Below are 55,300 nucleotides of genomic sequence, written 5' to 3'. Positions count from 1 at the left end.
CCACTTCGACATCCCCGAGCCGCTGCGGCGGATCGTGGCCGAGGTCGACGTGAGCTCCACCTCCGGCGCGGCCTCCTACAACTCGCCCAGCGAGGACCTGTCGCGGCCCGGCCGCACGCTGTGGCCGGTCGGCGGGCGGACGCGCTTCGCCACCTGGAGCGAGCTGACCACGATCTTCCACGAGGGCGTTCCCGGCCATCACCTGCAGTTCGGCGCGATGCGGATGGCCGAGGACCGCCTGTCCAGGTTCGCCAAGGTCTCCTGGGTGGACGGCCACGGTGAGGGCTGGGGCCTGTACGCCGAGCGGCTGGCCGACGAACTGGGCTGGTTCACCGACCCCGGTACCCGGCTGGGCATGCTCAACTGGTCGGCTCTGCGTGCCGCCCGGGTGGTCATCGACCTGGGCGTCCACCTGGACCTGCCGCTCCCCGACGGCTCGAAGTGGACCTTCGAGAAGGCCTGCGAGGTGCTGCGCGACCGGGGCCGTTGCGAGCCGCACCGGGTCGAGGCCGAGGTGGTGCGCTACTTCGGCTGGCCCGCCCAGGCCATCGCCTACAAGCTGGGCGAGCGGGCCTGGGTACAGGCCCGCGAGGAGGCCAGACTGCGCCAGGGCGACGCCTTCGACCTGCGTGCCTGGCACACCGCCGCGCTGGAGCTCGGACCGGTCGGCCTGTCCAGCCTGGCCGACGCCCTGCGCCGGATCGGCTGATCCTCGGCCCCGCACCTCGTGTGATGTCGCCGGCGGCGGCCGTGGCGGACGACCGGCCGCCGGGCGACATCACACGAGGCGACCCGGCGATCCCGGAGGCGGCCTGCAGCCTGACCACCGACCGCCACAGCGGATGCCTCGATGCCGAGCGGGCCGTACCCGTCGACCAGGCCGACCCGGCATCGCCGAGCCCGGTCGGCGGCTGCCGGATGCGAGCCTGGCCCCTGCGGACCGGTACTGAGAACTGACCTGATGGCTTGTGCCCCCGGGTCGCCGTACGGTGATCTACTGGCAGCACACTCCAGGAAAGGGGACACCGTGAATCGTGGTGTCGACGTCGATGTGACCGTTGATGTCGGAGTCATCGTCCGGGGGTAAGGCGACCGGTCGAGACCCCGCCACCGGCCGGGCCCACCACGACGCCGCCGGGACGCACCTCGGCCAGGACGTCATCACCGCCCTGGAGAAGGCTGCCGGGGAGGAGAAGGCCCGGCGAAGGCGGCCGGCCCGTATACACGTCCTAGATCCCGTCATCAACGGCCGGTGATCCGGATCGAACCGCCGAAAGACTCTGGCTGCGCCGGCCGGTCAGGTCTTCAGGATGGCCGACTCGATGCGCTCGGTGATCCATTGGACGGTCCGGTCCACGCCCCAGCCGAATGTGTCGACGGCGAGGACGAACTGGTCGTGCCTGAAGTGAAAAAAAATGATTTTCGCTGCGTCGTCGAGGGACAACCCCTCGTCGAGGTCGCCTACATCCTGAATCTGCTTAACGATCTGGCGCAGAGCGTCCTGATGCCGTTGGTCGGCCGTCCTGAGAAAGTTTTCGGCCACCGGCGTGCTTGCAGCCGCCCTCGTCACGATGCGGATGATGTCGCCGGACTGCTCGTAGATGGCTACGTACCCCTCGGCCAGCACTTCCATCTTCGCTCGCCCCGAACCGGCGGCCTGGCACGCGGTGATGATGTCCGGCACCAGTTGCCCGGCGGTCCACATGTCCATGAGCGTGCCGAGCAGCCCCTCCTTGCCGCCGCACTGCGCGTACACGGTGGCGGGCGAGACACGAGCCGCCTTGGCGATCTTGCCGACGGTCGTGCCGGCGTAACCGTGCTCCGCGAACAGCCGCCGTGCCGCCTTGACGACGTCCTGCCGGGTCATCTCGGCGTACTGGTCGCGTCGGGTCGGAGGTTGTGCATGGTCTGCCACTGACGCGTTCACTTTTCGATAGGGGTTTCCTGGGTCTCGCTGGAGTCACACTCCAGGGTTTATACTATGGCTATAGGTAGTTGGTTGCGGCTAAACGGCGCAACGCTGGTCGCGCAGGAAACATCTGTCAGCTCGATTGAGGGTGTTGATGGAAGTGGCCGTTTCCACACTGCCCATCACCGCGGACGCGAGGGCTTGCCCGGTACCTGGCACCGCGTTGCGCATGCAGATCCTCGGTCCGTTGCGGCTGTGGCGCGGCGACGTCGAGCTGGACGCCGGACCTCGTCAGCAGGCACACCTGCTCGCCCTGCTCCTGGCCCACGAGGGCCTGCCGATCAGCAAGGTCGAGCTGATCGACTTGATCTGGGGAAAGCAGGCCCCGGGCAGCGCGGTCAACGCCATCCACAAGTACATCGGCGCACTCCGCCGTCTGCTGGAGCCCGATCTGCCCGCCCGGGGAAGCAGCTCGTATCTGCTGAGCCGGGGCAGCGGCTATCTGTGCACGGCCGGTGCCGGAACGCTGGACCTGGCGACCTTCAGGGAGCTGGTGAGGATCGCGAGAAGCGCTCTTGAGCAGGATCGGCGCGAGCGGGCGCTCGACTGCTACGAGCGGGCGCTTCGGCTCTGGCGCGGCCCTGCGGGCGACGGGCTGGCCCTTGAGCCCGAGGCCCTGCCCGTCTTCGCCGGCCTGAACGGTGAATTCTTCAACGCGTGCTCGGCCGCCGCCGGACTCGCCGTGTCGCTGGGCCGGCCCGAGCGTGTGCTCGTGCCATTACAGCTGGCCGCCTCGATGGAGCCGTTGCACGAGCCTGTGCAGGCCGGTCTCATCTCCGTCCTGGGAGCCGCCGGTCGGCAGGCCGAGGCGCTGTCGGCGTTCCGCGCCGTCCGCTCGCGGCTCGCGGAGGACCTGGGCATCGATCCGGGTCCCGTGCTGGAGCAGGCTTATCAGAGGGTGTTGCGACAGGACCTCACGTCCATGAGCACGGTCGTGACGAGCCGCGACGAAAATCTCCGGTCGTCCGCCGCGAGCGCGCCGAGTGCCACCGGCGACGGCCTGGTGGGGCGATCCGAGGAGCTCGCGGTGCTGCGGGAGGCGACGCGGCGCGCCGTGGACGGCAGGGCCGGGCTCGTGCTCATCGAGGGTGAGCCCGGGGTGGGCAAGACCCGCCTGATGGAGGAGGCAGCCCGCGAGGCCGGTGACCGGGACGGTCTCGTCGTCTGGGGCCGCTGCCTCGAAGACGGGGGAGCGCCGTCGATGTGGCCGTGGGTGCACGTGGTCCGTGCCGTCCTGGACGGTGTGGCCGCTCCGGAACGGGAGAGATGGCTGAAGGGCGCGCTCGGCCGCTTTCTGGAACCGCACGACGACGCCCTCACCGGACAGGTGCTGCCGGGCGGCAGCGGCCGCTTCCACCTGTTCGAGAAGGTCATCGCGCTGATCGCCCACGTCTCGGCACGACGGCCGGTCATGGTCGTGGTCGACGACCTGCAGTGGGCGGACGTCGCCTCGCTGCACCTATTCGGTCATCTGGCTTCCCGGTTGCCGACCGGCACCGTGCTGCTCGGGGCACTGCGTGACCGAGCGCCCGTTCCTGGATCAGAGCTGGCGCGGATGCTCGCGGAGGCAAGCCGGTCATCGGGTCACCACCGCCTCGTGCTTGGCCCGCTCGGCTCGCTGGAGGTGGCGGAGCTTGTCCGCCGTGAGATCGGGCGGGCCCCCGGCCTGGACGCCGCCCGGGCGATCCACTCCCGGACCGCGGGCAACCCGTTCTTCGTCCGTGAGCTGGCCCGGCTACTCGCCGGTGGCAGCCCGCTCGCCGAGGACGCCGCGGCGCGCGCCGGCGTTCCCTCGACCGTGCGTGGCGTCGTGCGCGACCGGATGACCGGTCTGGACGACGACGCCAAGGACCTGCTCGAGATCGCCGCGCTGGTCGGCAGGGACGTGGATCTGAGCCTGCTCGCCCGGGTCGCCGATCTCGACATCGCCACCTGCCTCGTCCGCCTGGAATCCGTCGAAGCCCTCGGGCTGCTCGCACCCACGCCGGGGGACCCGTACTCGTTCCGCTTCGTGCACGACCTGGTGCGGGAGTCGATCTCGGAGACGACATCACCTCGGCGCGCGACTCGCCTGCACCTGCGGGTCGCGAACGCGTTGGAGCAGAGCCTCCCCGACGGCGAGTCCGTGCCTGAGCAGGTCGCTCACCATCTGTGGGCGGCCGGACCGCTGGCCGCGCCGGCCCGCACCGCGGCGGCCCTGGCGCGCTCAGGCCGCCGGGCCGCGGCCAGGTCCGCTCTGGAGGCGGCCGAGCAGCAGCTGCGGCTGTCCGCACAGGTGGCACGGAGCGCGGGTCTCGTGGAACCTGAGCTCGCGGCCCTGTCCCAGCTCACCGCGGTCATCGGTATGCGTTCGATGTACGCGGGCGCGGAGCTGAACCTGCTGGAGCGCGCGGAGCACCTGGCCCGGGTCCTGGGCCGGGAGGTGGAGGCCGCCGGGATCCTCTACTCCCGCTGGGCGGCTCTTGCCCAGGGCATCGAACTCGACCGCAGCGGCCCGCTGGCGCGGCAGTTGCTCCAGCAGGGCGAGTCGTCCCCGCACCCGATCGTGCGTACGTACGGACTGCAGGCATGGGGCATCCACCAGTGGGACATCGGCAACATCGGAGAGGCCTACCGCCACCTCAGCCGCTCGGGACAGACCCTCCTGGCCGGCTCCGCGGATCGTGAAGACGCCCCCGTCCAGCACGACCTTCAGCTGCTCATGACCGGGATGCTGGCCGAGGCCACGGCACTGTACGGCGACGTGGCCGGGGCACACACCCTTCTCGACAGGCTGGAGGCCGCCGGCGATGACCGCTACACCGTCACGGTCTGGGCCACCATGAGCGCGAGAACCGCGGCCATCGTCGGCGACCCGGCCGCGGCGCTACGCTCGGCGGAGCGAGGCATCGCCGTAGACCCCGACTTCTCCTACGTCTTCCTCGGCACCTACCAGCGGCTCGCGCGGTGCTGGGCACGGGCGGTCACCGGCGACGACCCGACCGGCGCCGCCACGCAGGCCGAACGCATCATCGAGACGAACCTCCTCAACCCCGTCCGTTCCTGCGTCTCCACCTGGTACGCGCTTCTCGGCGAGATGCGGCTGGCGGCCGGAGAGCCCCAGAAGGCAGCGGCGGCCCTGGACCGAGCCGATCACTACCTGCGCGCCTACGGCCAGCGCTACCAGGAAGGCCTGTTGCTTCTCCTGCACGCCCGGCTGCTGCGAGCGCAGGGAAAACCGAGAGTCATGGTGCGAGCCGCAGCGGAGCAGGCGCGAAGACTGTCGGCCGAGCGCGAGGCGCATCTGTTCGTCCAACGCGCCGACACGTTCCTGGCGCGGCTGGACGGGACGCCGTCCGGCCGCTGACCTTGCGAATCCACAAGGCCGCCCACAAGCTCTACGCCGCTTCCAGTGCGGACACCGAGCTCGTCGAAGTACCCGGAACGCGGCCACAGCGCGCCGTTCGACCGAGGCTGGCGCACTCTCGCCGATGCCGCCCTCGACTGGCTCGCCCGCCGAGGACTTTAGGTTCGGCGCGGTCCCCCGGCCGCACCTTGACCCCGGGCCGAATCAACTGGAAATCCACTGCCTCCTGACAGCATTCGTTGAGCAGGGGGCGACGGGTCCCAAATAAGAATGTGGCCGCGAGCCCTGCTGAAACGAACTTCAACCGAAAGGCCCCCCGTGCAACCACGCGTGTCCGCCGTTGTTTCGGCCGCGGCTCTGGCCGTCATCGGCGCACTCTTCCCCACGACCCCGGCGAACGCAGCGCCTTCCGACTGCGCCGCCGGCACCGCCTGCCTCTTCAAGGATTACGAATTCCAAGGTGAGGTGCTGCGGCTCAGACCGGGCTGCTACAACTTACCGTCACAGTACAACGACACTGCATCGTCGGTTGTCAACAACACGGGGGAGATGCTCACTCTGTATCAGAACTACAACGGGCGCGGTAAATACGTCAACATATGGCCGAATACGTCGGACAATCGACTCGATTATGAGATCATCTACAACGAGGACAACACCTTCTTCGGCTGGAACACCTTCAACGACCGCGCATCCTCCTACTGCCTCCGCTGACAGGTGGAACGGCTCGACAGGAAGGGACCTCATGCGGTCATGTAAATTTTCGATCATCGCGGCCACGGCTCTGGCCGTCGGCGGCACACTTCTCCCGGCGGTCCCGGCGAACGCGGCGCCCTCCGACTGTAACGCAGGCAGGATCTGCCTGTTCACGGACTACAATTTCACCGGCGCCGTATATGAATACATGTATCTGACTCCCCTGCCCGACTGCTTCAACGTGCCGCCGACGCACAACGACAGAGCATCGTCGGTTATCAACAACACGGGTCAGCCGGTCACCCTGCATCAGGACTACCACCAAAACGGAAAATTCATTTTCGTGACACGGGGTGAATCAATAGCCAGGCTGGACGGCGTGCCCATTTACAACCAGAACGCCACCTACTTCGGCTGGAACACTTTCAACGACCGAACGTCCTCCATCTGCGTGGGCTGACAACGAGGCTGTCGGACAGAGGCGTGGCCAAGCGCCTCTGTCCGTCCGTCGCACCAGTGGACCTGAGGAGCCCGGCGTTTTCCGGACACCGCGTCCGTGGACGTCCCCCGTTCAAGGGCATGGCCGCGCCGTCTCCGCCGCCTCCCACCGGGCACGGCCGGGGTCAGCCGGCGGGAGGATCCGCCAGCTGGGTGCGGATCTGGGCGGCGATCGCGGGGGGCATCGTGTCGGCCAGTTCGAGTGCCTCCTCCGAGACGCTCAGCGCCGCCTCGGTCTCGCCGACGGCCGAGTACGCCTCGCTGAGCATGACCAGGACGCGGACCACGTGGAACGGCGCGTCGATCTTGTGGAACAGGCCGAGGGCCTGGTGGAAGCGGCCGATGGCCTGTTCGGTCTGGTCGGTGGCCAGCGCCAGCTCACCGAGGCCGAGCACGACCCGCGCCTCGGCCAGTTTCTCTCCCATGGTGCTCGCCAGTTCCAGGGCGCGCTGGAGCGTGAGGTCGGCCTCGGTGAAGTCGCCCTGGCGCAGCCGCGCGATGCCCAGGCCGTGCAGGGCGTACGCCTCTCCGGTCGGATCCCCGATGTTGCGTACCGTGGTGAGCGTCTGTTCGAAGACCTCGGCCGCCGACGGCAGCTCTCCCGAGCGGAGGTAGGTCTCGCCCAGCCGGTGCAGGACCTGTGCCTCCACGCGGCGGCTGCCGCCGACCCTGCTGAGTTCCAGCGCCTCGCTCAGCAGTAGCTTGGCCGCTTCGAGGTCCTCGCAGTCCAGCCTGATCTGGGCCACACTGTGCAGCACGTAGGCGGAGGCGACCTGGTCATCGGTCCTACGGAAGATCGCCAGTGCGCGTTCGTAGCGTTCCACGGCGTCGTCGAGCCGGCCGCTGATCCGGTCCAGGAAGGCGATGTTGCGGATGACGAGGGCCACGCCGAGGTCGTCGCCCGCCTCCTCGAACAGTTCCGCGGCCGCCTCGAAGTCGCGGCGCGCGTCTCCGAACCGCTGCTCGGCGATGTAGAGCGAGCCGATCGAGTAGAGCATCGCCGCCTGCCCCCTGCGGTCCCCGGCCCGCCGGGCGGCGGCCAGCGCGACCTCGTGGGTCTCCCGCCAGTCGTCGAAGTAGATCCTCGACTCGAACAGGGTCACGGCGCTGATCGCGAGATCCCAGCAGAGCTCGACGAACCCGGCCTGCGCCGCCTGGCGGATCCCCGCGACCAGTGTCAGCCGCTCGCGCTCGTACCAGGGCAGGGGGGCCATGACCAGCTTCTCGACCAGCCGGTCGGGCAGCGACCAGCGCGGGGCTTCGCTGTGCACCTGTACGTAGTCGCCGCCGTACTCGCGGCGGTGCGCCTCCCCGGTCAGGAAGAGCAGCCCGCCGAGCACCCTCTCCAGCGCGGCCTTGCGGTCGGCGACCGCCTCCTCGGTGGCGAGGCGCTCGCGGGCGAAGACGCGGATCAGGTCGTGGAAGCGGTACTGGCCGTGCACGCCGTATCCGGTGTCCGTCGCCTCGATCAGCTGGGTGTCGGCCAGGTCGTCGAGCAGGTCCTGGGCGTCGGAGGGGTTGCTGTCGAGCAGCGCGGCGGCGACCCAGCCGGAGAAGTGCCGGAACTCCAGGATGGCCAGGCGCCTGAACAGCCTCCGCGCGTCCTCGCTGACGCTTTCGTAGGTCAGGGAGATGCTCGCCCTGATGCCCAGGTCCCCGTGTTTGAGCTCGTCGAGCCTGCGGGTCTCGTCTTCGAGCCGGCCCACCAGCTGGTCGATCGTCCAGTGCGGCCGGGCCGCGAGCCTGGCGCCCGCGATGCGCAGCGCCAGCGGGAGGTGGCCGCAGAGGTCCGCCAGCCGGGCCGCCGCCTCGTGCTCGGCCTGCACCCGTTCGATACCCGCGATGCGGGAGAGCAGGTCGACCGACTGCCGCGAGTCGAAGAGGTCCACGTCGAGGTGGGCGGCACCGGGCAGGCCGGCCAGCCGGGTCCTGCTGGTGATTATCACCGCGGCCTCGGGATTGCCGGGAAGCAGGGGCAGCACCTGGCTCTCGCTCCTGGCGTCGTCCAGGACGATCAGCATCCTGCGTCCGGCGAGCAGCGCGCGGTACATCTCCGCCCGCTCGTCCACCCCGTCGGGGATGGCGGCGCCCGGCACGCCCAGCGCCCGCAGGAAGCGTTCGAGCACCTGCCCGGAACCGAGCGGGCGCGACTCCCCTCCGTGCAGGTCGGCGAAGAGCTGACCGTCCTCGTAGCGGCCGGCGACGCTGTGCGAGACGTGCACCGCGATCGTGGACTTGCCGATCCCCGGCTTGCCGACCACGGCGATGATGGGCACGGCGAGTCGCTGCCGGTCCTCCGCGGCGAAGGTGAGCTGGCTGCGGATGGCCTCGACCAGTTTGATCCGGCCGGTGAAGTCCGCGATGTCGGTGGGAAGCAGCCGGGGTACGGCCCGGTGGGCGACCGGCACCTCGTTCGCCTCGCCGTGGCGCTGGAGCTGCTGCGGCTGTTGCTGCTGCCGCTCCGGCGGGTCAAGGCTCTCGTCGGAGGTGAGGATCGCGTACTCGAGTTGCTGCAGGCTCTCGTTGGGCTCGATGCCCAACTCGTCGATCATCGTCTGGCGGGCGCGGCGGTAGACCGTCAGCGCCTCCGCCTGGCGTCCGGAGCGGTAGAGAGCGAGCATCAACTGGCCGCGTAGCCGCTCCCTGAGCGGGTGTTCCTCGACGAGCTCACTGAGTTCGCCGACCAGCTCGTGGTGCCTGCCGAGTTCCAGTTCCAGATCGACGCAGTCCTCGTTGGCGTTGATCCGGCGCTCGGTCAGCCTGCTGACCGCCGCCTGCACGAGCCGGCTCTCCTGGCCGTCGAGGGCGGGGCCCCGCCAGAGGGCGAGCGCGTCCCGGTAGTGTCTGACCGCCTCCTCCGGGTTGCGGTTCTCACGGGCCTGGCGGGCCTGGCTCAGCAGGTTCTCGAAGTTCTGGGAGTCGAGCTGCCCCTCGGTGACCCGCAGGGTGTATCCCTGGGAATGGGTCGCGATGACGTCGAGGTTGCCGTGGGCGGCGAACAGTCGCCGGAGTGAGGAGATACAGATCTGCACCTGCGCGCGCGACGTGCTGGGAAGGTCGTCACCGTAGATCGCGTCGGTCAGTCGCCCGATGGTGACCATGCGATTGGCCTCCAGCAGAAGGCAACCGAGAACCACCTGTTGCCGGGGTGCTCCCAGATCCAGGCGCTGGGAACCGGCCACGACTTCCAGAGGACCGAGGATCCGATACTCCACCCGAATCTCCTTACAGAGTCGCGGCCTGTCCAGGAAATCACCGCATGGTGTTGCGTAAGAGAGACGTCAGGCACCTGACCATTAACTTAAACTCAGGAAAATATATCGAATTTCGGCCGACCGTAACCCCAGACATATAACTCAGTGATCACGACGGGTGATTTTATGTGCATGAACCGCTGTCTGCCCGGGATCATACAACGTCGCTGAGTGGAGAACCAGGGGGTTTTGTTAAGGTCTGGCCTGACTTGCGACTAACGGGTGGGTTTGAGACGCGAAGAAGCGGCCGGGCCTTGGACGGCTCCGACCGCTCCGGCGAATCCCGCCGCCGGCGACCACCGGGCGGGGGTGCGGTTCAGCCCCAGGGAGTGTTGCTGGCGAGCACCACGGTCTCCGGGGATCCGCCGGCGGCGACTGCGGGGAGGACGGCGGTGAGGCCGAGGCATCCCAGGATGGCGGTGGCGGCGATGATGGACCGGAGAGCGTTGGAGCTAGCGAATTTCCGCATTTTCTGCACCTCTTGTCGTGTCTTCCTGGCTGCTGTTCGCCTGTCTGCTTCAAAACGTAGGCAGCCCCCCTATCCAGCCTTTATCCGATCTCTTCTGATCCGACATCCGCCCCATTCGCCGGGAAAAGATAGGGGGCGGTAGCCGATGGATAGCGGGCCGAAAGCGGACGGATAACGCTCCGGTGGAACCTGATGGGACCGAGGTCGCGTGATACAGGTCAAGCGGCCCCGACCAGAAGATGGGTATCCTCACCATGAGCATCGCCACGCAGGCACTTGACGGCGTCTACGGCCGATCCGCGGCCGGTGTCCGAGCTCGCCTGGAGCGAGCCGTGGGCGCGGACTGGCAACAGGTCTCCGAGGGAGAGACCGACATCGAGGGAAACGTAAAAGAATGGATGGACGAGTTCATGGAGCGCGGGCTCTATCGTCTCGTCCTCGCCACCGACCACTATTTCGCCGGGCTTGGCATGACCACCTCCTACCCGGAGGTCACGGTGATGTTCAGAATGCACGACGAGTGCATGCCCTATCACATCCAGGTCGTGCTGGCACCGCACTCGTACACGACGTATTTCGGCGTCCGCGGTTGACTCCGCGAGCGGCGGAGTCCGTTCTCCTGAGGGAAGCGAACATGCCTGTTCAACAATTGGCGGTACCTGGCCCCCACAACTCCGGAGCCGACGAGGGCACGCCCTCGGTCGTCGCCCGCTGCCTGAGCAACTTCCGTCTGGAGGTCGACGGGCAGGCCGTGTCGCACTGGCGCGCCGGCAAGGCCCGGGCCCTGTTCCAGTACCTGCTGGTCAACCGTGACCGGTTCGTCCACCGGGACCGGCTGCACGAGGTGCTGTGGCCGGAGAGAGCGGACCACCACTCCAGCTCGCTCAAGGTGGCCGTGCACGGCGTACGCCGGGTGCTCAACGAGTTCGAGGACCGGGACGGCTTCACCCTGCTCCACCAGAACCACGGCTACCTGCTGCGGACGAACAGCGCGTGGGTGGACATCGAGGAGTTCCAGCGCGCCTTCGACCGGGGCCGGGACGCCTGGGTCGCCAAGGACCACGACACCGCGATCGCCTGGTTCCAGCGCACCGCCGACCTCTACATCGGTGACTTCCTCACCGGCGAGACCGGCGGCTGGATCAACGAGCAGCGGCAGTGGATGCGCGGGACCGCCCTGCGCGCGCTGTCCGCGCTGCGCAGCGAGTCGCTGGAGCGAGAGGACTGGCCGGCCGCGATGCACTGGTGCCGCCGGACCCTCGACGTCGACCCCCACCACGAGGCCACCTACCAGACCCTGATGATGATGCACGGCGAGCTCGACGAGCTCGGCCGCGTCCTGAGCTGGTACGAGGTGTGCCGTCACCGGCTCCGCACCGACCTCGGGGTGGAGCCGAACGAGCGCACCGAACGGCTGCTGGCCGCGCTGATGCGGGGCCGGAGCCGGCCGCCGTTGACCGGCCGGTGACCATGACGACTCCGTCGTGGGAGATGGGATCGCGTTCCGCCGCCTCCGGCCCGGGAGGCTCCGGCACGGACGGGGGGCCTGACCTGGAGCGCCTGCGCGCGGCGGTCGGCGAGTTCGCCGGCTACACCGCGGCCGAGCGGTCCTGGGAACGGCTGCTGCTGGCGACCGGGCCGTGGGTCGACCCGGCGCTCGCGGCCCATCGCCGGGCACTGCTGACCTGGTTGAACGCCTGGGGGTGCCGGCTGCGCTACCCGCGCGAGGGCGAGCCGGACGTCTTCTGCGCGGAGACCGGCGCCTGGTGGGAGCGCTGGCGGGATCGCCTTCCCGGCCGGGACGTCGCACTCGCCCAGCTGGGCGACGTCGAGATCGACGCGGTGGGCGAGTGCTACGCGGACCTCGCGGCGATGCGGGCGGCCCCCGGATCCAGACCCCGCTCGCTGGGGCCGACCGCGGCGACCAAGATGCTGCACGCCCTGCGCCCGCGAGCGCTGATGCCCTGGGACGCCGCCATCGCCGACGCCCTGCACGGTGCCCGCGGCGCCGACGCCTACCGCGCGCACCTGCGGCTGGGCCGCCGGTGGGCGCGGCGCCTCCTCGCGGAGGCCGGTCTCGACGAGGAGGCGCTGGCGGTGCGGCTGGGTCGGCCGGGTCGGCCGCTGGCGAAGATGCTGGACGACTACTGCTATCTGGTGTTCACCGCGACGACCTGACCGGGTGCCGCGGTGACGTTCACCGCGCCCCGGCCAGGCCCTCCTCTCGCCGGTCAGCGCAATGACCTGACCAGGCTTCGCGCGGCCGTGCGGCTCGCGGCGAGCACCGTCTTGCCCGCGCCGCCGCTGCCCCCGGTGAAGGTGTAGACGCCCTTCGCCAGGGGGCGCAGCGACAGCCCGCCCGTGGGGTGGTAGCACTCGACCGCGGTGACGGCCCTGACCTCACCGCCTGGCGGGCGGTACCCGATCCTGGACTCGGCGACATCCAGGATCCTGCTGGTGAGGGCGGGGTCGATCGGCACGGTTCCAGGGGTGATGTCCCATCTGTCGGTGGGCAGCCCGAGCAGGATCCTTCCCTCCGCGTACGTCCTGCCGTACAGGCCGGACGTGTCGTCGACGAACGCGCCGGGATTCCTCCCGGCCGCGGGCCCGAGCACGTACTGGATCACCTTGGTGCGCAGTCCCGCGTCCGACAGGCCGGTGCGGGCGAGCAGGTCCTGGGTCCAGGCCCCCGCCGCCACCACGACGGCGTCGAACCTGGCCGGGCTGCCCTCGGCGGGGCGGACCTCGGCCTCCGCGGTGATCCCGTCGACCTGCCCGTCGGTGACGAACGCGCCCGACCGGGCGAGCTCGACCAGGAGCCGGTCGCGGAAGGCGTTCGGGGAGAGGTAACCCGCGCGTTTCTCGACGACGGCCACGCTTCCCTCGGGCAGCTCGCGGAACGTGCCGCGGCTGCTGAGCTCCTCGCCGCCGATCAGGGAGATCGAGCCGGGCAGCCGGCTGCGCACCAGTTCCACCAGGCCTTCGGTGCCCGGCCCCAGGCCGGGGAGCAGGTACACCGAGCCGGTCTCCCGGTAGGAGGCCCACTGGCGCAGCTCCGGACTCGACTGGAGCTCGGCCAGGCTGTCGGCGGCCTCCAGGCAGAGCGCGGCGTCCGGTTCGAACGCCCTGGTCAGGCCGCCCGAGGCGGAGCTGGCGTCGGCCCGCCTGTGCGGCTCTCCGGTGTACAGGTGGACGGCGCTGCCCCTGATGACCTCGCACAGCCGCCAGGCCAGCATGGCCCCCGCGATCCCACCGCCCACAACAGCGATTCTGAGCATCTCACTCCTCCGTTCATGTCGCCGAGGCGGTCGCAGGCCGCGACTCTTCGGCCTTGTGCGGGTCACGCATGCCGATCAGGCCCGCCACGGTCGCGATCGCGGATACCAGGGCCGCCCACAGCCACACCGAGCGTCCGACCTGGAACCACACCAGGGTTCCGATCACCGGCCCGATCGCGGTGCCGAGCCCGAAGACGCTCTGCATGGCGCCGATGTAGCGGCCGCGGAGCCGCTCGGGGCCGGCCAGCGCGGGGTAGGCGAACGTGGTGGGCCCACCGATGATCTCCGAGAGCGTCCAGACCAGGGTGCCGATCATGAACCAGATCGGCAGCGGGGATATCGCGTAGATCGCGTAACCGACCGAGACCAGGCCGAGGCCGAGCAGCGCGGTCAGCCGGATCGGCCACTTCTGCACGACCTTCGTCATCGCCAGCTCGCAGGTGATGACGATGAAGCCGTTCAGCGAGACGGCCGCGCCGTACCACCACAGGCTGATCCCGGCGGCGGAGATGTCCAGCGGAAGGGTGGCCGTGTACTGGCAGTAGACGATGGAGGTGAGCAGCATCGCGAGCAGGTAGACGCTGTAGCGCCAGTCGGCGAACACCGCGAGGTAGCCGGAGCGGCCCTGCGTCGCCTCCTCCGCCTTCTCCGCCACCGCCTCCTGCTGCTTCGCGACGTACGCGGCGTGTGCCCCGCGCCTGGGCAGCGCGAACATCACGGTGACACCGAAGATCAGTGCCGCGGCGGCCTCTCCCCAGAAGAGCGCGTTGTAGGAGACGGAGAGCAGCGCGGCGCCGATCAGCGGGGCGGCGGTCATGCCGAGGTTCAGGCCGAGCCGGTACATCGCCGTGATCATCACGACCCGGTGCCTCGGCGTCAGCTCGGTCAGCATGGTCTGGGCCGCCGGCCGGTAGAACTGGCCGACCGTGCTGACCATGAAGACCGCGGCGAGCAGCAGCGTGTAGGTCGGGGCGTAGAGGATGGACACGATCAGGGCCGCTGAGCCGCCCATGCTGATCAGCGTGACCGTCCGGGCGCCGAGACGGTCGGAGAGCGATCCGCCGACGAACGAGCCCACCACCGCGCCGGCTCCGTACACGCCCAGCGCGAGCCCCGCCTGGGTGGCGGAGAAGCCCCGGTCGGTCAGGAAGAGCACCAGATAGATCTGGATGAACGCGGCGAGCCTGCTGATGAAGCCGCCGAAGAGCAGCGCCTTGACGGCGCGCGGGGTCTCCCGCAGGGTGACGAACACCCCGTCGTCCGGCTTGTCCGGAGGGCCTGGAGGCATGTTCTTCTCGTTCTCGACAACGGCGGTCACGTGGTTGACCTCACCTTCAGGACGGCCTCGGCGGCGTCCAACGCCGCCCGGCACTCGTCGACGGTCTCTGACAGCGCGGTGGCGTAGGCGATACGCCCCCACAGGGTGCCCTTGGGCGGTGGCGAGACGGTCGCCCCGGGGGCGACCACCACAACCGCCCTGTCGATCTCCGGGGGCAGGCCGGCCTCGTCGAACTCGATCGACTCGATCGTGGTGTCGTCCTCGGCGACGTAGAAGAAACGCACCCCGCCCACGAGCTTGCGCTCGGGGGCGAGCGCGGGGGTACGGCCGCAGGCCACCGCGGCGGCGGCCAGGCCGGGGTTGATCCCGGTGGTGAGCAGCCCGAGGTAGGGGATCATGTCCCCGCCCAGGCGGGCGTTCACCTCGATGACGCGCAGTCCCCTGGAGGAGAGCTTGATCTCGGTGTGGGTGAACCCGTCGGTGAACCCGAGAGCGGTGTGCGTGTCCTGCAGGACGCGGCAGAACTCCGCGTCCTGCAGGAGCGCGTCCTGGGCGTCGACGAAGTGACCCACCTCCTCGCAGTACGGCTCGTAGCCCAGGACCTTCCTGCCGAGGAAGAGCGGGGTCACCACGCCGCCCTGGACGACGGCGTCCACGCTGACCTCTGGGCCGTCGGCGAACTCCTCGACCAGGACGGGGATCTCGTACGTCGCCCCGTCGGGGACCGTCAGCTCGCTGACGAAGGCGAACCGCTCCGCCAGCTCCGCGGGATCCTCGACCCTGATGACGCCCAGGCTGCCACCGAGGCCGCGCGGCTTGAGGATGGCCGGATAGCCGACCTCCTCCGCGGCCCGCAGGGCCTCCTCCAGCGTGGCGACGGCCAGCGACCTGGGCTGCGGCACGCCGAGCGCGTCGAGCGCGACGCGGGTGCGGTGCTTGTCGCGGCAGCGGCGCACCATCTCGGGGTCGCCGCCGGGCAGGCCGAGGGCCTCGGAGACGTACGAGGCGGCCAGGATCCTGGCCTCGTCCCAGCAGAGCACCCCGTGCACGGGTTCGCGGGCGGCCAGCTCCAGTGCGACGCCCGCCATCGCGGGGCCGTCGGTGGTGTCGGCGACCACGGTCCAGCCGGTGACGTACTCCTGCTCCCAGCCGGGTTCGGCGGTCACCAGGAGGTGGATGCGGTATTCGGTGGCGATGGAGCGCAGCAGGTACTCGCGGTAGTGCCGCATTCCCGTCGCGACCACCAGGATCAGCGGCCTGGTGTCGGTGGTCATCTCACGCCTCCTTGGCGGTGGTCACGAGCTCCCGGTCGGAGCCCTGCAGGGTGTCGAAGAACTCCTCGCGGACGGACTCGTCCTCGGTGGGGGCGATCCTGGCGGCCGCGTAGCGCAGCAGCGGTGGCGCCATCATCGAGGTCACGACCGCGACCAGGACGATGACCGTGTAGGACGCGGTGGTGAGCACGCCCAGGCGGAGGCCGACCATCGCGATGATCACTTCGATCACGCCCCGGGAGTTGAGACCCGCGCCCAGGGCCAGGGCCTCCCACTTGGTACGCCTGGCGATGCGCGCCCCGAGGTAGGCGCCGGCGAACTTGGCGGCGATGGCGACGGTCAGCACCACGATCCCCGCCACCAGCACGGGCGGCTTGGCCAGCTCGGTCAGGTCCATCCGCAGGCCCGCCGTGGCGAAGAAGATCGGTGCCAGCACCGCGGCGACGAGCGTCTGCAGCGGGGCCAGCCTGGCGACCTTCAGGTCCGGTGCGGAGCCGACGAGCGCGCCGCAGACGAAGGCGCCGAGGATGGCCTCGAACCCCATCGACTGGGTGGCCGCGGCCGAGAGCAGGATCATGATCGTCACCGCGGCGATGGTGGTGGCGCTCCCGCCCCGGTCGGCGGCGCGCAGCACCCTGGCCACCACCCGGCGGCCGAGCAGGATCGCCACCAGGACGAGCGCGGCGAGCAGCGCGATCGCGGTCAGCGCGGCCTGCCCGGTGCGCGCCCCGGCGGTGGCGAGTGCGGAGACCACCGAGAGCAGCAGCCAGCCGACCACGTCGTCGACGACCGCGCTGCTCAGGATGAGCTGGCCGATGTCGCGGTGGAGCAGGCGCATCTCCATCAGCACCTTGGCGATGACGGGGATGGCGCTGACGCAGAGCGCGACGCCGAGGAAGAGCGCGAAGACCGTGTGGTCGACGCCCTCGGCGATCATCTCGACGGGGGCCAGGAAGCCGATCCCGACGCCGAGGACCAGCGGGATGATCAGTCCCATGCCGCTGATCCAGGCGGCGGTCCTGCCCTGGCGGCGGATGAAGCCGAGGTCCAGGTGCATGCCGGTCAGACCCACCAGCAGCAGGACGCCGAGCTGTCCGACTGCGTCGATCATGTGGAATCTGGCCGGGTCGGTGGGGAGCAGCCAGGCGGAGAAGTCGGGGGCGATGTTGGCGAGCAGCGAGGGGCCGATCAGGATGCCGGCGCTGAGCTCACCGAGCAGGGCGGGCAGCCCGAGCCGGACGGCCAGGCGGCCCAGGACGGTGGCCAGGCCCAGCAGCAGCCCGAGTTGCAGCAGCAGGATCATGAGGTTCTGCGCGGGGATGACGGCGACGGGCGCCACGGCGAGTGGCATTGGTCAGCTGTCCTTCTCCACGTAGTACCAGTTCTCCGGGCTGATCATCCCGAAGGGGTTGATCGGCTCGAAGCCCCGGAGGTTGTTGGCCACCTCGAACAACCGCAGCGAGAAGTTCGGGATGAAGATGACCGGGACCTGCTCGGCGATGTAGTCCTGGTACTCGTAGAGCGCGGCCGGGTCGTCGCTGGTCAGGGTGCGATCGATGAGCTCGTCGGCCTTGGGGTCGGTGTAGTGGCCGAAGTTGCCGCCGGCGTCGGTCCGGAACAGGATCTCGCCGCTCGGGTAGTGGTACACCCAGCCGCCGCCCCAGGTGCTCAGCTCCCACAGGCAGGGGCTGTCGGGCCCGGCGACGCAGGGGGCGTCCTCGGCCACCAGGACCGAGCCGTAGACCTCCTGCAGGCGCAGCTCGATGCCAGCCTTGACGGCGTCGTCGCGGAACTGCTCCATCAGCCGGGTGAGCGCGGGCCGGCCCTCGGCGTACCTGAGGGAGAAGCTGAGCTTGGTACCGCCGGGGATGCCCGCCCCGGCCTGGCCGGGCCCCTCTCCGGGGTTGACGCAGACGGCGGGCGTCACGCTGGTGTCCCAGCCGTTGGCCTCCAGCAGCTCGCGGGCCCGGTCGGGGTCGAAGGGCAGGATCGGCGCGCCCTGCAGGGTGGGCGAGACCAGGTCGCTCACCGGGTAGCGGGGCACCGGGCCGTCCTGCCGGTAGGCGTAGCCGTGGTAGATGTCGCGGGCCGCCCGGTCCTGGTCCAGGGCGTGCTGCATCGCCTGCCTGATGTAGGTCTGGGCGAGCATCTTGCCGGCGACCGTCGGGTTGTTGTAGTTGAGCGGGATGTAGCGGATGCAGAAGGCCGCCTGCGGGACCAGCGTGTAGTTGTCGCCCAGCGGGTTGGGGCCGCCCTTGGTAGGGTCGTCCGTCGGCTCGGCGCTGAAGCTCAGCGGCAGGTAACCGACCTGGATGCCGTCGGGTCCGTCCGGTCCCTCCAGCAGTTTCTGGTACTCCTCACCGTCGGACATGAAGGGGACCTGGCGGAACTCGTCCAGGTGCGCCTTGTTCGGTCCCGAGTAGTGCTCGTTGGGGACGAAGGTGACGACGCCCTCCATGGTGTAGCTCTTCAGCCGCCACGGGCCGCTGACCACGCTCCACACCGGGCTTGTCGCCCAGTGCACCCGGTCGGAGTTGTCCTCCTCGATGACGCCGCCGTTCTCCCCCATCAGGAAGTCGTAGACCGCGGCCACGTTCTCCAGGCTGTAGGAGGCGTCGGAAGGCCCTTCCGCGGTGCGGTCCCACGCCTTTGGCATCGGGGTGATGGTGCTGAGCTGGTTCATCAGCACCCAGCGCTTGGAGTAGACCTTGTCGAAGGTGAAGTAGACCTTGTCCTCGGCGAGCTTGCCGTAGGAGACCAGGTTGTCGGGGAAGCAGCCCGGGACGTACTCGCCGTAGCGCTCGCCCTTGACCGCCATCATGTTCACCCAGAACAGCACGTTGTCCGCGCAGATCGTCTCGCCGTTGGACCACTTCCAGGGCTTGACGGTGACGGTGACGGTCAGTCCGTCCTCACTCCACTGCGGCGGCTCGCCGATGCTGAGGTCGTAGTCGACCTCGGGGGTGCCGTGCGTGCCGAAGAAGTAGAGCGGCCGGTACATCAGGATCTGGAACTCGAGCAGGTTGCGGGTGCCGAAGCGCTCGGGCGGGGTGAAGGGGAAGATGATGGACGGGGGGAATCCCGGCGCGCAGGCCCAGGTCACGGTGCCGCCCTTGACGGGCTTCTCCACGTTCGGGCGGGCGATGGTGTTCAGGGTCATGTCCGGCTCTCCGTCGTCTGGTGGTTCTGGGCGAACGTCTTCGGGTCGATCTCCTCGAGCAGTGACACGCCGCTGTCCGCGTGGGCGCCGTAGCGCTCCCACGTCTCGTGGAGCAGCACGCGGCCGTCGGGGAGCAGTTCCGGGGTACTGCGGCAGTGGCCCGAAACGACGGCGCCGTTGTCGAGGACCATGGTGTAGGCGAAGTCGAGGGTGCCGTCGGGGGCGCAGAGCCCGGTGAGGGTCCCCCGGCGGGCGTGCCCGCCGGAGAACTCGCCCCACAGCAGGTCCCCGTCCTGGCGGTACAGGGCGATCGGGTGCCTCTCGGTGGGAGGGACGCCGCCGGTGGTGAAGCGGCGCCCGTCGTAGTCGATCATGATCGGCCCGCCCTGAGTTCGAGGGTGCAGCACTTGGCGCTGCCACCGGACTTCAGCAGCTCGGAGAGCTCGACGCCGATGGGCTCGTAGCCGCGCTCGCGCAGCTCGTCCATCAGGTGGGTGGCCGAGGGCGGCATCAGGACGTGGCGGCCGTCGGAGACGGCGTTCAGCCCGAACACCTCGGCGTCGGCCTCGGTGGCGATGATCGCGTCGGGGTACAGGACGCGCAGCACGCCCTGGCTCTCCTTGGAGAAGGCTCCCGGGTAGTACATGATCTGGTCGTGGTCGAGCACGGCCAGCGCGGTGTCGAGGTGGTAGAAGTGCGGGTCCACCAGGCGCAGCCCCGCCACGGGCATCCCGAAGAACCGCTCCGCCTCGCGGTGCGAACGGATGTCGGTGCGGAACCCGGTGCCGGCCAGCAGGTACCTGCCGGCGTGCAGGTAGTCGCCCTCGCCCTCGTTGACGTGGACCGCCTCGCGGGTCTCGTAGCCCCTGGCACGGAACCACTCCAGGTAGGCGGGGCCCTCCGCGGCCCGCTCCTCGTACCGGAAGCGGGCCGAGAGCACCTTCCCGTTGATGACCGTCGCGCCGTTGGCGGCGAACACCATGTCGGGGTAGCCGGGCAGCGGTTCGATGAACTCCACCTGGTGGCCCAGCGCCAGGAAGGCGCGGAGCAGACCGTCCCACTGGAGCCTGGCCAACGCGCCGTCGACCGGCTTGTCCGGGTTCATCCAGGGGTTGATGGAGTAGACGACATCGAAGTGGGTGGGCGGGCACATCAGGTAGCGGCGGGTGCGCGCCACACGCCGGGTCCGCTGCGACGCCTCTGCGGCCAACTGTGTCATGTCAGCTCTCCTTCCTGGACGAAAGTGACGTTGATCTTGGATGCGTAGTCGAGCATCGTCTCCCTCGCGTCCTCCAGGGAGGTGCCGGTGGTGCCGAGGAAACCGAGGATGCTGTTGCCCTCCGGCGGGCGCCGGATGACGTCCCCGGGCCTGGCGGTGACCTTGAGGAAGAAGACCCGGTCGGACTCGGCGACCTCGGCCGGCACCTCGATCGAGGCGATCCGGCCGGCGTCGCAGAGCAGGCACATCGCGGTGACGTGGACGCCGGTCGGCCGGTAGTGGCGCACCCTCGGCGTGGCGCCGCGCGCCACGTCCATGACCGCGCGGATCGGGTTGTGCGTGGCGGTGATCCCGGCGATGAGATCCAGCCCCCCGCCGCCGGGCCGGATCGCGATCTCCAGCAGGTACGGCTCGCCCCGGTGGAAGCGGACCTCGGCGTGCAACACGCTGCGCCGCAGCCCCTGGGCGTGCGCGCCGGCCCTGACCACCCGGTGGACCGCGGCCACCTGCTCGGTGGTGAGCGAGGTCGGCGCGTGGTGCACGTCGTCGTCGAAGGTGCCGCCCTCGACGGTGATCCGGTCCACGATGGAGCCGAGGTAGACCTCGTCGTCCCAGGCCACGGCCTCGATGAGGAACTCCTCGCCGTCCAGGAACGACTCGATCAGCAGGCCGTGCGGGCCGAGGTCGAGGCCGTGCGCCTCCATCTCGAACCACGACATCCCCTCGATGCCCTCAAGGGCCTGCGGGAACAGCTCCGCCATCTCCTCGCGGTCGTCGACCTTGAACACGAAGTTGCTCGCGGCGCCCAGCGTGGGTTTGAGGATGACCGGGTAGCCGAAGTCGTCCGCGGCCCCGAGCGCCTCCCCCAGGTCGGTGACGAAGCGGAAGTCCGGATGCGGGGCTTCGTACCTGCGGTGCGCCTCACGCATCAGCAGCTTGTTACGGCTGGTCCTGGCCGCCTCGACGCCCACGCCCGGCAGGCCGAGCGCCTCCGCGACCGCCGCGACCGTGGTCACGGCCGACTCGGAGAAGGTGATGATCCCGTCGAAGCGCTCCTGCTCGTGCCAGTTCTTGGCCTCGGTGATGAGGTCGTCGATGCGCTGGGAACCCACGACGCGGTAGCGGTCCTTCGGCCAGAAGTCCGGGGTGCCGATGCCGTTGAGCACGTAGAGCTCGGCACCGAAGTCCTGAACCTGCTGGTAGCGGGACTGGTAGTAGGTGGCGTTCTGTCTGGCTTCGATGGCGAGGAGTTTCATCGGGGACTCCCGGGCAGTCGCGGTAGTGAGAAGGCGTCGATCGTCTCGGCGGAGGTGTCGAGGGTGAGCTCGACGCCGGCCGCCTCGGCCTCGGCCGCGACGTCGATCAGGATGGGCGCGGCGCAGGCCAGGAAGGCGCGTACCTCCATCAGCAGGTCGCCGGTCTCGTCACGCTCGGCGGTCAGCAGCCTGCCGAGCTGGGTGACGATGCCGTCCGCCGCCCTGGTCAGGCTGAAGGAGGTGAGGTCGTAGCAGAGCCTGAACCTCTCGACGATCACCGCGGCCCGGCGCCGGCCGGCGGCGGTGACCTTGAACTCCTCCCCCGGGTCGGTGACGAGGGTGTCGAGGCGGTCGGCGAGCGCGTTCCACGGCTCGCGCAGCCGCCTGCCGGCGACCTTGTCGAGTCCCTCCCTGGTGAAGTTGGCCCGCTGGTCCTCGGGGCAGGTGAGCGCGAGGTAGAACCGGACGAGGTCGCGCGGCACCTCGGCGACCAGGTCGGCGCCGCGGATCAGGTGGTTACGGCTGGTGGAGAACTTCTCGTTCTCCAGCTCGTAGAACTCGTTGCAGACGTTGGCGTCCGGGGTGATGTAGCGGTCGCCGTGGGCCAGCAGCATGACCAGGTCGACCATGCCCCAGAAGTAGACGTTGTCGAAGCCGTGGAAGTAGACCAGGTGGTTGCCGCTCTCGGCACGCCAAGCGCTGTCGACGGGGCCCTCGGGCCCGCCGGCCGCCTTCCAGGTGCTGTAGATCGAGGCGGGCATCGCCTCGACCCACGGGTAGAGGATCTGCCCGGGGGTCTCGGCGAACGGGGCGTCGATGCCCCACCCCGGTGACGGCACCGTGATCGGGATCTCCGGGAGCGGCCGGGCCAGGATCTCGCGGATGAGCTGCCTGCTGTGCCCACGCCAGGTGCTGGTCCGGGCGGCGTAGTAGGCGGTGAGCTCCTCCCGGTAGTTCTCGATGGGCAGGACCAGGACGGTGACCTCGCGCGAGGTCACCGGGTCGTCGGGGTCCAGGACCGAGCGCGGGTCGCCGAGGTCGTCGAAGTGGTTGGGGTGGCCGCAGCCCTCGCACGACCCGCCGCAGCTCTCGGTCAGGCAGGCCGGGCACTCGCCCTTGACCAGCCCGTCGAACAGGTGGGTTCCGGCGTTCTCCGCGTACGGCATGCGCACGGTACGGAGTTCGAAGCGGCCCTGGCGGTGCAGGGCGGTGACGAAGTCGAGCACGGTCTGCCGGTAGGCGTCGTCGACGGGCGGCAGCGGGGCCAGCGAGATGCCCATCGCCTCGACCGACCGCTGGATGGCCGCGGTGGAGGTCGCGCACAGCTCGGCGGGCGTGGTGCCGTGCTTGCGGGCGGTCGAGATCATGTAGGACTGGCTGTCGTCGGTGCAGGTGTTGTAGTTGACGGGGCGGCCGTCGGCCCGCAGGTAGCGGGCGTAGACGTCACCGGCGATGTAGGGGCCGGCCATGTGGCCGACGTGCAGGTCGCCGTTCGGCGTCGGGGTGGCGGCGATGACGATCGTCCCCGTCATTTCTCCTCCAGGTGCCGGGTCTCGAACGTGCGGGCGAGGTCGTGGTCCCACCAGATGCCGTACATCTCGAAGTCGGCGGTGCCGTCGTTGACCACCTGGTGGTCGGTGCCGGGCGGGAAGTAGGCGACGTCCCCGGCGGCGAAGCGGGCGCGCTCGCCCTCGCTCTCCAGGACCGCCTCGCCGGAGACCGCGATGAAGATCTCGTACTCGTGGTGGGCGTGCCGGGTCGAGGCGGTGCCGGGCGCGATGACGCACCAGGCCCCCTCGAACGGGGCGTTCAGCGTCTCCCAGGGCAGCAGTCTCTTGGCGAGCAGGCCGTTGTCCGGGCGCAGGTGGGCAGGGTCATAGGAACGGAGGTCCACGGGGATTCTCCTCGGGGGGTTTCAGGGGGGCTGGGGGATCAGGAGGCGACCGGGAGGGCGAACGGGGACAGGAGCTCGGCGGTGGCCCGGCTCTCCTGGATGTCGCCGACGATCTCTTCGGCCCGGTTGGCCAGCGTGCTGAGCAGGGAGTCGGCGATGCCGTGCGTGTCCTCGTTGACGCCCTGCAGGTAACAGGCGGCGCTCGACCCGGCGGGCAGGGCCAGCTTGTAGGCACGGTCGACACCGATCTCGCCGAGGCCGGCCCTGGCGGCCAGGTCGCGGATCAGCGAGGGCATCCGGCGGTCGAAGCCGGTGCCGAGCAGCAGGACGTCGCAGGGCAGCTCGTCGTGACGGCCGCTCTTCCTGTCCTTGAGGGTGAGGACGATCTCGTCGCCGTCGATCCTGGCCTGGGAGATCTCGGCCATCGTGATTATCTGGATCCTCTCCTGCCCGGTGAGGCGCTCCAGGTAGATCTGCCGGTAGAGGTTTTCGAGCATGCCCGGGGAGAGACCCGCGTAGTTGGTCCGGTGCATCTCGTCGAGCAGCTGGCGGCGGGCCTCGGGGCGCGACTCGTAGAACTCGTCGACGAAGGAGGCGTAGAAGAGCTCGTTGGTGAACTTGCTGCTCTCGTAGCCGTTGAGGCCGATGGAGCGCATGATCATCGTGCACTCGGCGTTGGGCATGCTCTGGTGGGTGGCCCACAGCATCTCGGCCGCGCTCTGCGCGCCGCCGATGACCGCGACCCGGTGCGGGGCGGCGTGGTCGAGTCCGGCGACCTTCTGGCTGAACTCGGTGCTGTGGATGATCCGCTCGCGAGGGAGCGTCTCGAACACCTCGGGGATGTGCGCGTCGCGGCCCGCGCCGACCACCAGGGTGCGGCAGCCGATGGTCGAGCCGTCGGCGAGCCGGACGATCCAGCGCTCGACCTGGCCGTCACCGGACAGGACCGGCTCGACCGCCACGCAACGCCGGCCGTACTCGATGCGCACCTGGGCGAGCGACTCCGCGACCCAGAGCAGGTAATTCGAGATCTCCATTCTGTACGGGGTGAAACTACCCAGGTTGACGAATTCAGTGAGCCTTCCCACCGAGTGCAGGTGATTCACGAAGGAGAATCTGCTCTGCGGGTTCCTCAGGGTGACCAGGTCCTTGAGGAAGGAGACCTGACTCTGCGTCCAAGGCAGCAGCATTCCCCGATGCCAGGCCACGTTCTCGTGCTGTTCTATGATCAGCGTTCTGGTTGCCAGTTCCGGAGCGAGCTCTTCGAGAGCCACGGCGAGGGCGAGGTTGGACGGCCCTGCGCCGAGAGCGAGTAACTCGACTTCCTGGTGCTTCACGGTGGTCGCCTCCCGGACGACTTCTCGGGCATTGTGCCCGTTACGAATGGGTTTCTCCTGGTCGGCTCACTGCCAGCCGGCTCCGCCGGCCAGGATGAGGGCCGTGGTCGCCGCGGGGCCACCGGCCTTCTCCCCGGTCGCGGCCGCGGCCGCCACGGCGGTCGTGAGGATGGCGGTGAGCGAGAGGACGCCGATTACGAGGGCGGCTGGACGGATCGCGGCATTCATCGTTCTTTTTCCTTTCGGCCGGTAATCATCGGCGCCCTTTTGCTGTTTCCCGGGTGATCTTCCGGCTTACTTTCACCGGACATTTCCCGTTTTGTTCTGACACTTCGATTCTTGGTGGATATCCGGGTATTCCGGAAGGCCTCGGGGCTGTCAGCGCGCTGCAATGGCAGGACGCTGACAGACCTGGCCGCCGGAGGTCTCGAAGCGGGCGAGGGCGAGGACGAGGTCGGTGCCGCAGCCCAGCAGCGACCAGCCTGCGAGTTCGGGCACGCCGTCGAGACAGCGCCCGCAGAGCCGGGCCGCCGCGCTCTCGGCGGCGTCGAGGTTGGGTCTGCGAATGAAGAGGCCGAGGTCCACACCGCCGGCGCGTTCCTCGCCGTAGACGTGCTCAAGCCCCTCCTCGGGCTCCGCCAGCACCAGGAGCAGACGCCGGATCTCGCGCGCGGACATCCGGCCGCCGGGTGGGGCCAGGCGGCCTTCGATCTCGGGGGCGCGTAGGCGCACGTTGATGAGATACATGAATCGACAGTGGTCGGCACGCGGCGAATAGACCAGGTGTTTCCGCTGGCAGGTCCCTAACGTGGCAGGGTCATGCCAGCGTGCCGCGGACCGGCCCGGGACCGGATCTCCCACCCCCGGCGTGCCCGGAGGCGAGCGCATAACCCCGTCGTCACTGCGTCTGGCTAGTTTCAGGCTGAGACCATCGTGGGTCCTGCCCGCAGATCGGGTCTTGGTCATGCTCGAACCGTGGAGGGGTCGTGCTCATGCTGCTTGGCATCGGGTCCGCCGAGGAAACCGTCTACCGAACCATCCTGGAGAATCCCTCCTACGGCGTGGTGGAGCTGAGCCTTGAGCTGGGCTGGCCGGTCCACCAGATCCGCGACACGCTGGACGAACTGGCCAAGCTGTCGCTGCTGCGCCCCTCCTGGGAGGAGCCGGACGTGCTGCGCCTGGTCCGGCCGGAGGTGGGGCTGGCCGCGCTGCTGGCCCGCGAGGAGGCCGCGCTGCTGGCCAAGCAGCAGGAGATCGAGCGGAGCCGGATGGCCGTCGCCCAGATGATCGCGGCCTACGCCGACCAGAACCCGGCCCGCTCCGGCGAGGACTCCGAGTCACTCGTCGGCATCGACACGATCCGCGCCAGGATCGAGGAGCAGGTCGCCGAGTGCCGGCAGGAGTTGCTCGGGTTCGAGCCGAAGAGCGCCCAGACACCGGACAACATCGCGGCGAGCCGTCCCCTGGACGAGACGCTGCTCGACCGGGGGACGGCGATCCGCGTCGTCTACACCGACAGCATCCGCAACGACCAGCCGACCAGCGCGTACGCGGCCTGGCTCACCGAGCGCGGCGGCCAGGTGCGCACCACTCCCGGCCTTCCGCTCCGCATGCTCGTCTTCGACCGCCGGGTGGCCCTGCTGCCGACGGACCCCGAGGACAGCAGCGTCGGCGCGGTCCTGCTTCGCGGCGCGGGCGTCGTCACCGCCCTGGTCGCGCTGTTCGAGCAGACCTGGGGTGCCGCCACCCCCCTCGGCGAGGAGCGCAGACGCGACGAGAAGGGTCTCAGCCACCAGGAGCGCGAGGTGCTCCGCCTGCTCTCCGCGGGACTCACCGACGAGGCGGTGGCCCGCAGGCTCGACGTCTCGGTCCGCACCCTGCGCCGGGTCACCGCCGACCTGATGGAGCGGCTTGAGGCCCGCAGCCGCTTCCAGGCCGGCTACCTCGCGGCCACCAGAGGGTGGCTGCCCCGTCCGTGACGGCGGCTCCGCCTCCCCCCTGACCGGGGATCAGGGACGGTAGGCGCGCGTACGGGGCCACCAGCCGGGCACGGCCGCGCGGTACCTCTCGTAGTCGGCGCCGAACCTGCGGCGCAGACTCGGCTCCTCGTACCAGTGGACGAAGGCGACGACGGCCGCGGCCGTGACGGCGCCGTACGGCAGCAGGACGGGGCGGCCCAGGAGCAGCGCCTGCCCGCCGATCGCCGCGAGGACGGCCACGTACATCGGATTCCTGACGTATCCATACAGACCTCCGATGACCAGGCGTTCGGGCGGGGCGATCGGGGCGGGAGTGCCCAGCCCCTCCACGACGAACCGGACGAACGCCCTGACCAGCACCACGGCCCCGGCGACGACGAGTGATGCGCCGACGAGACGTAGCGAGACCGTGCCCCAGGACGGCACCGCCGGCATCGGATCCGCCGGCTCCCACCGGGTGATCCACCAGGGCACGAACCCGGCCACGGTGCCCGGTGCCAGCGCGAAGAAGATCGTGCTTCCGAGGGCCGCGGGTCTCCTGCGCACAGTGCCACACTCCCGTGTCACGCCCGGCCGGCGACGGCGGCGAGGGGACCGCCCGCGGTACGGCCGTTCGCCGCAGTAAATTCACTATGCGATGAGTTTAAGTTCGCGCCGGAGGGGCGTCAACGGGCATGCCCCCTCCCGGTCTCCACACATCGGACCACTGCTATAACGGTCTACAACTTCATGGAGGTACGAGATGCGCGTCGCGCTGCACACCCGGGTCAAGTCTGGCAGGGAGTCCGAGTACGACCAGGCGCACCGGGAGGTGCCCGCCGAGCTGGTCGAGGCCATCAAGCGGGGCGGCGCGCACGAGTGGACGATCTGGCGCAGCGGCCGGGACCTGTTCCACGTGATCGAGTGCGACGACTACGAGGCGCTGCTCTCGTCGCTGGCCGGTCTGCCGGTGAACATCACCTGGCAGGCCCGGATGGCCGAACTGCTGGAGATCACGCACGACTACTCCGAGGACGGCGCGGGCAAGGGCCTGCCCGCGGTGTGGCGGCTGCCCTGAGCCCCCGCTCCCTCCGGACGGTGTCCGGCGCGGCCGGGGAGCGTGATCGCTATCGTGGGTGGATGCCGCCCGCCCGCCGCACCCGTCTGCTCGCCGCGCTCGCCGCGGCCCTGACCGTCGCCGCCGGGCTGACCGTTCGCGCGGTCACCGGCGGCTGGTTCGGCAAGTACGCGGGCGACGCCCTCTACACCGTGCTGGTGTACGCGCTGATCGTGCTGGTGTGGCCCCGGATCACGTCGGCGCGGGCCGCGCTCGGCGCGCTGGCGTTCAGCTGGGCGGTCGAGTTCGCCCAGCTGACACCCGTCCCGGCCGCATTCTCCGAGGTGAGCGTGGTGGCCAGGCTGGTGCTCGGCAGCACGTTCGGCGCGGCCGACCTGGTGGCCTACGCGGCCGGGGCGGCCCTCGCCGCCTCGGCCCACGCCCTGCTCGGGCGACGGCGCGAGCACCGCCCCGAGCCGGTGACCACGCCGCCCTGACAGTCGGTCGAGCTGTCAGCTCCAGGCCACCGGCAGGTGGGTCGGCCCTCCGACGGCGTGGCCGATCTTTCGGGGGATGTCCTCGGTGGCCACCGTCAGGCGTAGCGTGGGCAGCTCGCGCAGTAGCAGCCCGATCGCGGCGACGACCTCCCCGTGGCCGAGGTGGCGGCCGATGCAGTGGTGAATGCCGTGGCCGAACGACAGGTGCCGCTCGATGTTGGTGTCGGTGGCGGCACGCGCGAAACGCGCGAAGTTCATCGTGTGCGGGTCGGCGAACGCGCGCGGGTCGTAGTTGGCGGCGTTGACGGAGGAGATGACGAGCTCTCCCTCCGACAGGTGCGTGCCGCTGGGCAGGGTGGTGTCGGCGGTGACGTAGCGCGGCATGGCGTCGGCCGCGGTGGTGGAGAACATCCGCTCGAGCTCGGTGATCGCGCCGACGAGGTCGTCGGGGTGGTCGACGAGGTAGCGGTAGGCGCTGTCGTACCCGCCGTAGGGGTGGGTGAGCAGGACCTGGGTGAATGTGCCGATGCTGCTGGCGGAGGTCTCCCAGCCACCGACGATGAGCGCGATCGGCAGCATGACCAGCTGGTGCTCGGGCAGGTGCGCGCCGTTGACGGCGATCTGCGACAGCAGGTCGCCGGCAGGCGCGGCGCGGCGCTGCCGCAGCAGGCCCGCCAGGTAGCCGTACATCGCGAACAGCGATGCCTCGGCCTCCTCCTGCGACAGGTTGCCGTGGGACAGGAACGCCTCACTCCAGCGGTGGAAGTCGGCGCGGTCGGCCTCGGGCAGGCCCAGCAGGTCGCAGATCAGCTCCAGGGCGAACGGCAGCGCGAAGTCGGCCAGCAGGTCGGCGGGCGCACCGCGGCCGATCATCACCTGCAGCTGGGCGGTGGCACAGCGCTCGATCTCGGTACGGCGGGCCTCGATGGCCCGAGGCGTGAAGTGGTCCTTGACCAGCCCGCGCACGGCCGCGTGCGCGGCGCCGTCCAGGCCGAGGATGGTGCCCTCCAGGCCGGAGACATCGTCGAAGGGCAGGGCCTTCTCCCGGGAGAGGAGCGGATCGCGCAGTGCCGCCTTGACGTCTTCGTAGCGGGTGACGAGCTTGGCGTCGGTGCCGTTGGCGCGGACGACCGGGACCACCCCGTAGGCCTCCCGGATCTCGTGGTAGAGCTCGTTGAGGTACAGGCCAGGCCGGTTGACCCCGTCGGGGCCCAGGTCGAGTGGGTGGCGGATCGGGCAGGTCGCGGCAGCCGGGTCTTTCATGACGGTCATCGGCGGGAGGGGTCCTTTTCTGGGATCGGCGGAGGAACCGGGTGCGAGAGGTACCGGAGTCTGAGAGAGCGGCCCCACGGCCACAAGGTCATGACAGAAGGATCAACGTGCCACAGCAGGATGGTCAAGATCACTCGGGTGAGGTGAGGAAGCTCTCGGTGATCGCATCGTCGGAGCACGTCCCGGTTCGGCCCGCCGAAGGCGGGACATCGGCCTGTCACAGCGGTCGGCGAGACAGGTGATGATCTTCCCGGCACGCGTTCGGCAGCGGAGACCACCCTGGGGCGGCAGTGGTCGTCATGAATTACGCTCTGTGGAATGCCTGAAGGACACACCATTCATCGACTGGCCGGAGAGCACCGGCGGGCGTTCGGCGGCCGTGAGGTCCGCGCGGAAAGCCCCCAGGGGCGGTTCGCCGCCGGGGCGCTGCGGATCGACGGGCGGGTGCTCACCGAGGCCGACGCCCACGGCAAGCACCTGCTGCTCGGCTTCGACGACGAGCGGTGGCTCCACGTCCACCTGGGCATCTACGGCAAGTACGCCTTCGGCCCTGTCCCCGTGCCCGCGCCGACCGGGATGGTGCGGCTACGCCTGAGCAACACCGGCGAGTACGCGGACCTGCGCGGCCCCAACACCTGCGAACTGCTCGACCCGGCGGGAAAGGCCGCGCTGCACGCCAGACTCGGGCCCGACCCGCTGCGCGCGGACGCCGATCCCGAGTCGGCCTGGCGGCGGATCGGCCGCAGCCGCACCTCCGTGGGGGTCCTGCTGATGGACCAGTCGGTCGTCGCGGGCGTGGGGAACATCTACCGGGCCGAGGCACTGTTCCGGCAGGGCATCGACCCGTCACGGCCCGGCCGCGACCTCACCAGCGAGCAGTGGGAGGCGATCTGGGCGGATCTGGTGCTCCTGATGACCGACGGTGTCCGGGTGGGCCGCATCGACACGGTCAGGCCCGAGCACACTCCGGAGGCGATGGGCCGTCCGCCCCGCGTCGACGACCACGGCGGCGAGGTCTACGTCTACCGGCGTTCCGGCATGCCCTGTTTCCTCTGCGGCACCGAGGTGCGCACGCAGGTGCTCGCCGGGCGCAACCTCTTCTGGTGTCCGGTCTGCCAGACCGGCTGACGGCGCCGCACCGGGCGAGATCGAGTAGCCTCCGGGGACTCGCAGGCCCTGGTCGGGCGCGCTCACATCAGGGTGCGGGCCGTCCAGAGTTCGGGGAAGACCTCCCGCCGCATGCTCCGCTCCAGCCAGCTCAGGCCGCTGGATCCGCCGGAACCGGGCTTGGCCCCCATCGAGCGGCGCACCGCCATCAGGTGCCGGTAGCGCCAGTCGGAGAACTGCTCGGCCAGGTCGGTCAGCGTCTCGGCCAGCGGGGCGAGCGGCCCGGCGTAGACCTCGACCCAGACCGCCTCGACCTCGGCGCTCGGCTCGTACTCCGCGGCGAGGTCGCGTTCGAGCACCGAGGCCGGGATCGGGTGGCCCGCGCGGGCGAGCATGGCGAGTACCGAGTCGTAGAGGCTCGGCCGGTGCAGCGCCTCCACCAGTTCCCGGTGCGCCTCGGGGTTGCGGCGGTGCGGCCTGATCAGCGCCTCGGACTTGTTGCCGAGCAGGAACTCCACATGGCGGTAGAGCGCGGACTGGAAACCCGATCCCTCGCCGAGCGCGTCGCGGAAGGTGTTGAACTGCGCCGGGGTCAGCCAGCTCAGCGCGGCCCAGGCGGCGTTGAGCGCCTCGAAGTGCCGTACCGTGCGCCTGATCGTCCACGTCGCGGCGTTGACGTCGTCCTCGTCGAGCTGCCGCTGGGCCAGGCGCCACTCCGAGCGGAGCAGCCCGAAGTAGAGCTCCATCACCTGCGTGGTGACCAGGAACGCCAGTTCCTCCGGGGCGTCGGTGACGGTGTGCTGAAGATCATGAAGGGCGGCGGTGCCCACGTATTCGTCGTAGGGCGTGCCGGCTTCGAAGCCCAGTGTCGGCAGACCGTCGTTGGCCTCCGCGCGTGCCTTACGGTCCTGCTCCGTGAGCTGCTTGATAGCGGTCATCGCTCCTCCTACGCCTGTACACCCCCATGGTGCTCCGTATCGGTCTGTACGAAAATAATGCGAGAAAGGTGATTATTGGGTTGCGCCTTCGGAACAGAAGGCATCCGGCAGATCAACTTACGGCATGACGGAGCGTGATCGTGGACGCGATGGACTGGGCACTGCTGGCCGAGTTGCAGCAGGACGCGCGACTGTCCTACAGCGAGCTCTCCCGGCGGGTGCACCTGTCCGCCCCGGCGGTGGCGGAGCGGGTACGGCGGCTGGAGGAGACCGGGGTGATCACGGGCTACCACGCCCGGGTCGATGCGTCACGGGCCGGGCGCGGGGTGGCCGCCCTGATCAGGATGTCGTGTTACGGCCCCCGCTGCGTGCTCCGCGACGAGCAGGCACTGGCCTGGCCGGAGATCCTTGAGGTGCACCGGGTGACCGGTGACGCCTGCTGCCTGCTGCGGGTCGTCACCTCCTCGATGACGACATTCGAGGAGATGATCGACCGGCTCGCCCCGTACGGCCACCCGTCGAGCATGATGGTGCTGTCCAGCCCCGTACCCTGGCGCCCCCTGTCGTCCGGCTGAGACCCACCGTCGCGTCAGGTGACCTTGCCGTGCTCGGCGATCGCCCCCGCGGTGGCCCGCCAGATCGGCGACGCGGGATCGATGACGTCGAAGTGATCACCCGACATTTCGAGATATATCACCTGATCGCCTGACTCCTGAGCGGCTCGCGCGTAGCGACGGCTGAAGTCGACCAGGTCCAGGTCGTCCCCACTCCCCTGCACGACGAGCTGGGGCACTCCCAGCGGGAGCCGTTCCAGCGGCCCCGACCGCAGGTAGGTCTCGGGCACCTCGGCGGCGGATCCGCCGAGCGCCGCGGCGACCGCGCCGGAACTCATGTGCCTGCGATCCCCCTCGGCCAGGTCGAGCACCCCCGCCAGGGAGACGGCCAGGGTGATCCGCCGGTCGTCGGCGGCGGCGCGGAGGGCGAGCTGCCCGCCCGCGGAGTGGCCGATCACCACCAGCGGACCGCGGGCGCCCTGTGCCGCGAGGGCGATGCCCCGGGCGACGTCCGCGGTGGTCGCGTCCCAGCCGTGCAGGTCGGGGCGGCGGTATTCGAGGTTCCAGGCGGCGAACCCGCGCTCGGCGAGGTCGATGGCGAGCGCGTCCATCAGATCCGCGCCCCAGACCGAGCGCCAGAAACCGCCGTGCAGCAGCACCGCGACGGGTGTCCGTCCGTCGGCCTCGGGCGAGGGCGCCTGCCCCGGGGTCCCGTACGGCGGCCGTATCTCCGCCCACTGCTCGGGGTGATCACCGTAGCCGACCCGGTGCGCCGGTCGGCGCAGCCGGTGTACGGCGTGCCTGATCGCCCAGGTCAGCCCCCAGACCCCCCGCCCGTGCAGGTGGGTGCCCGACGCGCCGTCCGCCGCCCCGGAGAGCGGGGCCTCGGACCTCGTCAGGTCGAGCCAGACCGCCTCGGGATACTCCGCGAACAGGCCGCGGGCCCCCGGATCCGGACCCGGCACGACGACCAGGGCGCCGGGCGACTCCAGCGCCGCCCGGAAGCCTGGCAGGTCGGAGGTCATCGACACCGTCCCGCCGACCCCGAGGGCCGCGAACTCACGGTCGGCCACCTCGGTGAGCAGGCGAAGGTCCGCGACCAGACCCGGACCGGTGACCACGAGCACATGCAGATTCGAGGGAATCATTCGCCCATTCTGCCGCATTACTCCGTGATTACGGTCCGGGGATACAGGCCCGTATCTGCAGTTCCTCGGCGTTGTCCAGGCAGGCCCCCGCGGGGACCACCGAGGTCGGGGCGAAGGCGTCACAGGCCGACGCCGAGGTCACCCGACGGCCTGGGCCTGGGCAGGCGCGAAGCGGTACATATAAGATCATTAAATGATGGTATGTCCGCTTGTTGGAATGATCTCTGGCCCTGGAACTCCCGAGAGGTTAGCGTCTGCGCATGCGCCACGTTGAGATCTCGGGCAGGAGACTCCGGTTGAGGGAGGTCACCATCGAGGACGTGGACGCCCTGCACGCGGTATACGGCGACCCCACTGCCACCGAACACCTGCCGTTCGACCCCCGCACCCGCGAGGAGGTCGAAGAGTCGATCATCGAGGCGATGAAGTCCTCGAAGACCGAGCCCCGGCGTCTCTACGTACTGGCGGTGACCGACCTTGACGGCCGCGAGGCCTTCGGCGTCGCCAGGCTGCACATCGAGGCCGACCACCCGCACAGCGCGGAGATCGGCCTCGGGCTCCGCCCCGACCACTGGGGCCGGGGCATCGGCACCGACCTGATCCGGCTGATCCTCGCGTTCGGCTTCCGCGACCTGCGCCTGCACCGCATCTGGGGTGCCCGCTCCCCGGCCAACACCGCCGCCCAGCTGGCGATGCTGGTCGCCGGAATGGTCGAGGAGGGCAGGATCAGGCACCACGTCCGGGCCCGCGGAGCCTGGCGCGACTCCATCGTGCACTCGGCCCTGGAGGACGAGTGGGAAGGCCACCGCGATGTCTGATATCGAAGGGCCCCCGGTCGCGCGCCGAGGGCGGACGCCGGGAGACCCGTCCCGGATGATCCCGCGCACCTCACCTTTCAGAATGTTGTGACGGAAATGCTGCCGTTTCCGGTCACGGGAAGAGTCAAATGGCCCTAGAGTCCGCGCATGTGAGTGAGAGTCCCATCCTCCCCGTACGAGGGCGCCCGGTACGGCCCTCCGGCAGGCACCGCAGGCCCGTGCCTTCCCAGCTCCCGCCCGAGGCGCCGGCACTGGTGCTGGCCGCGCTCGGCGACGCCACCGGCACCGCCGCGGAGCTCGCGGCCCTCATCCGGGTGGACAACCCACAGATCCAGGTCAGACTGGCCGGGCTCGGCGAGGACGCCAAGGAGCTGACCTCCGAACTGGAGTCGGCGGCCAGGGAGCGGCCCGAGAACGCCACAGCCGCCATCGTGGTGCCGCTGCTGACCGGCCCGCACCCGGTCGCGGACCGGCTGATCTCCATGGCCGTCGCGGCCAGCGGCGTACCGGTGACGGTCACCGACCCGCTGGGGCCGCATCCGCTGCTCGCCGAGGCCCTGCACATCCGGCTGTCGGAGAAGAGCCTGGCCCGGGCCGACCGGATGCGGCTGCTCAACATCTCCAACCCGGTCGACACCCCGGTCGACGGGGTCGTCCTCGCCACCGTCGGCGGGGAGAACGCGGCGGCGGAGGCACAGCCGACGGCCGTGCTGCTGGCCTCTCGGCTGACGCTGCCCGTCCTGGTCGCCTCACTGGACAGCGCGCCCACGGTGGCCGACGCCGCCGGACGGCTCCGCGGCATCGGCGCCCAGCGGATCGCCCTGTCCCCGTGCGTCCTGGGCCCCGAGGCGGCCCCGGGGCTCGCGAGCGCGGCGGCCGAGGAGATCGGGGCCGAGTGCGCCGACCTCCTCGGTCCCCACGACCTGATCGCGGATCTGGCCGCCCGCGCCTACGGCAGCATCCTGTCGGCGGACTGAGCGGCCCGACGTGACGGATCCCCTCTGACGGGTAATGACCTGCGTAAGTCGTCAGAGGGGACAGGTCATGCTGTACGGAAAAGAACATGTTGCGCGGTACCAGGCGACCGATGGTGCGGAAGGACACGAGTGGCAGGGCACCACCACCCTGATCCTCACCACCACCGGCCGCAGGAGCGGCGAACGGCACCACACCCCGCTCATCTACCAGCGCCACGGTGACGACTTCCTCGTGGTGGCCTCCAAGGGAGGTGCCGACAACCCTCCGCTGTGGTATCTCAATCTCCAGGCCGACCCCGAGGTCGGGGTCCAGGTGCTGGGCGACCGCTTCACGGCCAGGGCGCGCACCGCCACCCCGGAGGAGAAGCCAGAGCTGTGGCAGATCATGACGGCGGCCTGGCCCGCCTACGACGAGTACCAGACGAAGACCAGCCGGGAGATTCCGGTGGTCGTGCTGGAACGCGTCACCTCTTGACCGGCGTTACGGCGACCGGCCGGGTTCCACCACCTTCGGTCGCGCCGGAGCGCACCACCCCGTGAGGCGGGACCGGGGTGAGAGCCGGGCCAGGGCTCCAGCCAGCCGGGTCAGGGCTCCAGCCAGACGTAACCCGCGAACCTGCCGGTCGTGCCCTCCCTGCGGTGCGAGAACAGGTCGGCGGTCTCGATGGTGCAGCGGGTGTCGTGGGTGATCTCCCCGACACCCGCCCTGCCGAGCTGCGAGGTGATCGCGGCCCGCAGGTCCAGTGCCGGAGTGTCCCTGGAGGTGATCGACCAGGCCTCGGGGAGGTGTACCGCGACCTCCTCACGCAACTCGGCCGGGACCTCGTAGCAGGTGCCGCAGGCCATCGGACCGATCAGGGCGGTCATCCTCGCCGGGTCCGCACCGCGCTTGGCCATCTCCTCGACCAGGGCCGTTACCACGCCGGACACGGTACCGACCCTTCCCGAGTGCGCGGCCCCCACCAGGCCGGCCCGTGGCTCGGCCAGCAGGACGGGCGCGCAGTCGGCACAGAGCGCGGCCAGGCCGAGACCCGGCACGTCGGTGCAGATCCCGTCCAGCGGCGGCGGGTCGTCACCGAACGGCTCGGTGACGTAACGGACGTCGGCGCTGTGAACCTGCCGCATGAACACGACCCGTTCCAGACCGAACTCGGCGGCCGTGCCGGCCCTGTTCGCCGCGACCGCGTCCGGGTCGTCACCGCACAACCCTCCGAGGTTGCGGCTGCCGTACGGCTCGGCGCTGACGCCACCATGACGATCGGTGATCCTCATCTGAAAGTTCACGGCCCGACCTTACTCGCCCAGGAACCTCGTTCCCCGGGCGTTCGTTTCACAGGAGCACAGATCCCCCGAGAGATTGCGAGCGTCATGGCAGAGGTTGTGTACGACCGCAAGGAGCAGTACCAGCAGATCGCGAGCGGTCTCATGCCCGGCGAGCAGATCATCGCGGTCTACGACGCCATCGGCACGGGCACCGGCTTCCTGGGACTCACCGACAAGCGTGTGATCGTGCAGGACAAGTCGTTCGTCGGCAAGAGGATCGCCATCACCAGCATTCCCTACTCCAGGGTCTCAGCGGTGAGCGTGGTGAGCAACAAGTCACTCGCCGGTTCCTTCTTCTCCTCCGGTGCCATCGCCATCCACGTGGGCACCCACACCTACGAGGTGGAGTTCCGGGGCGACAACAAGGCACATCACGTGCACAATGTGATCTTGCACTTCATCGCCGCCTAGGAAATCCCTCATCCCCCGGTGGAGACCGGCGTCCGGCCGTCCGCGACCTGCCGGTAGAGCTCCATGGTCCGCTCGGCGATGCGCTCCCAGGAGAAGTGCTCCACCGCGCGGAGGCGCCCGGCCTCGCCCATCCGGGCCGCGAGGGCCGGGTCGGCCAGCAGCCGGTTGACCCGCTCGGCGAGGTCGGCGGCGAAGACACCGGGGTCGTGCGGGGTGCCGTCGGCCGCCTGGTCGATCGGGACCAGCAGGCCGGTGGAGCCGTCGGCCACCACCTCGGGGATGCCACCGGTGGCGGTGGCCACGACCGCGGTCTCGCAGGCCATGGCCTCCAGGTTGACGATGCCCATCGGCTCGTAGACCGAGGGGCAGACGAACACCGTCGCGTGGGTGAGAATCTGGATCACCTCGGGGCGGGGCAGCATCTCCGAGATCCAGACGACCCCCTCACGATCGAGCCCGCGCACCAGCCCGGTCACCTCGGCGGCGATCTCCGGGGTGTCGGGCGCGCCCGCGCACAGCACCAGCTGGGCGTCGGGGTTGAAGTCACGCGCCGCGTGGAGCAGGTGGACGAGGCCCTTCTGCCGGGTGATGCGCCCGACGAAGACGACGTAAGGCCGGCTCGGGTCGATGCCGTGCCGGACCAGGGCGCCGGTGCCGCGGTCGGGGGCGTACTCCGCGGTGTCGATCCCGTTGTGGATCACCGTGACCCGCTCCGGCGGGATCTCGGGGTAACTCGCCAGCACGTCGCGGCGCATCCCCTCCGAGACCGCGATGATCGCGTCGGCGCCGGCCAGTGCGCCGCGCTCGGCCCACGACGACAGCGTGTAACCGCCGCCCAGTTGCTCGGCCTTCCACGGCCGCAGCGGTTCCAGGCTGTGCGTGGTGACCACGTGGGGCGTTCCGTACAGCATCCTGGCCACGTGACCGGCGAAGTTGGCGTACCAGGTGTGGCTGTGGACCAGGTCCGCGCCCTCGCATCCGGCGGCCATCTCCAGGTCGACGCCGAGCACCTGGAGCGCGGCGTTGGCCGCCTCCAGGCCGCCGGGCACCCGGTAGGCCGCGACGCCCTCCTCCTGCCGTGCCGCTCCGAAGCAACGGACCCGGGTGTCGGCGAGCCTGCGCAGCTCCCGGGCGAGGTACTCGACGTGGACTCCCGCACCTCCGTACACGTCGGGGGGATATTCACGGGTCAGCAGATCCACTCGCATACGATCAGCCTAGTGTTTCATCCCTGTTCATCAGGTTAGGGTCCACACATGAGAGTCCTCGCGATCGTGCTCGCCGGCGGAGAAGGTAAGAGGCTCATGCCTCTGACAGCTGACCGGGCGAAGCCCGCGGTGCCTTTCGGAGGGATATACAGGCTCGTCGACTTCGTGCTGTCCAACCTGGCCAACGGTCACTACCTCCAGATCGTCGTGCTGACGCAGTACAAGAACCACAGTCTCGACCGGCACATCTCCCGGACCTGGCGCCTGTCGGCGATGCTCGGCAACTACGTCACCCCGGTCCCCGCCCAGCAGCGTCTCGGGCCGCACTGGTTCTCCGGCTCCGCCGACGCGCTGTTCCAGAACCTGAACCTGATCTACGACGAGATGCCGGACCACGTCATCGTGTTCGGCGCCGACCACATCTACCGCATGGATCCGCGGCAGATGGTGGCGCAGCACATCGAGACCGGAGCCGACGTGACCGTGGCCGCGATCCGGCAGCCGATCTCCCTCGCCGACCAGTTCGGGGTCATCGAGGCGGATCCGGCGGGGCGGCGGATCGTCGCGTTCCGCGAGAAGCCGAAGGACGCGGTGGGCCTGGCGGACGCGCCCGACCAGATCTACGCGTCGATGGGCAACTACGTCTTCAAGACCCAGGCGATGATCGACGCGCTCAGGGAGGACGCGCTCGACCCGACGAGCAAGCACGACCTGGGCGGCAACATCATCCCGATGATGGTGAAGTCGGGCAGCGCGGAGGTCTACGACTTCGCCGACAACGTCGTGCCCGGCTCCACCGAGCGCGATCGGGGCTACTGGAGGGACGTCGGAACGCTCGACGCCTACTACGAGGCCCATATGGACCTCATCTCCGCGCATCCGGTCTTCAATCTCTACAACAGCCACTGGCCCATCTACACCGGCCACGATCCGCTCCCCCCGGCCAAGTTCGTGCACAACGAGGGCGACCGGGTGGGCCGGGCGATCGACTCGCTGGTCTCCTCCGGCGTGATCGTCTCCGGTGGGCTGGCGGAGCGCTCGATCCTCTCCCCCGGCGTGGTGCTGCACTCCCACTCCCAGGTCGAGGACTCGGTCCTGATGGGCAACGTGAAGGTGGGCCGGGGCGCCATCGTCCGCAAGGCCATCATCGACAAGAACGTGATCATCCCGGATGGTGCCAGGATCGGCTTCGACCTCGAGTACGACCGCAGCCGGTTCGCGGTGACCAGGGGCGGCGTCGTCGTCATCGGCAAGAACGAGATCGTCGAACGCTGATCCGGCCCCGCCCGGTTCAGCCGACGTCGGCGGTCGGGCCGGGACATGAGGCGACTGCGCCGCGCGACGGCCGTCGCCCATCCCCCGGCCTCGGGAGCTCCACAGACCGTCACCGGCCGCCGGCGGCTTCACCACACCTGGACCGCACCGGAACCGCAGGTTGACAAGTCCCACCGCAGTGGAGATCGTTTTCCCGGAACGGATCGGCCCTTCCTCGGGCCGGCAGCGAAAAGGTACGGTGACGTTGATCATCGGTGTGCTGCTCTTCGGTGTTCTCCTCCTGGCCGCAGGTGCTTCCTGGGCCCGCCGAAGCTATGTGGTGATCACCGTTGACGGAACGAGCACGACGCCGACGCTGACCGACGGCGACCGTGTCCTGGTGCGGCGGCGACGGCTCGATCGGGTGGGCCGGGGCGATGTCGTCGTGCTTGAGCCTCCGCCGGATCCTTCCGGTCGATACATGCCCGGTCCGTCCGGTCCGGACGGCCGGCACTGGAACATCAAGCGTGTCGCCGCGTTGCCCAGTGATCCGGTGCCGGCGGTGCCGACCGGCCGCGACTCGTGGCGTTCTTCGACGTCAACTGCGACGCGTGCCACGAGCACGCGCCGCGGTTCGCCGTCACGGCCCGCGCCCAGGTCGCCATGGCGGTCGTCTCCGGTGCCGGTCCCAGGGCCGGAGACCTTGTCCAGGCGCTTGCCGACGTGTCGAGCGTCATCACGGCCGAACGCGCCGACAGCCTGGTGAAGGCGGTCGGCGTCGAAGCCTTCCTGACGTTCTTGCGCGTCGGCCCGGGAGGCACGATCGTGGCGGCGCAGACGGAACTCACGGCCCTCGCCGAGACGGCGTCGGTTTCGAGAATCCGGCGTTTCTGGACGGGCTGCGCCTGGCCACCCAGGCTTCGGGAAGCACGTTGGCGCCCATCACCTCGGGTCTGTTCGACATCGGGCGCAATGCCATCACGCTGGTCAGCCTCTTGGCCGCCCTGTCCGTGCTGAGCCCGCTCATGGCGGGACTGGTGGCGCTGGCGGCGATTCCCGCCCTGGCCGCCCGGATGTCGCTGGAGAAGCGGCGGGTGATGATGATCGCCGGGCAGTCCACGTCGATCCGGCGGCTTCCCTGCCCGCGGGACAGGGGCCATTGACGGAGTGAGCACTCACTCCGCATACTGGGCGCATGGAAACCACCACCACCCGACGGCGCGCCCCGGGGATGAGCCCGGAACGGCGCCGACAGATGATCGTGGCCGCCGCCCTCCCCCTGGTCGCCGAGCACGGCGCCGCCGTGACCACCGGCCAGATCGCCAGGGCCGCCGGCATCGGCGAGGCCACGATCTTCCGGGCGTTCACCGACAAGGACGAGTTGCTCGACGCCTGCATGGCCGAGGCCCTCCGCCCGGACCACGTGCTGGAGCAACTCGCCGCGATCCCGCTCGACCAGCCACTGACCGAGCGTCTCGTCGAGGCCGCCGACGCGATGCGGGCGCACATGGCCCGGGTCGGCACCGTCATCGCCGCCCTGCACGCCTCCGGGCGCCGCTCTCGCGACCGCTCCGGCGTGCACCTTCCCCCGCGGGGTCCCGAGTCGACGTCCCGGGACCCCGCGGGCGCGCCCTCTGCGCCGGAGCAGGCGGCCGGAACGCCCGCCCCGGACCGGGAGGGAGATCCGTCACCGGAGCGCGAGGAGGCGGCCCGGCTTGACCGGGAGTCCTCGTTCCGGGAGACCCGCACGGCGCTGGCCGAGCTGTTCGAGCCCGACCGCGACTCCCTCCGGCTGCCCCCGGAACGCCTGGCCGCGCTCTTCCTCGCCATGGTGTTCTCCAGCACCCGCCGGCCGGAGGGCGCCCCCGAGCCGAGCGCCGACCTCGTCGACGTGTTCGTCCACGGCGCCCTGAGCTGACTCCCCGTGAGCCGCGCAGGCTCGCCGGCACCCGGGTCCGCCGCCTCGGAGCGTCACGACCGGAGGGGGGCATCGCGGCCTACCGGCTACCCGGCGGCCGCCACCCCTGCCCCGCCCCGATCTCGCCTGACCGCACCCGCCCTCGAACGATCCCAGAAGACTCCACCGAAAGGCCCGGCAGTGACGATCACTTTGAACCACACCATCGTGCCCGCGCTCGACAACCAGGGGGCGGCCGACTTCTTCGCTGGCATCATGAACCTGGAGTGCCTGCCACTCGCCGGGGCACACGCCCACTTCGCCCCGGTCCGGGTGAACGAGTCCCTCACCCTCGACTTCATGACCGTGGAAGACCCCGAAGGGCACCACCTGGCCTTCGACGTCGACCCGGCCACCTTCGACGGGATCCTCGCCCGTCTCAAGGACCGAGGCGTGCCGTACGGCAACCACCCCGCCCACCGCGACAACGGGCGGATCGACCATCCACTTCGCCCGCGCGGCCTGTTCTTCACGGACGAGACGGGCAACCTCTACGAGGTCATGTCCGACTGACCGCGGCACCCCCGGTCCAAGTGAAGCGGGGCGGGCGACGTTCGAGGAAGGCCGCGACGCCCTCGGTGACCTCCTCGCGTGCCTCCTTCTGCCACAGCAGGAAGCGCGCCTCGTCGGCGCGGCCGTCCACGATCTCCTTCGCGGCGGCCACGGTCAGCTGGGAGCGGCCGGCCAGGGTGCGGGCGAGGCCGTACACGCGCTCGGACAGCTCCCCCTCCGGCAGGACCTCGTCCACCAGGCCGGTGCGCAGGGCCCGGTCGGCACCGATGAGCTCCGCGGAGAAGAGCAGGAACTTGGCGGTGGACGGGCCGACGGCGTCGGTGAGGCGGCGGGTGGAGCTCGGCGGGTAGACGATGCCGAGCTTGGCGGGGGTGATGCCGAAACGGGCTCCCTCGGCGGCCAGGCGCAGGTCACAGGCGAGGGCGAGCTGGCAGCCGCCGCCCACGCAGAAGCCCTCGATCATCGCGATCACCGGTTTGGGGAACTCCGCCAGCGCCCGCTCCGCGGCGACCGTCGCCCCCGTGTCGTCGCCGCTCTCGTCGCCGTTGCCGGCGAGTTCGGCGAGCTCCGAGATGTCGGCCCCGGAGCAGAAGGTACCCGCCGCCCCGGTGAGCACCAGCACCCGCACGGCCGGATCGTCCGCCAGCGGCGCGAGCAGCGCGGGGAGCGCCCGCCACATGGCCGCGCTCAGCGCGTTGCGTTTCTCTGGACGGTTGATCCTCAATGTGGCGACATACCGGTCAACGGACAGTTCAAAGCCTTCGGAGGTCTGCACGGGATAGATTCTCCCGGTATGTCTGATGATCTTGTCATCAGACCACCCCAAAACATGAGAAACCGCGTGTTCAGCATCATTTTCCCCCGCAGTGAGCACTCCTGCGCGGCACCGTGCCCGAACGGCCGCGGCGGGTGCGGCGGGTGCGGCGGGTGCGGCCACGGCATCCGAGACCTCCAGACGTCTCCGTGTCGCACCCCCGGCGCGGCCGGCTCAGGGAACCGGTCGCCTCAGGACGGAACCGGCCGATCGCCGTCCTCATCGCCGGAACGCCTCGCCGCCGGCGCCGTCAGGCCGGTGAGTGCCCCGGGAAGGGGGGCGGGCACGAGCGGATTCTCGACCCGGAAGCGGGGCAGGGCCTGGGGGTACCTCTCGCGGACGAAGGCCACCAGATGCTCGCGGATGTCGCACTTGAGGTCCCAGGCGCTGGCGGAGTCGGCGGCGCTCATCAGGGCGCGCAACTCCAGCAGCCCGTTGGGAAGGGTGTCGGTGACCTGGAGGGTCCAGTCCTTCTGGTCCCACAGCGGGTGCGCGCGCAGGGCGTGGTAGAGCTCGGCGCGCAGTTCCTCGACCGGCACCGACCAGTCGATCCGGATGAACACGTGGCCGATCACCCTGCTGCTGTGCCGGGTCCAGTTCTCGAACGGGTTGGCAGTGAAGTAGGAGACCGGCAGGACCAGCCGGCGCTCGTCCCACAGCCGCAGCACCACGTAGGTCAGGCTGAGCTCCTCGATGCGGCCCCACTCGCCCCGCACCACGACGACGTCGTCCAGGCGGAGCGCGTCACTGAAGGCCAGTTGGAGTCCGGCGAGCAGGTTGCCGAGTGTCGACTGGGCGGCGATGCCGACGACGACGCCGGCGATCCCGGCCGAGGCCAGCAGGCCGGCGCCGAGCGCCCGTACCTGCGGAAAGGTGAAGAGCATTGCCCCCAGTGCCACCACGATGATCACCGCCGAGGCCACCCTGCGGACCAGGGTGATCTGGGTGCGGATGCGCCGGGCCTTGCGGTTGCCCTCGCCCTGGACGGTGACCAGGCGGTCCAGGACCACGTCGGTGACGGCGTAGGCGGCCTGGATGACCAGCCAGGTGGCGCACCCGATCATCGCCACGCTGAGGCCGCGGTCGATCACCTGGCTGACCGAGCCCTCCGCCATGCCCGGCTCGTAGACGGTGTAGGCGGTCGCCACGGCGGCCGTGGCGAACCCCGGCCAGGTACAGCGGCTCACGACCGGACCGGCGAGCGCCCACTTCTCGCCGATCAGCCGTGAGCGCAGCACCCTCCGCACCGCCTCCACCGCCACGATCGCGGCGGCCACGGAAACGACCATGATGATCCAGCTGGACACTGACGACTTCCCCTCGTCGCTCTCTTCCCCGGACCATCAGCCAATCAGAAGGACTCGTCGAAGGTGACATTCCCCTCGACGGCTATCTGGTAGGCAGAAACCCGCCGCTCGAAGAAGTTGGCCAGCTCCTGCACGTCCTGCAACTCCATGAACGCGAACGGGTTGGCCGTACCGTACCGAACGGGCATCTGGAGCCTGACCAGCCGCTGGTCGGCCACGTACTCAAGATAGCGCCGCATCTGCTCCACCCCCATTCCCTGCAGGCCGTCGCCGCACAGGTCGGCCGCGAAGGCCAGCTCGGCCGCCACCGCCTCCTCGATCATCCGGGTGACCTGCTCGGTGAGCTTGTCGTCGAACAGCTCGGGTTCCTCGGCCCGTACGGTCTCCACGACGCCGAAGGCGAACTCCATGTGCATGGACTCGTCACGGAAGACCCAGTTCGTCCCGGTGGCCAGGCCGCTGAGCAGCCCTCTGGAGCGGAACCAGTAGACGTAGGCGAAGGCCCCGTAGAAGAACAGGCCCTCGATGCACGCCGCGAAGCAGATCAGGTTGAGCAGGAACGCCCGCCGGTCCTCCCTGGTCTCCAGCCGGGCCAGCCCGCCGAGCGAGTCGATCCAGCGGAAGCAGAACTCCGCCTTGTCACGGATCGAGGGGATGTGCTCGACCGCGGCGAACGCCTTGACCCGCTCGTCGGGGTCGGGCAGGTAGGTGTCCAGCAGGGTCAGGTAGAACTGGACGTGCACCGCCTCCTCGAACAGCTGCCTGCTGAGATAGAGGCGCGCCTCGGGGGCGTTGAGGTGCTGGTAGAGGTTGAGGACGAGGTTGTTCGCCACGATCGAGTCGCCGGTGGCGAAGAACGCCACGAGGCGGTTGATCAGGTGACGCTCCTCGGAGGTCATCCTCGCCAGGTCCGCCAGGTCGGAGGCGAGATCCACCTCCTCGACGGTCCAGGTGTTGCGGATCGCGGCCCGGTAGCGCTCGTAGAACTCGGGGTAGCGCATCGGCCGCAGGGTGAGATCCATGCCGGGGTCGAGCAACATCGGGAGAACGCCTTTCGGGGTGGCCGAGGGGTGGCTGGGGGGACGGGTTGCCCTTGGACGGGGCACCGGCAGGTCTACTGGCAGGCGTCGCAGTACTCGGGGTTCTCCAGGGAGCAGGCGACGGCCTCGGGGTCGATGACGGGGACCTCCCCGGCCGCCGGTGCCGCCACGGTGGCCTGCGCGATCCGGGTGGCCGGGCGCGAGCGCAGGTAGTAGGTGGTCTTCAGGCCCGACTTCCAGGCGTAGGCGTACATCGAGGAGAGCTTGCCGATGGTCGGCGTGGCCATGAACAGGTTCAGCGACTGCGACTGGTCGATGTACGGGGTACGCGCGGCGGCCAGGTCGATCAGCGCCTTCTGCGGCAGCTCCCAGGCGGTCCGGTAGAGCAGCCTCAGGTCGGCGGGGATCTCGGGAATGTCCTGGACGGAGCCGTCGGCGCGCTTGATCGCGTCACGGATCCGCGAGGTCCACAGCCCCCGGGCCCGCAGGTCGGCGACGAGATAGCGGTTGACCTGGAGGAACTCACCCGAGAGGGTCTCTCGCTTGAAGATGTTGGAGACCTGCGGCTCGATGCACTCGTAACAACCGGCGATGGAGGCGATCGTGGCCGTGGGCGCGATCGCGATCATCAGCGAGTTACGCAGCCCCGTTCCGGCGATCCGCTCCCGAAGCTCCGTCCACGCGGCCGACGTCGCGGCCCCGTAGTGGTCGGGGTGGAGCACCCCGGCGGCGGCCCTGGTCTCCTGGTAGGAGGGGTGGCGGCCACGCTCCGCGGCCAGGTCCGAGGAGGTCCGGTAGGCGGCCAGCGCGATCTCCTCGGAGATCCGGGTGGACAGCCGCAGTGCCCGCGGCGAGTCGAACGGCAGCCGCAGCGTGAACAGCACGTCGGCCAGACCCATCACGCCGAGCCCGATCGGGCGCCACCTCTGGTTGGCGGCCCGGGCCTCGGGGGTCGGGTAGAAGCCCAGGTCGATGGTGCGGTCGAGGAACCGCACGGCGGTGCGGACCGTCGCACGCAGCCGCGCCCAGTCGATCCCCTCCTCGGTGCCCGGAGACAGGTGGGCGGCCAGGTTGATCGAGCCGAGGTTGCAGACCGCGGTCTCGGCGTCGCTGGTGACCTCAAGGATCTCGGTGCAGAGGTTCGACAGATGGATGACGTTCTCCGGCCTGGCCGTCTGGTTGGAGGTCCGGTTGGCCGCGTCCTTGAAGGTCATCCAGCCGTTGCCGGTCTGCGCGAGCGTGCGCATCATCCGGCCGTACAGGGTGCGGGCGGGGAGCTGCGCGGTGAACCGGCCCTCGGCCTCGGCGGCCCGGTAGGCGTCGTCGAACGCGGCGCCGTACAGGTCGGTGAGGTGCGGGACCTCCTTGGGGTCGAACAGTGACCACACGCCGTCGGCCTCGACCCGGCGCATGAACTCGTCGGGGATCCAGTTGGCCAGGTTCAGGTTGTGCGTGCGGCGGGCCTCCTCGCCGGTGTTGTCGCGCAGTTCGAGGAACTCCTCGACGTCGGCGTGCCAGGGCTCCAGGTAGACGCAGGCCGCGCCCTTGCGGCGGCCGCCCTGGTTGACCGCGGCGACGCTCGCGTCCAGGGTGCGCAGCCAGGGCACGATGCCGTTGGAATGGCCGTTGGTACCGCGGATCAGCGAGCCCCGCGAGCGGATCCGGCTCCAGGCGATCCCGATGCCCCCGGCGTACTTCGACAGCCGCGCGACCTGCCCGTAGCGCTCGTAGATGGCCTCCAGCTCGTCGCGGGGCGAGTCGAGCAGGAAGCACGAGGAGAGCTGGGGTCTGCGCGAGCCGGAGTTGAACAGCGTGGGCGAGCTGGGCAGGTAGGACAGGGTGGCCATGAGCGCGTACAGCTCGGCGGCCTCCTCGACGGTCTCGGACAGGCCGCAGGCCACCCGGAGGAAGAAGTGCTGCGGGCGCTCCAGCACCTTGCGGGTGCGCGGGTGACGCAGCAGGTAGCGGTCGTAGACGGTACGCAGACCGAAGTACTCGAATCTGGCGTCGGCGTCCGGCTCGATGAGCGCGTCCAGGACCCCGGCATGGGCGGCCACGAACTCCGCGAGCCCGTCGGCGATCAACCCCGCCTCGTGCGTCGCGGCGACCGACTCGGAGAAGTCGCGGACGCCGTGCTCGGCGGCCTCGTCGGCGATCAGCTCGGCCAGCAGCGCGGCGGCGACCCTGGAGTTCTCGGGGTCGGTGATCACTCGGGCGGCGGCCTCGTCGATGGCCTGCCTGCGATCGACCGGCGCGTTCCCCGCGCTCTCCGCCGCCGTCTCCGCCAATACCTGTGTCACGTGGTGTCCCTCGCTCGCTCGAACTTCCCCCTGTGGCTCCGCCGGAGGGGCACGCGTCCGCGAGCGATCCCGGGCACGCCGGACCGCCTCGTTCCGCGGGCCCTCCCACGAGGCCCTGGACAATCACGTCACCGGCAGGTCTTCGGACTCACGGGCGCCCTGCGCGTGCCTACCGGCCGTCGCTTCCCGGGCATGGCTCACCCAGTGCTCACATGACGGCTTTCGTTCCCGTTCACCGCTGCGGGGCAGTCCCGGAATCTCACCGGGTTCCCTCTTGCCTCGCCCCTCCCGGGGCGAACCAGCAACGAGCAGGATCCTACATCTAGGGGCGTCTGACGCAACTACCCCAACAAGTTGTGTCGGAAGACTTCAGCAGTCCGAGCTCGTGGAGCACCCCGCGGGTGCGGGCCGTCTCGGTGAAGAGCCACTGACGGAAGTCGTCACCGCTGAGGTAGACCCGGCTCCATCCATTGGCCGCGCACAGGGCGCGCCAGCGCGGCGCGGCGTCGATCCTGTCACACAGGGCGATCGCGGCGTCCCGGTCCGCCTGGCCCATGCCCTTGGGTCCCAGCAGGCCGCACCAGTCGCTGTACTCCAGCCGGACCTCGACCTCCAGGAGCGTCGGCGCGTCGATCCCGTCGAGCCGGCTGCCCGAGGAGACCACCAGGGGACGCAGGCGGCCCGCGGCGATCTCGGGTCGCAGGGCGCGGGCCGACCCCAGCAGGGCCGCGACCCGTCCGACCTGGAGCGCCTCGGCCGCGTCCTCGGCACCGTGGAACCCCGCGTACTCCAGCAACCGGGTGTCCACCCCGAGGCACTTGCCGATCATGCCGTAGAGCACGTGGTCGGAACCGCCCTCCGGCCGGCCGCCGACCGTCAGCGCCGCCGGGGTGCGGCGCAGCTCCGCGGCGAAGTCCTCGAAGGTGCGCAGACGGGAGTCCGAGGGGACGACCAGGACCGTCCAGTCGCCGACCAGGCGGGCGAGGGGGGTGGTGGCGTCCACCACCGCGGCGGTGTTGGCGATCTCCGCGGCCGTCACCATCGGCATCGCGGCGACGAGCAGCCTGCCCTCGCGCGCGAACGAGCCGCGCACGGCGCCGAACGCGTCACGCGGGACGGAACCCAGGGGTCCCGGCCGCTCGACGGCCATGGCGGAGCGCGCCAGCCCCGACAGGACCAGGACGGAGGCGAGCCTGCCCGCGATCCCGTCCCAGCCGTGGCCGTCGGCGGTGGGTTCGAGGATGCTCAGGCGGCCCACGGCCGAGCCGGCGGAGTCACCGTTCAGGTCGCAGCCCGCGACGACCATGGCACCCGCGACCAGCGCGAAAAACCTCCTACGGCGCATAAGCGCCCCTTCCCCCAAGAACCCCCTATACCATAGGTTACCGCCTTATCACTATCCGTTACAGGCCGGGGCGACCACCGTCGGCGGCCGCCCCCGGAGCCCTCTCACTCCACCGTGACGCTCTTGGCCAGGTTGCGGGGCTTGTCGACGTCCCGCCCCAGCGCCACGGCGGCGTGGTAGGCGAAGAGCTGAAGCGGGATCGACAGCAGGATCGGGTCCAGCTCGATCTCGTTCCTGGGCACCACCACGCAGTCGTCGGCCAGCTTGGGGTCCACCGCGCGGTGACCGACCATGAGCACCCGGCCGCCCCGGGCGCGGATCTCACCCAGCGTGGTGAGGTTCTTGTCCAGCAGCTCGTCGTCGGGAACGATCGCCACGGTCGGCATGTCCGGGCCGATCAGCGCCAGCGGCCCGTGCTTGAGCTCGCTGGCCGGGTACGCCTCGGCGTGCACGTAGGAGATCTCCTTGAGCTTCTGTGCGCCCTCGCGGGCCACCGGATATCCCCGGACCCGGCCCACGAACATCATGCTCGGCGCCTCGGCGTACTTCTTCGCCAGTTCCTGGAGCTGCGGCTCCAGCGCCAGGATCTCCTTGATCTGGTCCGGCAGCCTCCGCAGGCCCTCGCAGATCCGGCGGCCGTCGGCGGGAGACAGGTCCCGCACCCGGCCGAGGTGCAGCGCGAGCAGCGCGAAGGCCACGGCGGTCGAGGTGAACGCCTTCGTGCTCGCCACCGAGACCTCGGGACCCGCGTGCAGGTAGACGCCGCCGTCACACTCTCGGGCGATCGCGCTGCCCACGGTGTTGACGATGCCGAGCACCCGGCCGCCCTTGCGCTTGAGCTCCTGGACGGCGGCGAGGGTGTCGTAGGTCTCCCCCGACTGGCTGATCGCCACGTACAGGGTGTCCGCCTCCACCACCGGGCTGCGGTAGCGGAACTCGCTGGCCGGCTCCGCGTCGGCCGGGATGCGCGCCAGCTCCTCGATGAGCTGCGCGCCGATCTGGCCCGAGTAGTACGCGGAACCACAGCCGATGATCTTCACCCGGCGGAACGACCGGGTCTCCCGCGCGTCCATGTTGAGGCCGCCCAGGTGGGCGATGTGGAAGCGGTCGTCCAGACGCCCGCGAAGCGTCCTGGCCACGGTGTCGGGCTGCTCGGAGATCTCCTTGAGCAGGTAGTGCTCGTAGCCGCCCGTGTCGTAGTGCCCCGCCTCCCAGTCGACGGTCAGCGGCTCCTTGGCCGTCTCCCGCGCGTCGCTGGCGAAGGTGTTGAACCCGTCCGCCTTGAGCACGGCGATCTCGCCGTCCTCCAGGTGGACCACCTGGCGGGTGTAGCGGACCAGCGCGGCGACGTCCGAGGCGGCGAACATCTCCTTCTCCCCGATGCCCAGCACGATCGGGCTCCCGTTGCGGGCCACCACCACCTCACCGGGGCGCTCGGAGTCGATCACCGCGATGCCGTACGTGCCGACGACCCGCTTGAGCGCGGTCCTGACGGCCTCCTCCAGGGAGTCGGACTCCTTGACCGTACGGGCGATCAGGTGCGAGAGCACCTCGGTGTCGGTCTCCGACAGGAAGATCGCGCCGTCCGCCTCCAGCTTGGCGCGCAGCTCGTCGGCGTTCTCGATGATGCCGTTGTGCACGACGGCGATGCGCTCGTCGCCGGACAGATGAGGATGGGCGTTGACGTCGCTGGGCGCGCCGTGGGTGGCCCAGCGGGTGTGGCCGATGCCCAGCCCGCCCTTGAACCGCGCGGGCACGACCGCCGCCAGGTCGGCCACCCTGCCTTTGACCTTGCGCATCTTCAGGCCCTTGTTGGAGACCACCATCCCGGCCGAGTCGTAGCCTCGGTATTCAAGACGCTGCAGACCCTCCAGCAGGATGGGGGCCGCGTCCTTGGGCCCTACATAGGCCACGATTCCACACATGTAACCGTTCCTTATCCGTAGACGATCCGGCGCAGCTGGCGCAGGGAGAGTTCAGGTGCGGCGACACGGCGTACCGCCAGCTCAGCGATCAGCCTAGGGAAGATCTCGTCATTGACCAGCCCTCTCCCCTTGAGCTCCGCGTGACGCCGCCTGACGAACTCCTCAACGGGTTCGGAGAAGTAGGCCAGCACGTCGGCGACGACTCGCGCCGCCTCCCCCGGGCCGAGCGCGCTCGTCCGGGTCAGGTGAGTGATCAGATCCTCATACGGATGCCGTGTCGTGGGCACAGAGCAGGACCATACGCATCCGGGAGAGAGCACACCAAGTTTTCTGCCCGATTTCGGGCAGAGAATCTCCACAATGCCGCAACCCCGCCACAACGCGCGACAATCAGCAATCTCTGATAACTCTAAGTAGCCATCAGAGGGGGAGGAACCATCATGCGCCGTCTGCCGGGGATCACCGTCGTCACCGCTCTCGCCGTACTGGTCTCGGCCGTCCCGGCACAGGCGGCGTACCCGGGGAGCCGGCCGACCTGGCCCTGGAAGCGCCCGGCACCCGCCACGGCCGCGGCCTCCCCCGGCGCTGTCGCCGGCCCGTCGTCATCGGCGGGGGCGGGTGCGCGGTCCGGCAGGCAGGCCGCCTTCGCGAAGGCGGCGCGGACGTACGGGGTGCCGGAGAGCGTGCTGCTCGCGGTCTCCTACCTGGAGTCCCGCTGGGAGGGCCACCGCGGGCTGCCCAGCGTCTCCGCCGGTTACGGCCCGATGCATCTGGTCGACGGCCGGGCCAGGCCGGGCCGGCCCCACGGTGTCGGCGAGGACCCGCGCGGCGACGAGACCCGGCCACGCGTGATCGCCCTTCCGACCACCGCGGCGGCGCCACCCCGGGACACCCTGCGACGGGCCTCGGAACTGACCGGCCTGCCCCTCCGCCGGCTGCGCGAGGACCCCTCCGCCAACATCATGGGCGGTGCCGCGCTGCTCGCCGACTACCGGCGCCGCACCGGCGGGAGTCCCGACGCCGGCCCGGCGGGCTGGTACGGCGCGGTGGCCCGCTATCCCGGCGTACCGGAGGAGGGCGCCGTGGGGACGGAGGCGGCACGGTCCTTCGCCGACGAGGTCTACGCGACGATCCAGGCCGGTGCCGCGCGGGTGACCGATGACGGCGAGCGGGTGGTACTGCCCGCGACGCCGGGCCTCCCCACGCCGCGGGCACCACTCTCCGAACCGCCCGCTCCGATGGCACAGCGCCGCGCGCACGGCCCCACCCCCACACCCACGCCCGAACCCGTCACGGACATCGTCGTGAAACCCGCGACGGAGCCTGCCACGAAGATCACCACTGTGCTCGCCTCGGCCCCCTCCCCCCTGCCCACGGTGATGCCGGCGGCCCTCGCGGCGGCTCCCGCCGCGGACCCCGTCGCGGGAAGCACCGCGGGAAGCACCGCGGGGCCCGACTGCCCGAGGAACGTCTCCTGCGAGTGGCTCCCCGCCGTCTACCGGCGGCTCAAGGACGGCGGCTACGGCAACCATGACCGCTCCGACGGCCCCCGGAAGATCGACTACATCGTGATCCACGACGGCGAGACGAGCTACGACGCGATGACCCGCCTGGTCAGGAACCCCGAATACCTGAGCTGGCACTTCACCATCCGCTCCAGCGACGGCCACATCGCCCAGCACCTACGGGCCAGGGACATCGGCTGGCACGCCGGAAACTGGTACGTCAACTCCCGCTCCATCGGCCTGGAACACGAGGGCTATCTGGCCAGGGGCGGATCCTGGTTCACCGAGGCGATGTACCGGGCCTCGGCCAGACTGGTACGCCACCTCGCGGCCAAGTACGACGTTCCTCTCGACCGGGCGCACATTCTGGGACACGACAACGTGCCGGGCACCACCCCGGAGACCGTGAGCGGCATGCACGACGACCCCGGCCCGTACTGGGACTGGAGCCACTACTTCGAACTGCTCGGCAGCCCGCTGCGCGCCTCCGGCGGTGACGCCGCGCGCTCGGTGCTGATCAAACCCGACTACGGCACCAACAGCCCGAACTTCACCGGCTGTCCTGGAGGGTGCCGCGGCCTGGGCGCCTCCTCGGTCTGGCTGCACACCCGCCCCTCCCTCACCGCGCCGCTGGTCTCCGATATCGGCAAGCACCCCACCGGCGACTCCACGTACAGCGTCTACGACCACGCCGCCCGCGCCTCCAGCGGCCAGCGGTACGCGCTCGCCGAGCGCAGGGACGGCTGGACCGCGATCTGGTACCTCGGCCGGAAGGCGTGGTTCAGCGACCCCGCCGAGGCCCCCACCTCCCTGCCCGCGTCAGGCCCCCTGGTGACGCCCAGACCCGGTCGCGCCCCGATCAGGGTGTACGGCAGGGCCTACCCGAAGGCGCACGCCTACCCGGTGGGCGTCCCCGTGCAGGCCCTGACCCCGCTGCAGTACTCGATACCCGCCGGGCAGGTCTACAGCTCCGGCCCGACGACCCGCGCCTCCTACCTGCGGGCGGCCGCCTTCGATCCCGCCGAGCACCGCGTCGTCAGGGGTGAGACCCGCTACCGGCAGATCCAGTTCGGGCACCGGATCATGTTCGTCCGGGCCTCCGACGTCCAGCCGGCCGGCAGGTGAAGATCCGAGCCTTGCGCGCATCCGCCCTGCGGAGGCGCTAGAGTTTTCACGTGCCCCGGAGTCGTCTCCGGGGAGCACGCGGAAGTGGCTCAGTGGTAGAGCATCACCTTGCCAAGGTGAGGGTCGCGGGTTCGAATCCCGTCTTCCGCTCCGGCAGGTCCTTTCAGGGATCTGGCTGGTGGAGTGGCCGAGAGGCGAGGCAACGGCCTGCAAAGCCGTCTACACGGGTTCAAATCCCGTCTCCACCTCAGCGCACGACCTTCGGACCCCCGGGATCCGGTAGGGTGGTGCGAGCGCCGAGGGGAAACCCGAAGCGAAATGCGGAAGTGGCTCAGTGGTAGAGCATCACCTTGCCAAGGTGAGGGTCGCGGGTTCGAATCCCGTCTTCCGCTCTGGTGGTACCCGAGGACGATTAGCTCAGCGGGAGAGCGCTTCCCTGACACGGAAGAGGTCACAGGTTCAATCCCTGTATCGTCCACCAGAGAAATCCCAGGCCCTCGGCCTGGGATTTTCTGTTTCCCGGCGCCGTGCCGCCCGCGCGGAGCGACAGGAGCGGCTCCGCGGATCAGCCGCCGGGTCCCACCTCGTTGTTCGGCGCACCGTCGCCGCTGGTCGGCAGATCGCCGCGCTCCACCGGGCCGGGCGGCGGTGAGGGCGTCGTGGAACCGTCCGGGACCGCGTGCCGCGCTCCGGCCACGGCCGCCTTCAGCGCGGCCCGGTCGACCTCGTCGACGCGGCCGTTCAACCGGATGAAGTGATCGGCTCGGACCGCCGTGTACTCATGGCGGCCCCCGCCCGATCGGTACCAGCCCACCTCGTCACGCTCGCACCTCACCGGTGCCGACGGCGGTTCCGCGTCCATCAGCGGCGTGTCCGCGCACAGGGCGTCGCTGAACGTGCCGCGGTCGACCCTCAGCTGAACGCGCGCGCCCCCGGAGAAGTAGAAGGCTCCGAACCCGTCGTTCCCGACCACCCCGGCCGACTGCTCGGCCAGCCGGTACCCCGGCAGATCCAGTGCGTAGATCAGCTCCGGAGCCGCTCCCTGCCGCCGCGCCTGCTCCAGCACGCCCTGTCCGAGCGACGCCTCGGAGCCGCACCCGGACACGAGCAGCCCGAGGACCGCGATGGAAAGGAGTCGTTCCTTCATTTTGACCACTTTGTCGCACCCGGTCCTCCTCCGACAACTCCGGCCTCGCGAGGTCCGCCAGGGCGCCCCGGAAAGGCCCTCCCTGCCCGCTCGCCCCCGGACTTCCCCGGCGAACCCCGCCTGACGCGGCCTCGGGTCCGGAACAATTGTCACGATCACCTTTTTGGCCCGCGTCACCGGCGGGCAAAGAGGCACCAAAAGAGGCACCATGGGAGGACGCATGACCTGAAACACCGTTAATCGCTATGCTTTTGAAACGTGGCAAAGGGGGCGAGCCTGTGCAGCGCGTGGTGGTCGATCCTGAGGTGCCGAGGGACATCGCCGAACTCCTTCGTCATAACGGGCCCCTGCTCTACCGCCTTCGCACCGGACGTGTCCCAAGGGGGAACGACGAACCCCGGGTTCCGGGAGTGCTCATCGGACTCTTCGGCGGCTCGGCCGCGGTCGCGGCGGGCGGATTGGCACTCGGCGGCGTCCCGCTCCCGGCGTCCGCGACCGTGCTCACCACGCTGATCGGTTTCTACCTCCTCATCCTCACGGTGATCTACATCGCCAGGAAACCCTCACCCGCCGACTCCGTCGAGCGGGTCCTGTACCGGCACTCCCTGCAGTGGCAGGGGCGCTTCCTGATCCTGGAGGACTTCGACCACGACGCCAGGAACCTGCTCGGCCGGGTCCAGCGGGCGATCGACTTCATCGAGTCCTGGAGGCGGGCCAGGTCGGCGAACCAGACGCCGTCCTTGAACTGGCTGCGCATCAGATGCGCGATCCGCAGTTGAACAGATACCTCGGGAAGCGTTGATGCCCGGCGGAACACCCCTCGTTCCGTCGCATGCGGCGCCCCGTACCCGCGAACCAGACGACCACTCCC

The 55,300-nt window shown here is 69.9% G+C and carries 55 protein-coding genes, 4 tRNA genes and 1 riboswitch (1 of these 60 cut by a window edge); of the genes, 29 read left to right on the top strand and 30 right to left on the bottom strand.

The features are described from left to right. The 3 genes from AB0J58_RS26550 to AB0J58_RS26540 all read left to right on the top strand — a co-directional run. Positions 1–709 carry the 3' portion of a DUF885 domain-containing protein gene (locus tag AB0J58_RS26550; protein WP_364220175.1) on the top strand. It extends 932 nt beyond the left edge of the window, so the window shows 709 of its 1,641 coding nt (coding positions 933–1,641); its start codon lies off the left edge, out of view; its stop codon occupies positions 707–709. A 23-nt stretch (positions 710–732) separates the two neighbouring features. Continuing rightward, positions 733–957, top strand: a complete 225-nt coding sequence (locus tag AB0J58_RS26545) for a hypothetical protein (protein WP_364220172.1) — start codon at positions 733–735, stop codon at positions 955–957. 104 nt (positions 958–1,061) lie between these two features. Continuing rightward, entirely contained in the window at positions 1,062–1,256 is a 195-nt protein-coding gene (locus AB0J58_RS26540) for a hypothetical protein (RefSeq protein ID WP_364220169.1), read from the top strand. Between the two features lie 41 nt (positions 1,257–1,297). On the opposite strand, the gene AB0J58_RS26535 is transcribed toward AB0J58_RS26540, so the two are convergent. After that, entirely contained in the window at positions 1,298–1,867 is a 570-nt protein-coding gene (locus tag AB0J58_RS26535) for a helix-turn-helix domain-containing protein (protein WP_364220166.1), read from the bottom strand. Positions 1,868–2,063: 196 nt separating this feature from the next. Between AB0J58_RS26535 and AB0J58_RS26530 the strand changes: the two genes are divergently transcribed. The 3 genes from AB0J58_RS26530 (at position 2,064) to AB0J58_RS26520 (ending at position 6,471) form a co-directional block, all read left to right on the top strand. Further along, entirely contained in the window at positions 2,064–5,315 is a 3,252-nt protein-coding gene (locus AB0J58_RS26530; protein WP_364220163.1) for a BTAD domain-containing putative transcriptional regulator, read from the top strand. A gap of 330 nt (positions 5,316–5,645) precedes the next feature. Next, positions 5,646–6,029 carry a peptidase inhibitor family I36 protein gene (locus AB0J58_RS26525; protein ID WP_364220160.1) on the top strand — a complete coding sequence of 128 codons (384 nt, stop codon included), beginning with the start codon at positions 5,646–5,648 and terminating at the stop codon, positions 6,027–6,029. Positions 6,030–6,060: 31 nt separating this feature from the next. After that, positions 6,061–6,471: a peptidase inhibitor family I36 protein gene (locus AB0J58_RS26520; RefSeq protein ID WP_364220157.1), complete on the top strand. Its 411-nt coding sequence runs from the start codon at positions 6,061–6,063 to the stop codon at positions 6,469–6,471. A 163-nt stretch (positions 6,472–6,634) separates the two neighbouring features. Here AB0J58_RS26520 and AB0J58_RS26515 read toward each other — a convergent pair whose 3' ends face one another. Beyond that, positions 6,635–9,724, bottom strand: coding sequence for a BTAD domain-containing putative transcriptional regulator (locus AB0J58_RS26515; RefSeq protein ID WP_364220154.1), 3,090 nt, complete (start codon positions 9,722–9,724; stop codon positions 6,635–6,637). Between the two features lie 355 nt (positions 9,725–10,079). After that, positions 10,080–10,232, bottom strand: coding sequence for a hypothetical protein (locus AB0J58_RS26510; RefSeq protein WP_343965251.1), 153 nt, complete (start codon positions 10,230–10,232; stop codon positions 10,080–10,082). Positions 10,233–10,486: 254 nt separating this feature from the next. Between AB0J58_RS26510 and AB0J58_RS26505 the strand changes: the two genes are divergently transcribed. From AB0J58_RS26505 to AB0J58_RS26495, 3 genes are read left to right on the top strand one after another with little or no spacing between them, the layout of a single operon-like run. Further along, a complete protein-coding gene (locus tag AB0J58_RS26505; protein ID WP_326641313.1) occupies positions 10,487–10,825 on the top strand; it encodes a hydroxyisourate hydrolase in 339 nt (112 codons plus the stop codon). A 41-nt stretch (positions 10,826–10,866) separates the two neighbouring features. Beyond that, positions 10,867–11,700: a BTAD domain-containing putative transcriptional regulator gene (locus AB0J58_RS26500; RefSeq protein WP_343965246.1), complete on the top strand. Its 834-nt coding sequence runs from the start codon at positions 10,867–10,869 to the stop codon at positions 11,698–11,700. 23 nt (positions 11,701–11,723) lie between these two features. Next, positions 11,724–12,410, top strand: a complete 687-nt coding sequence (locus AB0J58_RS26495; protein ID WP_364220150.1) for a hypothetical protein — start codon at positions 11,724–11,726, stop codon at positions 12,408–12,410. Between the two features lie 53 nt (positions 12,411–12,463). On the opposite strand, the gene AB0J58_RS26490 is transcribed toward AB0J58_RS26495, so the two are convergent. From AB0J58_RS26490 to AB0J58_RS26430, 13 genes are all read right to left on the bottom strand, one after another. Then, on the bottom strand, positions 12,464–13,510 hold the full coding sequence (locus AB0J58_RS26490; RefSeq protein WP_343965242.1) for an FAD-dependent oxidoreductase: 1,047 nt from the start codon (positions 13,508–13,510) through the stop codon (positions 12,464–12,466). Positions 13,511–13,523: 13 nt separating this feature from the next. Beyond that, the gene (locus AB0J58_RS26485; protein WP_343965240.1) at positions 13,524–14,828 is read right to left on the bottom strand and encodes an MFS transporter; all 1,305 of its coding nucleotides are present in this window, start codon (positions 14,826–14,828) and stop codon (positions 13,524–13,526) included. After that, on the bottom strand, positions 14,825–16,063 hold the full coding sequence (locus AB0J58_RS26480) for an ATP-grasp domain-containing protein (protein ID WP_364220147.1): 1,239 nt from the start codon (positions 16,061–16,063) through the stop codon (positions 14,825–14,827). Before AB0J58_RS26480 ends, AB0J58_RS26485 begins: the two co-directional genes overlap by 4 nt. Position 16,064: 1 nt before the next feature. Next, positions 16,065–17,414, bottom strand: a complete 1,350-nt coding sequence (locus AB0J58_RS26475; protein WP_364220144.1) for a cation:proton antiporter — start codon at positions 17,412–17,414, stop codon at positions 16,065–16,067. Positions 17,415–17,417: 3 nt separating this feature from the next. Then, the gene (locus AB0J58_RS26470) at positions 17,418–19,223 is read right to left on the bottom strand and encodes an ABC transporter substrate-binding protein (protein WP_364220141.1); all 1,806 of its coding nucleotides are present in this window, start codon (positions 19,221–19,223) and stop codon (positions 17,418–17,420) included. After that, positions 19,220–19,597, bottom strand: a complete 378-nt coding sequence (locus AB0J58_RS26465) for a hypothetical protein (protein ID WP_037969750.1) — start codon at positions 19,595–19,597, stop codon at positions 19,220–19,222. The genes AB0J58_RS26470 and AB0J58_RS26465 overlap by 4 nt, the downstream gene beginning before the upstream one ends. Then, on the bottom strand, positions 19,594–20,442 hold the full coding sequence (gene ddaH / locus AB0J58_RS26460; RefSeq protein ID WP_343965230.1) for a dimethylargininase: 849 nt from the start codon (positions 20,440–20,442) through the stop codon (positions 19,594–19,596). Before ddaH ends, AB0J58_RS26465 begins: the two co-directional genes overlap by 4 nt. Then, complete coding sequence (locus AB0J58_RS26455) at positions 20,439–21,698, bottom strand: ATP-grasp domain-containing protein (RefSeq protein WP_364220137.1); 1,260 nt, start codon at positions 21,696–21,698, stop codon at positions 20,439–20,441. The genes ddaH and AB0J58_RS26455 overlap by 4 nt, the downstream gene beginning before the upstream one ends. Continuing rightward, the gene (locus AB0J58_RS26450; protein ID WP_364220134.1) at positions 21,695–23,230 is read right to left on the bottom strand and encodes a class I tRNA ligase family protein; all 1,536 of its coding nucleotides are present in this window, start codon (positions 23,228–23,230) and stop codon (positions 21,695–21,697) included. Before AB0J58_RS26450 ends, AB0J58_RS26455 begins: the two co-directional genes overlap by 4 nt. Further along, entirely contained in the window at positions 23,227–23,592 is a 366-nt protein-coding gene (locus tag AB0J58_RS26445) for a cupin domain-containing protein (protein ID WP_364220131.1), read from the bottom strand. The genes AB0J58_RS26450 and AB0J58_RS26445 overlap by 4 nt, the downstream gene beginning before the upstream one ends. Positions 23,593–23,630: 38 nt before the next feature. After that, positions 23,631–24,929 carry a SidA/IucD/PvdA family monooxygenase gene (locus tag AB0J58_RS26440; protein WP_364220128.1) on the bottom strand — a complete coding sequence of 433 codons (1,299 nt, stop codon included), beginning with the start codon at positions 24,927–24,929 and terminating at the stop codon, positions 23,631–23,633. A 66-nt stretch (positions 24,930–24,995) separates the two neighbouring features. Continuing rightward, a complete protein-coding gene (locus AB0J58_RS26435; RefSeq protein WP_343965219.1) occupies positions 24,996–25,157 on the bottom strand; it encodes a hypothetical protein in 162 nt (53 codons plus the stop codon). A 150-nt stretch (positions 25,158–25,307) separates the two neighbouring features. Beyond that, positions 25,308–25,676, bottom strand: a complete 369-nt coding sequence (locus AB0J58_RS26430; protein WP_343965215.1) for a hypothetical protein — start codon at positions 25,674–25,676, stop codon at positions 25,308–25,310. A gap of 245 nt (positions 25,677–25,921) precedes the next feature. Here AB0J58_RS26430 and AB0J58_RS26425 point away from each other — a divergent pair, with 245 nt between their 5' ends. After that, on the top strand, positions 25,922–26,908 hold the full coding sequence (locus tag AB0J58_RS26425) for a helix-turn-helix transcriptional regulator (protein ID WP_364220214.1): 987 nt from the start codon (positions 25,922–25,924) through the stop codon (positions 26,906–26,908). Positions 26,909–26,938: 30 nt separating this feature from the next. Here the strand turns inward: AB0J58_RS26425 and AB0J58_RS26420 are convergent, their stop codons facing one another. Next, positions 26,939–27,454, bottom strand: a complete 516-nt coding sequence (locus AB0J58_RS26420) for a methyltransferase (RefSeq protein ID WP_364220125.1) — start codon at positions 27,452–27,454, stop codon at positions 26,939–26,941. 196 nt (positions 27,455–27,650) lie between these two features. On the opposite strand from AB0J58_RS26420, the gene AB0J58_RS26415 reads away from it, so the two are divergent. Together AB0J58_RS26415 and AB0J58_RS26410 are read left to right on the top strand one after the other, a co-directional pair. Further along, positions 27,651–27,965, top strand: coding sequence for an L-rhamnose mutarotase (locus AB0J58_RS26415; protein ID WP_364220122.1), 315 nt, complete (start codon positions 27,651–27,653; stop codon positions 27,963–27,965). A 62-nt stretch (positions 27,966–28,027) separates the two neighbouring features. Continuing rightward, complete coding sequence (locus tag AB0J58_RS26410) at positions 28,028–28,441, top strand: DUF2809 domain-containing protein (RefSeq protein WP_364220119.1); 414 nt, start codon at positions 28,028–28,030, stop codon at positions 28,439–28,441. Positions 28,442–28,456: 15 nt separating this feature from the next. Here the strand turns inward: AB0J58_RS26410 and AB0J58_RS26405 are convergent, their stop codons facing one another. Then, positions 28,457–29,713, bottom strand: a complete 1,257-nt coding sequence (locus AB0J58_RS26405; protein ID WP_364220116.1) for a cytochrome P450 — start codon at positions 29,711–29,713, stop codon at positions 28,457–28,459. Between the two features lie 318 nt (positions 29,714–30,031). On the opposite strand from AB0J58_RS26405, the gene AB0J58_RS26400 reads away from it, so the two are divergent. Beyond that, positions 30,032–30,841: a DNA-formamidopyrimidine glycosylase family protein gene (locus AB0J58_RS26400; protein WP_364220113.1), complete on the top strand. Its 810-nt coding sequence runs from the start codon at positions 30,032–30,034 to the stop codon at positions 30,839–30,841. A gap of 62 nt (positions 30,842–30,903) precedes the next feature. Here AB0J58_RS26400 and AB0J58_RS26395 read toward each other — a convergent pair whose 3' ends face one another. Continuing rightward, positions 30,904–31,758 (bottom strand): tryptophan 2,3-dioxygenase family protein, encoded by an 855-nt coding sequence (locus tag AB0J58_RS26395; protein WP_343967748.1) that lies wholly within the window; start codon positions 31,756–31,758, stop codon positions 30,904–30,906. 149 nt (positions 31,759–31,907) lie between these two features. On the opposite strand from AB0J58_RS26395, the gene AB0J58_RS26390 reads away from it, so the two are divergent. Beyond that, positions 31,908–32,333 (top strand): Lrp/AsnC family transcriptional regulator, encoded by a 426-nt coding sequence (locus AB0J58_RS26390; protein WP_211263939.1) that lies wholly within the window; start codon positions 31,908–31,910, stop codon positions 32,331–32,333. A gap of 14 nt (positions 32,334–32,347) precedes the next feature. Here AB0J58_RS26390 and AB0J58_RS26385 read toward each other — a convergent pair whose 3' ends face one another. Beyond that, positions 32,348–33,460 (bottom strand): alpha/beta hydrolase, encoded by a 1,113-nt coding sequence (locus AB0J58_RS26385; RefSeq protein WP_364220110.1) that lies wholly within the window; start codon positions 33,458–33,460, stop codon positions 32,348–32,350. A gap of 260 nt (positions 33,461–33,720) precedes the next feature. Between AB0J58_RS26385 and AB0J58_RS26380 the strand changes: the two genes are divergently transcribed. The 3 genes from AB0J58_RS26380 (at position 33,721) to AB0J58_RS26370 (ending at position 35,730) form a co-directional block, all read left to right on the top strand. Further along, complete coding sequence (locus AB0J58_RS26380) at positions 33,721–34,278, top strand: GNAT family protein (protein WP_364220107.1); 558 nt, start codon at positions 33,721–33,723, stop codon at positions 34,276–34,278. Between the two features lie 149 nt (positions 34,279–34,427). Next, complete coding sequence (locus AB0J58_RS26375; protein ID WP_364220104.1) at positions 34,428–35,255, top strand: CbiX/SirB N-terminal domain-containing protein; 828 nt, start codon at positions 34,428–34,430, stop codon at positions 35,253–35,255. Between the two features lie 67 nt (positions 35,256–35,322). After that, entirely contained in the window at positions 35,323–35,730 is a 408-nt protein-coding gene (locus AB0J58_RS26370) for a nitroreductase family deazaflavin-dependent oxidoreductase (RefSeq protein WP_343967762.1), read from the top strand. Between the two features lie 110 nt (positions 35,731–35,840). On the opposite strand, the gene pgeF is transcribed toward AB0J58_RS26370, so the two are convergent. Continuing rightward, positions 35,841–36,527, bottom strand: coding sequence for a peptidoglycan editing factor PgeF (pgeF, locus tag AB0J58_RS26365; RefSeq protein WP_364220211.1), 687 nt, complete (start codon positions 36,525–36,527; stop codon positions 35,841–35,843). A gap of 96 nt (positions 36,528–36,623) precedes the next feature. Between pgeF and AB0J58_RS26360 the strand changes: the two genes are divergently transcribed. Then, positions 36,624–36,989: a PH domain-containing protein gene (locus AB0J58_RS26360; protein ID WP_350919960.1), complete on the top strand. Its 366-nt coding sequence runs from the start codon at positions 36,624–36,626 to the stop codon at positions 36,987–36,989. A gap of 8 nt (positions 36,990–36,997) precedes the next feature. Here the strand turns inward: AB0J58_RS26360 and glgA are convergent, their stop codons facing one another. Continuing rightward, positions 36,998–38,197, bottom strand: a complete 1,200-nt coding sequence (gene glgA, locus AB0J58_RS26355; RefSeq protein WP_364220100.1) for a glycogen synthase — start codon at positions 38,195–38,197, stop codon at positions 36,998–37,000. A 48-nt stretch (positions 38,198–38,245) separates the two neighbouring features. Here glgA and glgC point away from each other — a divergent pair, with 48 nt between their 5' ends. The 5 genes from glgC to AB0J58_RS26330 all read left to right on the top strand — a co-directional run bounded on the left by glgC (position 38,246) and on the right by AB0J58_RS26330 (position 41,921). Beyond that, positions 38,246–39,472 carry a glucose-1-phosphate adenylyltransferase gene (glgC, locus tag AB0J58_RS26350; RefSeq protein ID WP_343967770.1) on the top strand — a complete coding sequence of 409 codons (1,227 nt, stop codon included), beginning with the start codon at positions 38,246–38,248 and terminating at the stop codon, positions 39,470–39,472. 178 nt (positions 39,473–39,650) lie between these two features. Further along, on the top strand, positions 39,651–40,217 hold the full coding sequence (locus AB0J58_RS26345; RefSeq protein WP_364220097.1) for a S26 family signal peptidase: 567 nt from the start codon (positions 39,651–39,653) through the stop codon (positions 40,215–40,217). Between the two features lie 166 nt (positions 40,218–40,383). Further along, positions 40,384–40,614, top strand: a complete 231-nt coding sequence (locus tag AB0J58_RS26340; RefSeq protein WP_364220094.1) for a hypothetical protein — start codon at positions 40,384–40,386, stop codon at positions 40,612–40,614. A 32-nt stretch (positions 40,615–40,646) separates the two neighbouring features. Further along, positions 40,647–41,369 (top strand): TetR family transcriptional regulator, encoded by a 723-nt coding sequence (locus AB0J58_RS26335; protein ID WP_364220091.1) that lies wholly within the window; start codon positions 40,647–40,649, stop codon positions 41,367–41,369. A gap of 180 nt (positions 41,370–41,549) precedes the next feature. Further along, complete coding sequence (locus AB0J58_RS26330; RefSeq protein WP_364220088.1) at positions 41,550–41,921, top strand: VOC family protein; 372 nt, start codon at positions 41,550–41,552, stop codon at positions 41,919–41,921. Here the strand turns inward: AB0J58_RS26330 and AB0J58_RS26325 are convergent. The 7 genes from AB0J58_RS26325 to AB0J58_RS26295 form a co-directional block, all read right to left on the bottom strand. Next, on the bottom strand, positions 41,908–42,696 hold the full coding sequence (locus AB0J58_RS26325; protein ID WP_364220085.1) for an enoyl-CoA hydratase/isomerase family protein: 789 nt from the start codon (positions 42,694–42,696) through the stop codon (positions 41,908–41,910). The genes AB0J58_RS26330 and AB0J58_RS26325 overlap by 14 nt on opposite strands. 230 nt (positions 42,697–42,926) lie before the next feature. Next, entirely contained in the window at positions 42,927–44,042 is a 1,116-nt protein-coding gene (locus AB0J58_RS26320) for a mechanosensitive ion channel domain-containing protein (RefSeq protein ID WP_364220081.1), read from the bottom strand. A gap of 44 nt (positions 44,043–44,086) precedes the next feature. Beyond that, on the bottom strand, positions 44,087–45,082 hold the full coding sequence (locus tag AB0J58_RS26315; RefSeq protein WP_364220078.1) for a ribonucleotide-diphosphate reductase subunit beta: 996 nt from the start codon (positions 45,080–45,082) through the stop codon (positions 44,087–44,089). A 74-nt stretch (positions 45,083–45,156) separates the two neighbouring features. After that, positions 45,157–47,382, bottom strand: a complete 2,226-nt coding sequence (locus AB0J58_RS26310) for a ribonucleoside-diphosphate reductase subunit alpha (protein ID WP_364220075.1) — start codon at positions 47,380–47,382, stop codon at positions 45,157–45,159. 115 nt (positions 47,383–47,497) lie between these two features. Further along, a riboswitch (cobalamin riboswitch) is annotated at positions 47,498–47,700 on the bottom strand. A gap of 4 nt (positions 47,701–47,704) precedes the next feature. Continuing rightward, on the bottom strand, positions 47,705–48,727 hold the full coding sequence (locus AB0J58_RS26305; RefSeq protein ID WP_364220072.1) for a tripartite tricarboxylate transporter substrate-binding protein: 1,023 nt from the start codon (positions 48,725–48,727) through the stop codon (positions 47,705–47,707). Positions 48,728–48,831: 104 nt separating this feature from the next. Next, positions 48,832–50,652: a glutamine--fructose-6-phosphate transaminase (isomerizing) gene (gene glmS, locus AB0J58_RS26300; RefSeq protein ID WP_364220069.1), complete on the bottom strand. Its 1,821-nt coding sequence runs from the start codon at positions 50,650–50,652 to the stop codon at positions 48,832–48,834. A gap of 11 nt (positions 50,653–50,663) precedes the next feature. After that, the gene (locus tag AB0J58_RS26295; RefSeq protein WP_364220066.1) at positions 50,664–50,939 is read right to left on the bottom strand and encodes a hypothetical protein; all 276 of its coding nucleotides are present in this window, start codon (positions 50,937–50,939) and stop codon (positions 50,664–50,666) included. Positions 50,940–51,092: 153 nt separating this feature from the next. Here AB0J58_RS26295 and AB0J58_RS26290 point away from each other — a divergent pair, with 153 nt between their 5' ends. From AB0J58_RS26290 to AB0J58_RS26270, 5 genes are all read left to right on the top strand, one after another. Then, entirely contained in the window at positions 51,093–53,282 is a 2,190-nt protein-coding gene (locus AB0J58_RS26290) for a peptidoglycan recognition family protein (protein ID WP_364220063.1), read from the top strand. A 78-nt stretch (positions 53,283–53,360) separates the two neighbouring features. After that, positions 53,361–53,432, top strand: a tRNA-Gly gene (locus tag AB0J58_RS26285). 27 nt (positions 53,433–53,459) lie between these two features. Beyond that, positions 53,460–53,530: transfer RNA gene (locus tag AB0J58_RS26280), tRNA-Cys, on the top strand. Between the two features lie 72 nt (positions 53,531–53,602). Then, positions 53,603–53,674: transfer RNA gene (locus AB0J58_RS26275), tRNA-Gly, on the top strand. Between the two features lie 14 nt (positions 53,675–53,688). Beyond that, positions 53,689–53,763: transfer RNA gene (locus AB0J58_RS26270), tRNA-Val, on the top strand. An 84-nt stretch (positions 53,764–53,847) separates the two neighbouring features. Here AB0J58_RS26270 and AB0J58_RS26265 read toward each other — a convergent pair. After that, a complete protein-coding gene (locus AB0J58_RS26265; protein WP_364220060.1) occupies positions 53,848–54,429 on the bottom strand; it encodes a hypothetical protein in 582 nt (193 codons plus the stop codon). A gap of 410 nt (positions 54,430–54,839) precedes the next feature. Here AB0J58_RS26265 and AB0J58_RS26260 point away from each other — a divergent pair, with 410 nt between their 5' ends. Then, a complete protein-coding gene (locus AB0J58_RS26260) occupies positions 54,840–55,208 on the top strand; it encodes a hypothetical protein (RefSeq protein WP_364220057.1) in 369 nt (122 codons plus the stop codon). Positions 55,209–55,300: the final 92 nt, after the last annotated feature.

Source organism: Streptosporangium sp. NPDC049644 (assembly GCF_040675205.1).
In the GTDB taxonomy this organism is placed as follows: Bacteria; Actinomycetota; Actinomycetes; order Streptosporangiales; family Streptosporangiaceae; genus Streptosporangium; species Streptosporangium fukuiense.
The sequence above is the reverse complement of the archived record's forward strand: the minus strand, read 5'-3'. Positions and strand labels throughout refer to the sequence as shown.

Coding starts and splice junctions, on each gene's coding strand:
- AB0J58_RS26545 (WP_364220172.1), top strand. CDS start 733: ATGTCGCCGGCGGCGGCCGTGGCGGACGACCGGCCGCCGGGCGACATC.
- AB0J58_RS26540 (WP_364220169.1), top strand. CDS start 1,062: ATGTCGGAGTCATCGTCCGGGGGTAAGGCGACCGGTCGAGACCCCGCC.
- AB0J58_RS26535 (WP_364220166.1), bottom strand. CDS start 1,867: ATGACCCGGCAGGACGTCGTCAAGGCGGCACGGCGGCTGTTCGCGGAG.
- AB0J58_RS26530 (WP_364220163.1), top strand. CDS start 2,064: ATGGAAGTGGCCGTTTCCACACTGCCCATCACCGCGGACGCGAGGGCT.
- AB0J58_RS26520 (WP_364220157.1), top strand. CDS start 6,061: ATGCGGTCATGTAAATTTTCGATCATCGCGGCCACGGCTCTGGCCGTC.
- AB0J58_RS26510 (WP_343965251.1), bottom strand. CDS start 10,232: ATGCGGAAATTCGCTAGCTCCAACGCTCTCCGGTCCATCATCGCCGCC.
- AB0J58_RS26505 (WP_326641313.1), top strand. CDS start 10,487: ATGAGCATCGCCACGCAGGCACTTGACGGCGTCTACGGCCGATCCGCG.
- AB0J58_RS26500 (WP_343965246.1), top strand. CDS start 10,867: ATGCCTGTTCAACAATTGGCGGTACCTGGCCCCCACAACTCCGGAGCC.
- AB0J58_RS26495 (WP_364220150.1), top strand. CDS start 11,724: ATGGGATCGCGTTCCGCCGCCTCCGGCCCGGGAGGCTCCGGCACGGAC.
- AB0J58_RS26490 (WP_343965242.1), bottom strand. CDS start 13,510: ATGCTCAGAATCGCTGTTGTGGGCGGTGGGATCGCGGGGGCCATGCTG.
- AB0J58_RS26480 (WP_364220147.1), bottom strand. CDS start 16,063: ATGACCACCGACACCAGGCCGCTGATCCTGGTGGTCGCGACGGGAATG.
- AB0J58_RS26475 (WP_364220144.1), bottom strand. CDS start 17,414: ATGCCACTCGCCGTGGCGCCCGTCGCCGTCATCCCCGCGCAGAACCTC.
- AB0J58_RS26470 (WP_364220141.1), bottom strand. CDS start 19,223: ATGACCCTGAACACCATCGCCCGCCCGAACGTGGAGAAGCCCGTCAAG.
- AB0J58_RS26465 (WP_037969750.1), bottom strand. CDS start 19,597: ATGATCGACTACGACGGGCGCCGCTTCACCACCGGCGGCGTCCCTCCC.
- ddaH (WP_343965230.1), bottom strand. CDS start 20,442: ATGACACAGTTGGCCGCAGAGGCGTCGCAGCGGACCCGGCGTGTGGCG.
- AB0J58_RS26455 (WP_364220137.1), bottom strand. CDS start 21,698: ATGAAACTCCTCGCCATCGAAGCCAGACAGAACGCCACCTACTACCAG.
- AB0J58_RS26450 (WP_364220134.1), bottom strand. CDS start 23,230: ATGACGGGGACGATCGTCATCGCCGCCACCCCGACGCCGAACGGCGAC.
- AB0J58_RS26435 (WP_343965219.1), bottom strand. CDS start 25,157: ATGAATGCCGCGATCCGTCCAGCCGCCCTCGTAATCGGCGTCCTCTCG.
- AB0J58_RS26430 (WP_343965215.1), bottom strand. CDS start 25,676: ATGTATCTCATCAACGTGCGCCTACGCGCCCCCGAGATCGAAGGCCGC.
- AB0J58_RS26425 (WP_364220214.1), top strand. CDS start 25,922: ATGCTGCTTGGCATCGGGTCCGCCGAGGAAACCGTCTACCGAACCATC.
- AB0J58_RS26415 (WP_364220122.1), top strand. CDS start 27,651: ATGCGCGTCGCGCTGCACACCCGGGTCAAGTCTGGCAGGGAGTCCGAG.
- AB0J58_RS26410 (WP_364220119.1), top strand. CDS start 28,028: ATGCCGCCCGCCCGCCGCACCCGTCTGCTCGCCGCGCTCGCCGCGGCC.
- AB0J58_RS26405 (WP_364220116.1), bottom strand. CDS start 29,713: ATGACCGTCATGAAAGACCCGGCTGCCGCGACCTGCCCGATCCGCCAC.
- AB0J58_RS26400 (WP_364220113.1), top strand. CDS start 30,032: ATGCCTGAAGGACACACCATTCATCGACTGGCCGGAGAGCACCGGCGG.
- AB0J58_RS26395 (WP_343967748.1), bottom strand. CDS start 31,758: ATGACCGCTATCAAGCAGCTCACGGAGCAGGACCGTAAGGCACGCGCG.
- AB0J58_RS26390 (WP_211263939.1), top strand. CDS start 31,908: ATGGACTGGGCACTGCTGGCCGAGTTGCAGCAGGACGCGCGACTGTCC.
- AB0J58_RS26385 (WP_364220110.1), bottom strand. CDS start 33,460: ATGATTCCCTCGAATCTGCATGTGCTCGTGGTCACCGGTCCGGGTCTG.
- AB0J58_RS26380 (WP_364220107.1), top strand. CDS start 33,721: ATGCGCCACGTTGAGATCTCGGGCAGGAGACTCCGGTTGAGGGAGGTC.
- AB0J58_RS26370 (WP_343967762.1), top strand. CDS start 35,323: ATGCTGTACGGAAAAGAACATGTTGCGCGGTACCAGGCGACCGATGGT.
- pgeF (WP_364220211.1), bottom strand. CDS start 36,527: ATGAGGATCACCGATCGTCATGGTGGCGTCAGCGCCGAGCCGTACGGC.
- AB0J58_RS26360 (WP_350919960.1), top strand. CDS start 36,624: ATGGCAGAGGTTGTGTACGACCGCAAGGAGCAGTACCAGCAGATCGCG.
- glgA (WP_364220100.1), bottom strand. CDS start 38,197: ATGCGAGTGGATCTGCTGACCCGTGAATATCCCCCCGACGTGTACGGA.
- glgC (WP_343967770.1), top strand. CDS start 38,246: ATGAGAGTCCTCGCGATCGTGCTCGCCGGCGGAGAAGGTAAGAGGCTC.
- AB0J58_RS26335 (WP_364220091.1), top strand. CDS start 40,647: ATGGAAACCACCACCACCCGACGGCGCGCCCCGGGGATGAGCCCGGAA.
- AB0J58_RS26315 (WP_364220078.1), bottom strand. CDS start 45,082: ATGTTGCTCGACCCCGGCATGGATCTCACCCTGCGGCCGATGCGCTAC.
- AB0J58_RS26305 (WP_364220072.1), bottom strand. CDS start 48,727: ATGCGCCGTAGGAGGTTTTTCGCGCTGGTCGCGGGTGCCATGGTCGTC.
- glmS (WP_364220069.1), bottom strand. CDS start 50,652: ATGTGTGGAATCGTGGCCTATGTAGGGCCCAAGGACGCGGCCCCCATC.
- AB0J58_RS26290 (WP_364220063.1), top strand. CDS start 51,093: ATGCGCCGTCTGCCGGGGATCACCGTCGTCACCGCTCTCGCCGTACTG.
- AB0J58_RS26265 (WP_364220060.1), bottom strand. CDS start 54,429: ATGAAGGAACGACTCCTTTCCATCGCGGTCCTCGGGCTGCTCGTGTCC.